General features: G+C 53.0%; 49 protein-coding genes (1 of these 49 running past the window's edge). 30 read left to right on the forward strand and 19 right to left on the reverse strand.

Annotation, left to right across the window (positions count from 1 at the left end):
• Positions 1-171 precede the first annotated feature (171 nt).
• Positions 172-2601: an ATP-dependent helicase HrpB gene (gene hrpB / locus NMC31_RS06155; protein WP_253897318.1), complete on the reverse strand. Its 2430-nt coding sequence runs from the start codon at positions 2599-2601 to the stop codon at positions 172-174.
• Positions 2602-2674: 73 nt separating this feature from the next.
• Between hrpB and thpR the strand changes: the two genes are divergently transcribed.
• The 16 genes from thpR (at position 2675) to panC (ending at position 17520) form a co-directional block, all read left to right on the forward strand.
• Positions 2675-3205, forward strand: a complete 531-nt coding sequence (gene thpR, locus NMC31_RS06160) for an RNA 2',3'-cyclic phosphodiesterase (RefSeq protein ID WP_253897319.1) — start codon at positions 2675-2677, stop codon at positions 3203-3205.
• Positions 3206-3218: 13 nt separating this feature from the next.
• The gene (sfsA, locus tag NMC31_RS06165) at positions 3219-3932 is read left to right on the forward strand and encodes a DNA/RNA nuclease SfsA (protein ID WP_149463156.1); all 714 of its coding nucleotides are present in this window, start codon (positions 3219-3221) and stop codon (positions 3930-3932) included.
• 165 nt (positions 3933-4097) lie between these two features.
• Positions 4098-4553: an RNA polymerase-binding protein DksA gene (dksA, locus tag NMC31_RS06170; RefSeq protein ID WP_002463986.1), complete on the forward strand. Its 456-nt coding sequence runs from the start codon at positions 4098-4100 to the stop codon at positions 4551-4553.
• A 75-nt stretch (positions 4554-4628) separates the two neighbouring features.
• A complete protein-coding gene (gluQRS, locus tag NMC31_RS06175) occupies positions 4629-5519 on the forward strand; it encodes a tRNA glutamyl-Q(34) synthetase GluQRS (RefSeq protein WP_149463155.1) in 891 nt (296 codons plus the stop codon).
• Positions 5520-5581: 62 nt separating this feature from the next.
• The gene (pcnB, locus tag NMC31_RS06180) at positions 5582-6982 is read left to right on the forward strand and encodes a polynucleotide adenylyltransferase PcnB (RefSeq protein ID WP_223145801.1); all 1401 of its coding nucleotides are present in this window, start codon (positions 5582-5584) and stop codon (positions 6980-6982) included.
• Entirely contained in the window at positions 6979-7458 is a 480-nt protein-coding gene (gene folK, locus NMC31_RS06185) for a 2-amino-4-hydroxy-6-hydroxymethyldihydropteridine diphosphokinase (RefSeq protein WP_253897320.1), read from the forward strand. Before pcnB ends, folK begins: the two co-directional genes overlap by 4 nt.
• A gap of 499 nt (positions 7459-7957) precedes the next feature.
• A complete protein-coding gene (locus NMC31_RS06190; RefSeq protein WP_253897321.1) occupies positions 7958-8530 on the forward strand; it encodes a fimbrial protein in 573 nt (190 codons plus the stop codon).
• Positions 8531-8727: 197 nt separating this feature from the next.
• Positions 8728-9294, forward strand: a complete 567-nt coding sequence (locus NMC31_RS06195) for a fimbrial protein (RefSeq protein ID WP_253897322.1) — start codon at positions 8728-8730, stop codon at positions 9292-9294.
• Positions 9295-9359: 65 nt separating this feature from the next.
• Entirely contained in the window at positions 9360-10094 is a 735-nt protein-coding gene (locus NMC31_RS06200; protein ID WP_001355207.1) for a fimbrial chaperone, read from the forward strand.
• 32 nt (positions 10095-10126) lie between these two features.
• Positions 10127-12733, forward strand: a complete 2607-nt coding sequence (locus NMC31_RS06205; protein WP_000775698.1) for an outer membrane usher protein — start codon at positions 10127-10129, stop codon at positions 12731-12733.
• A gap of 16 nt (positions 12734-12749) precedes the next feature.
• The gene (locus NMC31_RS06210) at positions 12750-13322 is read left to right on the forward strand and encodes a fimbrial protein (protein WP_253897323.1); all 573 of its coding nucleotides are present in this window, start codon (positions 12750-12752) and stop codon (positions 13320-13322) included.
• An 11-nt stretch (positions 13323-13333) separates the two neighbouring features.
• A complete protein-coding gene (locus tag NMC31_RS06215; protein WP_001109254.1) occupies positions 13334-13930 on the forward strand; it encodes a fimbrial protein in 597 nt (198 codons plus the stop codon).
• On the forward strand, positions 13931-14503 hold the full coding sequence (locus tag NMC31_RS06220; RefSeq protein ID WP_253897324.1) for a fimbrial-like protein: 573 nt from the start codon (positions 13931-13933) through the stop codon (positions 14501-14503). It begins immediately after the preceding gene.
• A 26-nt stretch (positions 14504-14529) separates the two neighbouring features.
• Complete coding sequence (locus tag NMC31_RS06225; protein ID WP_001081045.1) at positions 14530-15744, forward strand: fimbrial protein; 1215 nt, start codon at positions 14530-14532, stop codon at positions 15742-15744.
• A gap of 118 nt (positions 15745-15862) precedes the next feature.
• Positions 15863-16657: a 3-methyl-2-oxobutanoate hydroxymethyltransferase gene (panB, locus tag NMC31_RS06230; RefSeq protein ID WP_000805482.1), complete on the forward strand. Its 795-nt coding sequence runs from the start codon at positions 15863-15865 to the stop codon at positions 16655-16657.
• A gap of 11 nt (positions 16658-16668) precedes the next feature.
• Positions 16669-17520 carry a pantoate--beta-alanine ligase gene (panC, locus tag NMC31_RS06235; protein WP_253897325.1) on the forward strand — a complete coding sequence of 284 codons (852 nt, stop codon included), beginning with the start codon at positions 16669-16671 and terminating at the stop codon, positions 17518-17520.
• Positions 17521-17546: 26 nt separating this feature from the next.
• On the opposite strand, the gene NMC31_RS06240 is transcribed toward panC, so the two are convergent.
• Complete coding sequence (locus NMC31_RS06240) at positions 17547-18497, reverse strand: Rpn family recombination-promoting nuclease/putative transposase (protein ID WP_253897326.1); 951 nt, start codon at positions 18495-18497, stop codon at positions 17547-17549.
• Between the two features lie 274 nt (positions 18498-18771).
• Between NMC31_RS06240 and panD the strand changes: the two genes are divergently transcribed.
• Complete coding sequence (gene panD, locus NMC31_RS06245; RefSeq protein ID WP_015965876.1) at positions 18772-19152, forward strand: aspartate 1-decarboxylase; 381 nt, start codon at positions 18772-18774, stop codon at positions 19150-19152.
• Positions 19153-19157: 5 nt separating this feature from the next.
• On the opposite strand, the gene NMC31_RS06250 is transcribed toward panD, so the two are convergent.
• The 4 genes from NMC31_RS06250 to NMC31_RS06265 form a co-directional block, all read right to left on the reverse strand.
• Positions 19158-20405, reverse strand: a complete 1248-nt coding sequence (locus NMC31_RS06250; protein WP_253897327.1) for a polysaccharide deacetylase family protein — start codon at positions 20403-20405, stop codon at positions 19158-19160.
• Between the two features lie 61 nt (positions 20406-20466).
• A complete protein-coding gene (locus tag NMC31_RS06255) occupies positions 20467-20907 on the reverse strand; it encodes a PTS sugar transporter subunit IIA (RefSeq protein ID WP_253897328.1) in 441 nt (146 codons plus the stop codon).
• A gap of 100 nt (positions 20908-21007) precedes the next feature.
• Positions 21008-21778 (reverse strand): ABC transporter permease, encoded by a 771-nt coding sequence (locus tag NMC31_RS06260; RefSeq protein ID WP_149463142.1) that lies wholly within the window; start codon positions 21776-21778, stop codon positions 21008-21010.
• Positions 21775-22701 carry an ABC transporter ATP-binding protein gene (locus tag NMC31_RS06265; RefSeq protein WP_253897329.1) on the reverse strand — a complete coding sequence of 309 codons (927 nt, stop codon included), beginning with the start codon at positions 22699-22701 and terminating at the stop codon, positions 21775-21777. Before NMC31_RS06265 ends, NMC31_RS06260 begins: the two co-directional genes overlap by 4 nt.
• A 105-nt stretch (positions 22702-22806) precedes the next feature.
• On the opposite strand from NMC31_RS06265, the gene can reads away from it, so the two are divergent.
• On the forward strand, positions 22807-23469 hold the full coding sequence (can, locus tag NMC31_RS06270) for a carbonate dehydratase (protein ID WP_149463140.1): 663 nt from the start codon (positions 22807-22809) through the stop codon (positions 23467-23469).
• Positions 23470-23560: 91 nt separating this feature from the next.
• Here can and hpt read toward each other — a convergent pair whose 3' ends face one another.
• On the reverse strand, positions 23561-24097 hold the full coding sequence (gene hpt, locus NMC31_RS06275; protein WP_015965881.1) for a hypoxanthine phosphoribosyltransferase: 537 nt from the start codon (positions 24095-24097) through the stop codon (positions 23561-23563).
• Between the two features lie 205 nt (positions 24098-24302).
• On the opposite strand from hpt, the gene NMC31_RS06280 reads away from it, so the two are divergent.
• Entirely contained in the window at positions 24303-26693 is a 2391-nt protein-coding gene (locus tag NMC31_RS06280) for a glucose/quinate/shikimate family membrane-bound PQQ-dependent dehydrogenase (RefSeq protein WP_253897330.1), read from the forward strand.
• 103 nt (positions 26694-26796) lie between these two features.
• Here NMC31_RS06280 and cueO read toward each other — a convergent pair whose 3' ends face one another.
• Entirely contained in the window at positions 26797-28356 is a 1560-nt protein-coding gene (cueO, locus tag NMC31_RS06285) for a multicopper oxidase CueO (protein WP_253897443.1), read from the reverse strand.
• Positions 28357-28502: 146 nt separating this feature from the next.
• Between cueO and NMC31_RS06290 the strand changes: the two genes are divergently transcribed.
• The 3 genes from NMC31_RS06290 (at position 28503) to speD (ending at position 30630) form a co-directional block, all read left to right on the forward strand.
• Positions 28503-28850 (forward strand): YacC family pilotin-like protein, encoded by a 348-nt coding sequence (locus tag NMC31_RS06290; RefSeq protein ID WP_015965884.1) that lies wholly within the window; start codon positions 28503-28505, stop codon positions 28848-28850.
• Positions 28851-28954: 104 nt separating this feature from the next.
• Positions 28955-29815, forward strand: coding sequence for a polyamine aminopropyltransferase (gene speE, locus NMC31_RS06295; RefSeq protein ID WP_149463138.1), 861 nt, complete (start codon positions 28955-28957; stop codon positions 29813-29815).
• Positions 29816-29835: 20 nt separating this feature from the next.
• The gene (gene speD, locus NMC31_RS06300; protein ID WP_149463137.1) at positions 29836-30630 is read left to right on the forward strand and encodes an adenosylmethionine decarboxylase; all 795 of its coding nucleotides are present in this window, start codon (positions 29836-29838) and stop codon (positions 30628-30630) included.
• A gap of 149 nt (positions 30631-30779) precedes the next feature.
• Here the strand turns inward: speD and NMC31_RS06305 are convergent, their stop codons facing one another.
• The 5 genes from NMC31_RS06305 to acnB form a co-directional block, all read right to left on the reverse strand.
• The gene (locus NMC31_RS06305; protein ID WP_253897331.1) at positions 30780-32036 is read right to left on the reverse strand and encodes an MFS transporter; all 1257 of its coding nucleotides are present in this window, start codon (positions 32034-32036) and stop codon (positions 30780-30782) included.
• An 84-nt stretch (positions 32037-32120) separates the two neighbouring features.
• Entirely contained in the window at positions 32121-35198 is a 3078-nt protein-coding gene (locus NMC31_RS06310; RefSeq protein WP_253897332.1) for a beta-galactosidase, read from the reverse strand.
• Between the two features lie 144 nt (positions 35199-35342).
• The gene (locus tag NMC31_RS06315) at positions 35343-36416 is read right to left on the reverse strand and encodes a LacI family DNA-binding transcriptional regulator (protein ID WP_149463135.1); all 1074 of its coding nucleotides are present in this window, start codon (positions 36414-36416) and stop codon (positions 35343-35345) included.
• Between the two features lie 124 nt (positions 36417-36540).
• On the reverse strand, positions 36541-36903 hold the full coding sequence (gene yacL / locus NMC31_RS06320) for a protein YacL (protein WP_015965890.1): 363 nt from the start codon (positions 36901-36903) through the stop codon (positions 36541-36543).
• Positions 36904-37192: 289 nt separating this feature from the next.
• On the reverse strand, positions 37193-39790 hold the full coding sequence (gene acnB / locus NMC31_RS06325; protein WP_253897333.1) for a bifunctional aconitate hydratase 2/2-methylisocitrate dehydratase: 2598 nt from the start codon (positions 39788-39790) through the stop codon (positions 37193-37195).
• Between the two features lie 386 nt (positions 39791-40176).
• On the opposite strand from acnB, the gene NMC31_RS06330 reads away from it, so the two are divergent.
• Together NMC31_RS06330 and NMC31_RS06335 are read left to right on the forward strand one after the other, a co-directional pair.
• A complete protein-coding gene (locus tag NMC31_RS06330; RefSeq protein ID WP_253897334.1) occupies positions 40177-41820 on the forward strand; it encodes a DUF3300 domain-containing protein in 1644 nt (547 codons plus the stop codon).
• A gap of 11 nt (positions 41821-41831) precedes the next feature.
• Entirely contained in the window at positions 41832-42623 is a 792-nt protein-coding gene (locus tag NMC31_RS06335) for a DUF2950 family protein (protein WP_253897335.1), read from the forward strand.
• A 124-nt stretch (positions 42624-42747) separates the two neighbouring features.
• On the opposite strand, the gene lpdA is transcribed toward NMC31_RS06335, so the two are convergent.
• From lpdA to pdhR, 4 genes are all read right to left on the reverse strand, one after another.
• Complete coding sequence (lpdA, locus tag NMC31_RS06340; RefSeq protein ID WP_149463131.1) at positions 42748-44172, reverse strand: dihydrolipoyl dehydrogenase; 1425 nt, start codon at positions 44170-44172, stop codon at positions 42748-42750.
• Positions 44173-44374: 202 nt separating this feature from the next.
• The gene (gene aceF, locus NMC31_RS06345; protein ID WP_253897336.1) at positions 44375-46246 is read right to left on the reverse strand and encodes a pyruvate dehydrogenase complex dihydrolipoyllysine-residue acetyltransferase; all 1872 of its coding nucleotides are present in this window, start codon (positions 46244-46246) and stop codon (positions 44375-44377) included.
• A gap of 14 nt (positions 46247-46260) precedes the next feature.
• The gene (aceE, locus tag NMC31_RS06350; RefSeq protein WP_149463129.1) at positions 46261-48924 is read right to left on the reverse strand and encodes a pyruvate dehydrogenase (acetyl-transferring), homodimeric type; all 2664 of its coding nucleotides are present in this window, start codon (positions 48922-48924) and stop codon (positions 46261-46263) included.
• Between the two features lie 155 nt (positions 48925-49079).
• Positions 49080-49844, reverse strand: coding sequence for a pyruvate dehydrogenase complex transcriptional repressor PdhR (gene pdhR / locus NMC31_RS06355; protein WP_015965898.1), 765 nt, complete (start codon positions 49842-49844; stop codon positions 49080-49082).
• A gap of 526 nt (positions 49845-50370) precedes the next feature.
• On the opposite strand from pdhR, the gene aroP reads away from it, so the two are divergent.
• The 3 genes from aroP to NMC31_RS06370 all read left to right on the forward strand — a co-directional run bounded on the left by aroP (position 50371) and on the right by NMC31_RS06370 (position 54267).
• Positions 50371-51747 carry an aromatic amino acid transporter AroP gene (aroP, locus tag NMC31_RS06360; RefSeq protein WP_253897337.1) on the forward strand — a complete coding sequence of 459 codons (1377 nt, stop codon included), beginning with the start codon at positions 50371-50373 and terminating at the stop codon, positions 51745-51747.
• A gap of 163 nt (positions 51748-51910) precedes the next feature.
• Positions 51911-53317, forward strand: coding sequence for a glycoside-pentoside-hexuronide (GPH):cation symporter (locus NMC31_RS06365; protein ID WP_253897338.1), 1407 nt, complete (start codon positions 51911-51913; stop codon positions 53315-53317).
• Complete coding sequence (locus NMC31_RS06370; protein WP_253897339.1) at positions 53317-54267, forward strand: glycoside hydrolase family 43 protein; 951 nt, start codon at positions 53317-53319, stop codon at positions 54265-54267. The genes NMC31_RS06365 and NMC31_RS06370 overlap by 1 nt, the downstream gene beginning before the upstream one ends.
• A 125-nt stretch (positions 54268-54392) precedes the next feature.
• Here the strand turns inward: NMC31_RS06370 and ampE are convergent, their stop codons facing one another.
• Positions 54393-55247, reverse strand: coding sequence for a beta-lactamase regulator AmpE (gene ampE, locus NMC31_RS06375; RefSeq protein ID WP_149463125.1), 855 nt, complete (start codon positions 55245-55247; stop codon positions 54393-54395).
• Positions 55244-55807 carry a 1,6-anhydro-N-acetylmuramyl-L-alanine amidase AmpD gene (gene ampD, locus NMC31_RS06380; protein ID WP_253897340.1) on the reverse strand — a complete coding sequence of 188 codons (564 nt, stop codon included), beginning with the start codon at positions 55805-55807 and terminating at the stop codon, positions 55244-55246. Before ampD ends, ampE begins: the two co-directional genes overlap by 4 nt.
• A gap of 87 nt (positions 55808-55894) precedes the next feature.
• Between ampD and nadC the strand changes: the two genes are divergently transcribed.
• From nadC to gspE, 3 genes are all read left to right on the forward strand, one after another.
• Positions 55895-56788, forward strand: a complete 894-nt coding sequence (gene nadC / locus NMC31_RS06385) for a carboxylating nicotinate-nucleotide diphosphorylase (protein ID WP_253897341.1) — start codon at positions 55895-55897, stop codon at positions 56786-56788.
• 201 nt (positions 56789-56989) lie between these two features.
• Positions 56990-57427, forward strand: a complete 438-nt coding sequence (gene ppdD / locus NMC31_RS06390; protein ID WP_253897342.1) for a prepilin peptidase-dependent pilin — start codon at positions 56990-56992, stop codon at positions 57425-57427.
• A gap of 13 nt (positions 57428-57440) precedes the next feature.
• Positions 57441-57671, forward strand: the beginning of a protein-coding gene (gspE, locus tag NMC31_RS06395) for a type II secretion system protein GspE (RefSeq protein WP_253897343.1). It continues 1155 nt past the right edge of the window; the window shows 231 of its 1386 coding nt (coding positions 1-231); it begins with the start codon at positions 57441-57443; the stop codon falls past the right edge of the window.

Here is a 57671-nt window from a genome sequence, read left to right on the forward strand (position 1 = left end):
GCCCTCACCCCGGCCCTCTCCCACAGGGAGAGGGGGGAAAACCCGTGCTGAACTTAGCCACAAGCGCTGTCTGTCCCCTCTCCCTTGAGGGAGAGGGTTAGGGTGAGGGGGGAACGTGCGCGCTGTTACCCTCACCCCGGCCCTCTCCCACAGGGAGAGGGGGATATAACCTCACGAATACTTTTTCGTCCGCCGCGTCGGCGCGGTGTTCGCCGGGTCGTCCGGCCAGACGTGTTTCGGATAACGCCCTTTCATCTCTTTTTGCACCTCCCGGTACGCCCCCTGCCAGAATGCGCTTAAATCGCGCGTAATCTGCAAAGGACGCTGCGCCGGGGAGAGCAACTCCAGCACCAGCGGCACGCGCCCCTGGGCGATAGTCGGCGTGCTCGCCTCACCAAACATCTCCTGCATTCGCACCGCCAGCGCGGGCGGATTTTCATCATCGTAGCGAATAGCTATCCGGCTTCCGGTGGGCACAGTGTAATGAGTTGGTAGCTCACTATCCAGACGTTGTCGTAATGTCCAGGGAAGCCAGGCGTGTAATGCCTCTCTGACATTGACGTTTTTCAACGCCCGCAACGATTTTACGCCACTCATATGCGGCAGCAGCCAGGCTTCAAGTTCCGCCAGCAACGACGCCTCATCAACCGCCGGCCAGGCTTCATCTGGCAGCCAGCGCGTAGCACATTGCAGACGCAAGCGTAGCTGCTGCGCGTCTTCTGTCCAGTTCAGAACATTTAAACCCTTATCGCGAATGCCGTTGAGCATCGCCTGATGCAGCTCGTCTTCCGAGGGCTTTGCCAGCGGCTGTACTTTTACCGTCAGTTGCCCAATGCGGCTCCGGCGCAGGGCTTTCAGGGTTCCCTGTGCCTCATCCCATTCGATGGTATCGGACTGTTCAAGCAGTTGAGGGCAGCGCGTAGCCAGTGCGTCAACATCCAGCACATACGCCTGTAAAATACGTGCATCGGGCGACGCATTGCCCTGTAACAGCAGCGGCACTATCAGCCATTCATGGCGGCTTAACGCGTCATCGCTATCGAGCATTGCGCCCATACCGTTCGCCAGTTGATAGCGCCCATCCAGCCCACGTCGCCGCGCGATACGATCAGGAAAACCTTGTGCCAGTAATGCGGGAATGGCGTCGCTATCCGGTTTGCCGCCACGCCTATTCAAACGCCTGAGCAACTGCTGACTACGCTGTTGCCAGTTCGACTGGTTGCGCGAAAACGCCTGACCCAGATCGCTACCCGCACCGCGCGGCGGTTCTTCAAGAATCGCCGCCAGCCGGGCCGCCGTGGCAGCCTCGTCATCACTTTTCGCGGTAATCAGCATCGCCGCCAGACGCGGGTCGTTACCCAGCGCCGCCATTTTCTGCCCTTGCGCGGTCAGACGCTCACCGTCCAGCGCCTGTAACTGCGTGAGTAAGCGACGTGCGGCAGCCAGATTGGCCGCGGGCGGCGCATCCAGCCAGTTTAACTGCTGAGGATCATAGCAGCCCCATTGCAGCAGCTCTAACTGAAGCGAAGAGAGATCGCTTTGCAGAATTTCCGCATCGCTTTGCGCCGCTGCGCGTTCCGCCTGCTCTTTACCCAGCAGATGTAAACAGATACCCGGTTCCAGTCGCCCGGCGCGGCCTGCACGCTGGGTCATCGACGCCTGACTGACGCGTTGCGTTATCAATCGGGTTAAGCCCGTACGCACATCAAACCGTGCCACGCGCTCCTGCGCACAATCAACCACCAGGCGAATGCCTTCGATAGTCAGACTGGTTTCGGCAATATTGGTAGCCAGTACGACTTTACGCTTGCCGACCGGTGCAGGAAGAATGGCCTGACGCTGTTCGCTGAGCGGCAATGCGCCATAGAGGGGACAAAGCAGCACATCAGAGGATACACGCGAACTCAGATGCTCCTGTACACGCTGAATTTCACCTACGCCGGGTAAAAACAGCAGCAGTGATCCTTGCTCTGCGCGGAGCAGTTCCGCAGTAGCGATAGCCACCGCTTCATCAAAACGTTGGTGGGTGGGGAGTGCCTGATAGCGGCGATCCACCGGGAATGCGCGCCCTTCGGAGGTGACCACCGGCGCATCCGGTAACAGGGCGTGCAGCTTATCGTTGTCCAGCGTGGCGGACATAATCAGCAGTTTCAGGTCATCGCGTAGCCCTTGCTGAACGTCCAGCAGCAAAGCCAGCGCAAGGTCAGCCTGCAAACTGCGCTCATGGAACTCATCGAGGATCACCAGCCCGACGTCCGTCAGTTCGGGATCGTGCTGGATCATGCGCGTCAGGATGCCCTCAGTCACCACTTCAAGGCGTGTATTTGGTCCGACGCAGGTTTCTGCACGCATCCGATAACCGACCGTTTCACCGGGCTTTTCATTCAGTAATTCAGCCAGCCGCTGCGCGACATTACGCGCCGCCAGCCTGCGCGGCTCGAGCAAAATAATCCGCCCGCCGATATTGCCCTCACGCAAAATTTGTAGCGGCAGCCATGTCGATTTCCCCGCCCCCGTCGGCGCGTTAAGCAGTACCGCAGGCGCGTTTGCCAGTGCGGAAAGAAGATCGGGAAGAACAGCGGCGACTGGCAACAGCGACACGTTTGGCTCCAAAGGGTTAACATTGAATGGCGGACATTGTAGCATCGCCACAATTCATTACCGAGTACCCACTATGTCTGAGTCGAAAAGAGTCTTTTTCGCCATTGAGATCCCGTCCAAAATCCAGCGCCAGATTGTACGCTGGCGAGCGGACAACTTCCCGGATGACGCAGGAAGGCCGGTTGCAGCAGCGAATATGCACATCACTCTGGCGTTTCTGGGTGAGATTAGCGCCGAGAAGCAGGCCGCGCTGGCGACCATGGCGGGCCGTATCCGTCAGCCAGGCTTTACGCTGCATCTCGACGACGCCGGACAATGGCTGCGCTCGCGAGTAGTGTGGCTGGGCACGCGTCAGCCGCCGCGTGGATTGTTACAGCTGGCTAATCTGTTAAGAGCTCAGGCGGCGCGCAGCGGCTGTTATCAGAGCCCGCAGCCGTTTCATCCGCATCTTACTTTGCTGCGCAATACGGCGCATGCGGTGCCGATTCCGGCGCCAGGGTTTCACTGGGAAATTCCGGTGAACGAATTTATGCTCTACGAATCGCATTTTTTGAACGGGCGAACGCGCTACACGCCGCTTCAACGCTGGACACTTTCAGAATAATCAAGGATGCCTCATGCACTTTACGCCCGCTCTCCAGCACGCCACGCTGATTCAACGTTATAAACGCTTTCTGGCAGACGTGGTGACCCCCGAGGGAGAAACGCTCACCCTCCACTGCCCAAATACCGGTGCGATGACCGGTTGCGCCACGCCTGGCGATACGGTTTGGTATTCCACATCAGAAAATACTAAACGCAAATATCCGCACACATGGGAAATTACGCAAACCCAAAGCGGCGCATTTATTTGTGTCAACACGCAACGCGCGAACCAACTTGCCAAAGAAGCGATATTGTCTGAAACAATCCCGGAACTGCTCGGCTATAATTTGCTGAAAAGTGAAGTGAAATATGGTGCCGAGGGCAGCAGAATTGACCTTATGTTACAGGCGGATGATCGTCCCCGGTGCTATATTGAAGTGAAATCGGTCACGCTGGCGGAAAAGGAGTACGGCTACTTCCCGGATGCAGTTACCCTGCGCGGGCAGAAGCATTTACGCGAGCTGATGGGCGTGGTCGCAGCGGGCGATCGGGCGGTGTTATTGTTCACTGTTTTACACTCAGCCATTGAATATTTCGCACCTGCACACCATATTGATGCTCAATACGCACAACTGTTAGCGGAAGCACATAAACGGGGGGTGGAGATTCTGGCTTATAAAGCGGAACTTTCTGCCAATAACATCACTCTGAGATCACCGTTGCCCGTCACGTTACCACGGGTGTGATCTGGATATTTAGTGTTCGGGCTGCGTCGCAAATACGCTTTTCCTCACAGCATTGTCAAGTGTTACGTTTAGATAATTGCCATACGGAATCGCATCTGCTATTTATAGCGGCCTGATTTTTCCCCCGAACACGGGGATCGATAGTGCGTGTTAAGGAGAAGCAACATGCAAGAAGGGCAAAACCGTAAAACATCGTCCCTGAGTATTCTCGCCATCGCTGGGGTGGAGCCGTACCAGGAGAAGCCGGGCGAAGAGTATATGAACGAAGCCCAGCTGGCACACTTCCGTCGTATTCTGGAAGCATGGCGTAATCAACTTCGGGATGAAGTCGATCGCACCGTTACACACATGCAGGATGAAGCAGCGAACTTCCCGGATCCGGTGGACCGTGCAGCCCAGGAAGAAGAGTTCAGCCTCGAACTGCGTAACCGCGATCGCGAGCGTAAGCTGATTAAAAAGATCGAGAAAACGCTGAAGAAAGTGGAAGACGAAGATTTCGGCTTCTGCGAATCGTGCGGTGTCGAAATTGGCATCCGTCGTCTGGAAGCGCGCCCGACTGCCGATCTGTGCATTGACTGCAAGACGCTGGCGGAAATTCGCGAAAAACAGATGGCTGGCTAATCAAGCGCTAATGACCATGACTATTCTCAAGGCGGGAGCGATTCCCGCCTTGCCGTTTTTATAATCAGTAAAAGCATGTCATCACAACCTTACATCGGGCGATTTGCCCCCTCCCCTTCCGGTGAACTGCATTTTGGTTCGCTGATTGCCGCGCTCGGCAGCTATCTCCAGGCACGCGCCCGGCGTGGTCGCTGGCTGGTCCGCATTGAAGATATCGATCCCCCTCGTGAAGTTCCCGGTGCCGCAACCACGATTTTGCGCCAGCTGGAACATTATGGGCTAGAGTGGGACGGCGATGTGCTTTGGCAATCTCAACGTCATGACGCTTATCGCGAGGCGCTGGCCTGGTTGCATCAGCAAGGGCTCTGCTATTACTGCACCTGCACCCGCGCACGCATTCAGAGTATTGGCGGTATGTATGACGGGCACTGTCGCGATTTAGCCCTCAGTGCGGAAAACGCCGCGCTGCGTATTCGACAAAATGAACCGGTGCTGGCCTTCCACGATAACCTGCGCGGTAATATTCACGCCGACCCGCGACTGGCGACGGAAGATTTTATTATTCATCGCCGTGATGGACTGTTCGCTTATAACCTTGCCGTTGTGGTCGACGACCGCTTTCAGGGCGTAACGGAGATTGTCCGTGGCGCAGATTTAATCGAACCGACGGTGCGCCAGATTTCGCTCTATCGTCATTTTGCCTGGCCCGAGCCCGAATATATTCATCTGCCGCTGGCACTCAACGCTGAAGGCGCTAAACTTTCCAAGCAAAATCATGCGCCTGCCTTACCACAAGGCGATCCTCGCCCCATTTTAACCCAGGCGCTACGCTTTTTAGGGCAGGACGTTGTGGCGCAGTGGCGGGATCTTACGCTTGCCGAATTACTGAAAAATGCTGTAGATAACTGGACGCTTGACACCGTGCCGGAAAGGGCGATTGTAAATCCGCCATTCTCAAATGCATGATGCTGAGCTATGATTAGCCGCTATTTTTTTAGTCCATAAGACTGACACTACCGAGGTGTACCATTTTTACCCGAGTCGCTAATTTTTGCCGCAAGGTGCTAAGCCGTGAGGAAAGCGAGGCTGCTAATGCCGTCGCCCGTCCTCAAATGACGGTCATTCCGCGCGAGCAGCACGCTATTTCCCGCAAAGATATCAGCGAAAACGCCCTGAAGGTTCTCTATCGTCTGAACAAGGCGGGTTACGAAGCCTATCTGGTCGGTGGCGGTGTTCGCGACCTGCTGCTGGGCAAAAAACCAAAAGATTTCGATGTCACCACCAGCGCGACACCGGAGCAAGTGCGTAAACTGTTCCGCAACTGCCGCCTGGTCGGTCGTCGCTTCCGTCTGGCCCACGTCATGTTTGGCCCGGAAATCATCGAAGTCGCCACCTTCCGCGGGCATCACGAAGAGACACAATCTGACCGAACCACCTCTCAGCGTGGGCAAAACGGCATGCTGTTGCGGGATAATATTTTCGGTTCCATCGAAGAAGATGCCCAGCGCCGCGATTTCACCATTAACAGCCTTTATTACAGCGTCGCCGATTTCACCGTGCGTGATTACGTCGGCGGTATGCAGGACCTGGAAGAAGGCGTGATACGCCTCATCGGCGATCCGGAAACGCGTTATCGCGAAGATCCGGTGCGCATGCTGCGCGCCGTGCGTTTCGCCGCCAAACTGAGTATGCGCATTAGCGAAGAGACCGCCGAGCCCATCCCGCGTCTGGCGACATTAATCAACGATGTGCCACCTGCGCGTCTGTTTGAAGAGTCTCTGAAATTGCTGCAGGCAGGTTACGGTTACGATACCTACAAACTGCTGCGTGAATACAATCTGTTCCAGCCGCTTTTCCCCACCATCACCCGCTACTTCACTGAAGAAGGCGACAGCGCGATGGAACGGATAATCAACCAGGTCTTCAAAAATACCGATAACCGCATTCGTAACGATATGCGTGTTAATCCGGCGTTCCTGTTTGCGGCCATGTTCTGGTATCCACTGCTTGAGATGGCGCAGAAAATCACCCAGGAAAGTGGCCTGACGTATCACGATGCTTTCGCGCTGGCAATGAACGATGTGCTGGACGAAGCCTGCCGTTCACTGGCCATTCCAAAACGCATTACCTCGCTGGTCCGTGATATCTGGATGCTGCAATTGCGTATGTCTCGTCGTCAGGGTAAACGTGCGTGGAAACTGATGGAGCACCCGAAATTCCGTGCTGCCTATGATTTGCTGGCGCTGCGCGCTGAAGCAGAACGTAATACGGAGCTGCAACGCCTGACTCAATGGTGGGGCGAATTCCAGGTGGCTGCACCGCCTGCGCAGAAAGATATGCTCACCAACCTGGATGACGAGCCGGATACCCGCCGTCGCCATCGTCGCCCGCGCAAACGCGCGCCGCGTCGCGAGAGCAACAACGCATGACCCTTGCGTATATCGCTATCGGCAGCAATCTGGCCTCCCCACTGGAGCAGGTCAATGCTGCCCTGAAAGCGTTAGACGACATTCCTGAAAGCCATATTATTACCGTTTCTTCGTTTTATCGTACCCCGCCGCTGGGCCCGCAGGATCAACCTGATTACCTGAACGCCGCCGTGGCCCTGGAAACATCTCTCGCGCCGGAAGCGTTGCTCAATCACACGCAACGTATTGAGTTGCAGCAAGGGCGTGTCCGTAAGGCTGAGCGTTGGGGACCACGCACGCTGGATTTAGACATCATGCTGTTTGGCAATCAGGTCATCAACACGGAGCGCCTGACCGTTCCACACTATGACATGAAGAATCGTGGCTTCATGCTTTGGCCGCTGTTTGAGATTGCGCCAACATGGGTGTTTCCAGACGGAGAAACGCTACATTCCCGCCTTACCCAACTCAACGCTTCTTGCCCCGCATTGTGGTAATCCCGCTACCGTTTGCACAGTGTAAATAAAAGCATATTAAGAAATATTATATTCATATTTGCGACATTACATTTACATTTTAATATATTTAACTCACCTTATGGCGTTAAATATTCTTAAATCTGATTTAATTATAATTAATTAATCTCTCATAAAAATACGTCGCAATCATAATATAAACTCAAAAAATCAACACAACATCATTAATAGCCAGGATAAATACATAAAAACCAGGGCTGGCACGGGCAAAAAAACGCGTTCCACCCCAGTGAACTCACCAGATAGCAGAAAAAAAACACGCCCTCCCCTGTCGATGAGAAACATGAAATCTAAATCATATAAAAATTAAAATGTAGAAATACATCAAATATTATAGATATGCGAAATTTAAACAAAAAAATATTCCCAATATGAATTTTACAAAGAAAAGCACTTTCGGTATAAATCCCACGAAAAATTTCATTGGTGCTTTTTATTTTATTTTCATAAGGATATTTTCATGTCGAAGAACAAAATTCTTCTGGGTATTGCACTGTCTTTCGCTTCACTGCCAGCTCTGGCGCTGGATGGCGGTCAACTTGATTTTTCCGGGCTGGTAAGCGACAACACCTGTCTTTTACACGTTAATGGCGGCGTTCAGGATGGCCAGATTTCACTGCAAACCGCTTCTACCGCTGAAGTAGAGACTGCCAGCGTAGTGAATGCAACTACTCCCGGTGCAAAGCCAGAAGCCTTCTCTATTACCATTGACTGCAGCGCAGTACCGTCTAACGCCAATGCAAGCTTGAGCATGGGTTCTGTCTTCTTCAGTAATAGCCAGGGAACCCTGAATAACGATCTCAGCATTAACCAGGCGGCAACAGGTGTGGCGATTGCTGTTCATTACCAACCAACATCATCAACCTATGAACAGGTTAAAATCAACGACAGCACCGATAAAAAAGTCAAACCTTTCACCTCAGGTAAAGCAATTTACGATTTCAAAGCGTCTTACGTTCAACAAGATAGTTCCGTCCCCGTGACGGCAGGTTTTGTCAAAACCAATGCTGCATACACGGTAACGTATCCATAATATGTCATGATAAGTTGCACGGCACAGAATCGTGCCGTGCAACTGATGTAATTGCGCCAAATATATTCACCAGTTTAATTCTTTAATGAATTAATAAAATATCATTCATGGTGACTATTTTTCTTTAGCATCGCCGTAATTTATGATTACTCAGGATGACGAGTTTCATCTCTCTTAATTTAAATAAGGATATTTCTATGTTAAAGAAAAGTGCTATTGCTGCGGCATTAGTCATGTTCACCAGTTCAGCCTTCGCGCTGGATGGCGGTCAATTAGATTTCTCAGGTTTGGTCAGTGACAACACCTGCGCCCTGCACGTCAACGGTGGCGCGCAGGACGGTCAAATTACTCTGCAAACCGCTACAACCGCTGAAGTTAATGGCGCAGGTGTCGTAAAGATTGCCGACGTTGGCGCAAAACCGGAAGCCTTCTCTATTGCGATAGATTGCTCGGGCGATCCAAAAAATAACGCCAGTCTGAGCATGGGTTCTGTGTTCTTCAGTAACAGCCAGGGCACTCTGAACAACGATCTCTCCATCAGCCAGGCGGCAACCGGGGTCGCAATTGCCATTCACTACCTTACCAATGCCACCACCTACCAACAGGTGAAAGTTAACGACAGCACCGATGTTAAAAACCTTGTTTTTACCAACGGCAAAGCGGTTTACAACTTTAAAGCGTCGTATGTTAAACAGGCAGCAACAGTTGACGCAACGTCAGGTTATGTCAAAACCAACGCCGCTTATACAGTGACTTATCAGTAAATCTCTGCATCACCCGACAGCCCACTGCTGTCGGGTAACTCAATAAGGATAGTGTTATGACCAGGATGTGTCAGTTTGTTGTTTCCGCTGTTTTCATCGCATCGACAGCCGTTTTCAGCCTCACCGCGCAAGCAGATATCGTGCTTTCCGGTACGCGCATTATTTACAATGCAGACCAGAAAGACGTTACTTTGCGCATGGAAAACAAAGGCGCCCGCCCATTATTAGTCCAGACCTGGATTGATACCGGCAGCGAGAATGCCGACCCCAGCACATTGAAAGTGCCTTTTACCGTGACGCCGCCGGTTTCCCGCGTTGATGGTAAAAAAGGCCAAACGGTTAAAATTGCGTGGAACGCCAGCCAGACCCTTCCAGCCGATCGCGAAAGCATTTATTGGTTCAATGCGCTGGAAGTCCCCCCCAAGATGAGCGATGCCGATGCCAAAGGAAAAAACATTCTGCAACTGGCTTTCCGCACCCGTATCAAGCTGTTCTATCGCCCAACCGGTCTGGCGGGTAACCCGGCTGATGCACCAAAACAGTTAACCTGGCGTCTCCAGTCTTCAGCTGGAAAAGTGGTGCTGCAGGCGACAAACCCTACGCCTTATCACGTCTCATTCAGCAGCATTACCCTTGGCTCAGGCGGTAATAAATATACCGTGGAGACCAGTATGGTCGCACCCATGAGCAGTGCGGAAATGGTGGTAAAAGGCGCTCCCCGTTCTGTGTCTGGTGCAACAGTTGATTACTCCGCCATTAATGATTTTGGCGGTGGCATTGACGGCCAAGTCAAACTTTGATGCCCACAAATTATATCGGCTGAGATCGTACAATGAAGCTCCCCTACGATGGCAAAAAAATTCAACGATCGCCGCTCGCTTGCCTGATTGCGTGCAGCCTGCTGCCCTGTACTCAAAATGTGTGGGGGGCAGACGAGACCGTTGAGTTTGATAACACGTTCCTGATGGGCGCAGGCGCCAGGGATATTGATGTCAATCGTTACAGCAAAGGTAACGCAACATTACCTGGACGCTATGACGTCAGCGTGTTTATTAATAACCAGGCCAGCGCCAATCTGAAAATCGAGTTTATTGAATTAGACCCTAAACACGCTGCTCAACCCTGCATCTCCGCGAACACGTTATTACAGCTGCATATTCGCCAGCCAGAAAAGCTAACGGATAACGCAATTTTGCAAAAACGCGAAAATGCTGCGCAGGATTGCCTCAACCTAGAGGTTGCTATTCCGCAATCAAGCGTCGCTTACAACAGCAATGATCAGCGGCTTGATATCAGCATGCCGCAAATCTGGCTGCAAAGAACCTATGCCAACTATGTCGACGCCTCACTCTGGGATGAAGGCATCAATGCCGCAATGCTCTCTTACACCCTTAACGGCTGGCGCAGTGAATCCCCCAATCAAACCACAGAAACCAGCTACGCCGGACTAATGGGCGGTATCAATTTATGGGGATGGCATTTTCGCTCACATGGTAACTATTCGTGGGACAAAGAAGACGGCGGCAGTTTTGAATTTCAGGATAAATACCTGCAACGCGATATCGCCGCGCTTCGCTCTCAACTGGTGATGGGTGAAACCAATACCACAGGAGAAACCTTCGACTCGGTGCCTATTCGCGGGATGCGACTCTATAGCGAAAGCCGCATGTTGCCACCCACGCTGGCATCGTATGCGCCCGTTATCCGTGGCGTGGCAAACTCTAACGCGAAAGTCACGATCACCCAAAACGGCTATAAAATTTATGAAACGACCGTACCACCAGGGCCATTCGCGATTGACGATCTCACCCCGGCAGGGTTCGGTGCCGACCTCGAAGTGACCATCACCGAATCGGACGGCTCAAAGCGTACGTTTAGTCAGGCCTATTCATCGGTGATCCAGATGATGCGTCCCGGCGTAGGCAAATGGGATATCAGCGGCGGTGAGGTCAATAAAGAGGAACTTCAGGATAAACCGAACCTGCTGCAAGGGACCTACTATTACGGATTGAGCAACACCTTCACCGGCTACACTGGTCTGCAAATGACCGATAACGGCTACTGGGCCGGTTTACTGGGGGTGGGGATGAATACATCGCTGGGCGCATTCTCCTTCGATGTTACTCAGTCTCATGCCGAAATCCCTGACGATAAAACCTATAGTGGGCAGAGCTACCGTATTTCATGGAACAAATATTTCGCCCCGACCGAAACGTCACTCAACATTGCCGCCTATCGCTACTCCACTGAAAACTATCTGGGGCTAAACGACGCGTTAACGCTGATTAATTCAGCCAATCATCCTGATGAAGAGGACTACTCGGGTATTGTCAGTTATGCGCGCATGAAAAATCAGTTCAGCGTTAGCATTAACCAAACGTTAAAAAGTGATGAACGTGACTATGGATCTTTCTATGTGAATGGCACATGGACAGATTACTGGGTAACCAACGAATCACAGAGCAGTTTTTCCTTTGGCTACAGTAATTCCTTTAACTGGGCGAGCTACAGCGTCAGCCTGCAACGCACATACGATGAAGACAATAAGAAGGATGATTCAGTTTACCTGAGCGTGACCATTCCGCTTGATAAACTGCTGGGTCGTGATAGCCGCCAGGGTGGCTTCAAAACGCTGAACACCAGCGTTAACAGCGATATGAAAGGGAGTTCGCAATATAACGCCATTGCCTCGGGCTACAGCCAGGATAATCGCTGGAGTTACAGCGTGAATACTGCCTATAACGCGCAGAAAAACAGTGACAGCCTGAAAAGTATCAGCGGTTATACCAGCTATGAATCGCCGTGGGGAACATTTTCAGGCTCAGCCTCCACCAGTAGCGATCACTCACGTCAGTATGGGCTCAGCACCGATGGCGGTTTTGTACTCCACCGCCACGGGCTGACCTTCAGTAACGACAGTTTTACCGACTCTGACACGTTGGCGCTGATCAACGCCCCCGGTGCAAAGGGCGCGCGCATTAACTTTGGTAACAGCACCATCGATCGCTTTGGCTACGGCGTGAGCAGTTCACTGTCACCGTATCGGGAAAATACTGTCGTGCTCGATGTTAACGATCTGGATAACGACGTGGAGCTCAAAAACACCAGTAGCATCGCCATTCCGCGCCAGGGTTCCGTCATTTTCAGCCATTTTGACACCGACACCGGGCGTTCTGCCATTCTCAATTTACTGCGCAGCAACAATCAGCCCGTGCCGTTTGCTTCTGATATTACCGACGAAAAAGGGACCTCTATCGGGACCGTCGGACAGGGTAGTCAGGCATTTGTACGTGGTATTGCCGACAGCGGTGAATTGACGGTCACCTGGTATGAGAAAAATAGTCGCCAGCAGTGCCGTATTCATTATCAGATACCGTCATCACCCACCATGACCGGTAAAACTATCGTACTCAACGGCGTGCCATGCACCCAGCAATAATGTTCCAGGAGAGGAAATGAGAACTTTTTTACTACCGCCCCTGCTGCTGCTGACGTCGCTTTGTCTCCGCCCTGCACTGGCAACCGATCTTTCGGTCAACTTTACCGCAACAATCAAAGAGACGACCTGTGCCATGACGCTCAATGCATTGAATGGGGCCAATATCAGCGGTGATGCCGCAGCGAATAACTATTATCTGGATCTGCCTGACATGGGCGTTTCGGACATTGTGAATAAATCGTCAATGTCGGAGGCTAATTTTAAAATCCTTCCCAGCAATTGTAATAACTATATTTCCAGCATGTCGATGACGCTTAATGGCGCAGTCAGCGGCTATACAGATTCGTTAATCGCTAATGACCAGACCGTTTCGGGGCATACCAACTATGTTGGTCTTGGTATTAAACGTATGAACGCAAATGAAAATCTCCGTTTTAAACTCAACGGTAGCCAGCGAGTCACCTGGACGAGTGATGAAATAAGTAATGGATTGGATCTCACTGCCATGCTTCGTCAGACCACCACAGCGAATCCGATCACCACTGGACAATTCCAGGCCAAAGTGACTTTCGTCTTTACCTACGAATAGCAGGTTTGTTTATGAATTATCAAAATATAACCTTTGTATTGCTGCTGTGCTTTGGATATATCGCCATCGGCCACGCCGCCAGTAGCTCTATGGACGTTACGGTACGCGCTAAGGTCATTGCCAGTACCTGCACGGCGGAATTGCGCAATGCGCAGGATCAGCAAGCCACCACCATCGCAATTGGCGATGTCTATCTCAACGAGCTTTCCGCTAAATCGAAATACCAGAACTTCAGCCTGGTGTTTTCAAACTGCGAAGGGTTAGCAAAGGATCAGGCCAAAGTTGTGCTTTCTGCACAGACGGGCTGCGATGGCGCTTCCAGTTCCGGTGGCGGATATCGTAATGAACTGACGACGGCGGACGATGATGCGGCAACCGGTGTCGCAGTTGAAGTGTGGACGACGAATCAGCCAGAAGGTCAGGGCAGCATTCAGCTTAATTGTAAAACCAAACCGACCAGCATTGTCGATTTAACCGCGGCAACAGGCTCGAATATTGTCCACTGGCCGCTTAGTGCCCGAATTGTCATTGCATCGGATAATACCATCGCGGATGTTCGTGCAGGTCAATTCTCCACCAACGCTATATTTTTTGTAACCTATGAGTAGATGATGATGAAAACATTTATCTACATATTCGCACTGTGGTTTTCATACAATGCCATTGCCGCCAGCACCAATATTAATATGACCGCCAATATTGTCAGCACCAGCTGTAAAGTCACGTTCGACAATAGTGGGAGTATTGATTTAGGAACGGTGGATTACAACTACCTGAACAATAATACTTCCGTCGATCGCGTTTATACCGGTGGTCACTCGTTCTACATTTCTGTCAGCGACTGTGCGCAGGTTGCAGGAAAGAACCCTGCTCGTCTTACAGTGAGTTTTACGCCCGTCGCTGGTACGCTCGGTGCAACAAACCAACAGGTTTTCGCTAATCAGACGACTAATGGCGCTAAAAATGTCGGCATCGTGATCTTATCCACTCAGGATGCGCAAAATATTTTCAATGTACTGGATACCCACGGTCAATCGCAGAGCATTTATCCTGTGAGTGCCGATCAGTTAGCTAATGCTACTTATCATTTTCATGCGAGGATGCAGAAGGTCGACCTGACGCAAGCCGCGACAGCCGGCTTAGTACGAGCCAGTGTGTTTGTGGGTGTTTATTATGAGTAATGTTTTTCGTTTTCAAGGATGATGAAATGAACCGTTTACAGCTAACAACGTGGGGCAACATTTTATTGCTATTATTGCCCCTATATTCAGGCTGCCTCCAGGCCGCATACACACTTGTTGTCGGAGGTAAAGATACCACTGGTGATCGAGTTCAAAACAATGGTCCGGCTAGTGATGGTTATTCCACTACCATCTATACTACGGGTAGCAGCCAGGTCGTGATTGGGCGTGCCACAGCACTGCAATACAGCAATGTTAAAATCAAGCTAGATCTGGATACCGCTGCCATTCCTAATACAGGGGTTATTTACTGCTCCCCTGACGGTACGGGCGGACCGATTTCACTGGAGAACCATTTTATTAAAAGTCCGTACATCTACGATGGTCACCAACTTTTTAAAACCAATATTCAAGGGCTGTATTTTACCGCACGCATGTATGGTCTTTGGTCGTATGGTGTAGAGTCATCAGACAACTTTTATATCGGTGATACAAATCCACAACCACTGGATCTTCGCACATCAACGTGCCCGGGCAGTTCTGGATGGTATCTGACCCTTGGTGGCTTAGTCTCTCAAATGGACATCGACTTATATAACGACGCTACCTTTGACCCCGATGCCAGCGGCAGCATTGCCCTGCTGAGTGACGCACCCTATCACTACTCTCTGAAAAATCAGTCCCCTGGCGGAAATCTCAAATCCCGTACAATTTTTCAGACGTTTAATATGGGAAATGTCACGTTAACCTCTCCTACCTGTTTGTCGGCGGTCCTCACTGGCAGCAGTGTCAGTCAGGGTGACACGGTAGGTTTGGGCGAATACAGTCCAAAAGAAGTTATTGACGGTGCGAATGGTGTGCCTTTTTCGATCACACTAAAAGGATGTTACCGGGTAACAGACATCGAAGTAAAATTGACGACAGGAGCTCCTGCGCTATCAGCGTCGCTATTGGGCAACTCGCTTACAGCAAATGCGGCAAGCGGTGTAGGTGTAGAGATCAAAGGTAAGCCCAACTCACATTATCCAGAAGTGACGCTGATGCCCAACGACGCCTCCTCAATCTATAAAGCGTATGGCGATAACCCGGATAACTCAAACGGTATTATTGGCAGTAACTCTTCGGGTTCTCCTGCCGACCAAACGCTGAATTTCACCGCGACTCTTAAGCAGGATGACAATCAGCAGATCCGGGCCGGAGATTTTAAAGCGACTGGCATCTTCTCAATCACCTACCCCTGAGCCCCGCTACCGGCAGGTCCCCCTGCCGGTTTTGACCACAAAGGGCTAACACTCATCACTGACATCCCCTACAATGCGCCAATCCTATCGATAACACTTATGACTAACAGGGGTTATGATGAAACCGACCACCATCTCCTTACTGAATAAATACAAACAAGAAAAAAAACGCTTCGCCACCATTACCGCTTACGACTACAGCTTCGCCAAACTGTTTGCTGATGAAGGGCTGAACGTGATGCTGGTTGGCGATTCTCTGGGTATGACTGTTCAGGGGCACGACTCCACACTCCCGGTAACCGTTGAAGATATCGCTTATCACACCGCCGCCGTGCGTCGTGGCGCACCAAATTGCCTGCTGCTGGCTGACCTGCCGTTTATGGCTTACGCCACCCCGGAACAGGCCTTTGAAAATGCCGCCACAGTAATGCGTGCCGGAGCCAATATGGTCAAAATTGAAGGCGGCGCATGGTTGGTTGAGACGGTACAAATGCTGACTGAACGCGCAGTTCCGGTGTGTGGTCATTTAGGTTTAACCCCACAGTCAGTTAATATATTTGGCGGCTACAAAGTACAAGGGCGTGGCGATGAAGCGAGCGATCAACTGCTCAGCGATGCGTTAGCCTTAGAAGCCGCTGGTGCACAGTTGCTGGTGCTGGAATGCGTACCGGTTGAACTGGCGAAACGCATTACCGAAGCGCTGGCGATTCCGGTCATCGGTATCGGGGCGGGCAACGTCACCGACGGGCAGATTCTGGTGATGCACGATGCGTTTGGCATTACCGGCGGCCATATCCCTAAATTTGCCAAAAATTTCCTCGCCGAAACGGGCGACATCCGCGCAGCGGTGCGTCAGTATATGGCTGAAGTCGAGTCCGGCGTTTATCCGGGCGAAGAACACAGTTTCCATTAAGGAGTCACGTTGTGTTAATTATCGAAACCCTGCCGCTGCTGCGTCAGCATATCCGCCGTCTGCGTATGGAAGGCAAGCGCGTGGCGCTGGTGCCTACTATGGGCAATTTACATGATGGTCATATGAAGCTGGTTGATGAAGCGAAAGCGCGGGCCGATGTGGTCGTGGTCAGTATTTTCGTTAACCCGATGCAGTTTGACCGCCCGGAAGATCTGGCTCGTTATCCACGCACTTTGCAGGAAGACTGCGAGAAACTAAACAAACGTAAAGTGGATCTGGTTTTCGCGCCGTCAGCACAGGAAATCTATCCTCAGGGCACCGAAAACCATACCTTTGTCGACGTACCGGGTCTCTCCACCATGCTCGAAGGCGCCAGCCGCCCAGGGCACTTCCGCGGTGTCTCCACCATCGTCAGCAAGCTCTTTAACCTGATCCAGCCTGACATTGCCTGCTTCGGCGAGAAAGATTTCCAACAGCTGGCGCTTATTCGCAAGATGGTTGCCGATTTGGGCTTCGATATTGAAATCGTGGGCGTACCGATTATCCGCGCCAAAGATGGCCTGGCGCTCAGTTCACGTAACGGCTACCTGACGTCAGATCAGCGTAAGATCGCGCCAGGGCTGTATAAAGTGCTCAGTAACATGGCAGAAAAACTGCAAAACGGTGAGCGCGATCAGCAGGAAATCATCGCCATCGCCGAGCAGGAACTGAATGAAAAAGGCTTCCGCGCCGACGACATTCAGATCCGCGATGCGGATACCCTGCTCGACCTGACCGACAACAGCAAACGTGCGGTGATCCTGATGGCTGCGTGGCTCGGACAGGCACGCCTGATCGACAACAAAATTGTCGAATTAGGCTGAATGACCGAAACTGGCGCTAACGACGGTTAGCGCCAGTCGGGGATTTTGTCGATTTCTTCGCGGGTTAAGTCGGTCATCTCCGCAACGAATTCTGGCGACATACCGCTTTTCAGCATGCGGGCCGCAACCCGATGTGTGGCATTGCTTTCACCTTGTCGCATGCCTTGTTGCATACCCTGTTGCATACCTTGTTGCATGCCCTGCTCTAATCCCTTCAATATTCCCTGCTCTTCAAGCCACTCGGCGACAGTTCCCATTGTTTTCTCCTTTGACAAACGCTTTCCCAGTTCCCGGTAGAATATTTTCGGTTGTTCGGTATGACCACGCAGTAGCATATAGTTTACCAGCGTGATTAATTGACTTTCGGTAGTGTACTCCGCACTTAAAAGGGTGACCAGACCCTCCAGCATTTTCATTAAGTCGCGCTGGCGAATATACTTTTGCAGTAGCTCAAGTATGGCCACGCGGCGATGCTGCATAATTTCATCGTCCGGTAACACGGTAACGTCCACCAGCGTGAAAGGTTCGCTGTAAAGGCGTCGCGCCAGTTCCGGCGAGGCAAACATATCCATCCAGCACATGGAGTAGGGGTAAGGCGATGTTTTTCCCTGGTAGAAAAGAATAGGTACCACCAGCGGTAACTGATGATACCCCGCTTCGAGATGGCGGTGCATCGCGGCAATGGCGTAGCGCATCATGCGAAAGGCAATTTTCTTGCTCGGCGTGCTCTGGTGCTCTATCAGAATATGCAGATAACCGGGATGTCCCTGCATCGATACGGAGTAAAGCACGTCAGAGTACTGCTCCTGTAAACTCTCTTCGACAAAATTCCCGGATTCCAGCGTGAGCGTACTCAGGTCGCAAATTGCTTTGATGTCCTCCGGCAGGTGAATATCCAGAAAATCACGTGCCGTATCGGTGTGCGTCAAAAAGTTTTTGAAAACCGCATCATGCGGCGTATTGGCGACTGTTTCCATTATCCCGGCCTTTACCATTCATCCTGTGTGCGCAGTATCGCTGGAACCACGGCGCGGCGTCAGCCACGTATTTATATCGCCTCGAGCAGGCTCGGGATAAAAATCAACGGTATACATTCATTACCGTCGGTTTCTCGCAGCTGTACGCAAACTGTGCGAAGAAACGACACCAGATGAGTAGACACCCAACCAAAATCGGGCAATACTGCCAGGAATTTCCTGAAGCTGGTATTCACATCAGCTTTGTTATCGTTATGGTAGAAAGGTAGAAGTTATGATTCGCACTATGCTGCAAGGTAAGCTCCATCGCGTCAAAGTGACCCAGGCTGACCTGCACTACGAAGGCTCTTGCGCCATTGACCAGGATTTCCTCGACGCAGCCGGTATTCTTGAAAACGAAGCCATTGATATCTGGAACGTGACCAATGGTAAGCGCTTTTCCACTTACGCGATCGCGGCAGAGCGCGGTTCCCGCATCATCTCTGTGAACGGTGCGGCGGCGCACTGTGCCGAAGTGGGCGATATTGTGATCATCGCAAGCTTCGTCACCATGCCGGATGAAGAAGCCCGCACCTGGCGTCCAAAAGTCGCTTATTTCGAAGGCGACAACGAGATGAAACGCACTGCGAAAGCGATCCCGGTTCAGGTTGCCTGATTGCCCTACCCCTGCGGCTGGTTGCTGACCAGCCGCGACATCGTCTCCAGTGAATCCGTTCTTAAGATGTAGAGTCGTTTCAACAGGAACGGATTATCCCCCGGCTTCACCTTCCCTTTCACCGTCGTCACCGCCAGATGGAACCCCGCGTCGTTTGCCGCTTTCACCGCTATCGCGTTATAGCCGCCAAAGGGATAAGAAAGATAGAGCACGTGTGGGTTAAACTGCGCCAGCGCCCGGCGTGAGCGTTTAAAGTCGAACAGAATATTGTGATAACTGCGGCTCAACAGTATCGGATGGCGAGAGTAGTCAACACGATGCAGGAAATGGGTATGTGACTGGAAATCAAACACATCCTGAATACGGCGCAGTTCAGAAATACTCATAAACTGTAGCGATTTCGGGTCCCACTTCTGCGGATGCGCTTTGATGCGCGACGAGATAATAAACGCCGTCGCTTTAAAGCCGTATTGCTTCAGCACCGGATACGCATAGCGGCTGACCGATTTCAGGCCATCATCAAAGGTGAGCACCACTGCCCGCGCCGGAAGATTCATTTTGTTTCGCACGTAACCCTCCAGCTGGTACATGCTCAGGGTGGTATAGCCCCTGTCGCGCAACCAGGTCATCTGATTATTGAAGGCACGTACCGACGTGGTGGTTGAGGTGTGGCGAAAGCGCGTATTCTCTTCATCACGCAGAATGTGATGATAGGTAAGCACAGGAATACCCTTGTCAATTTGTGCATCAAGCGAGCTCACATAGGCCAGCCGATTGCCAATGCGGATTTGATACCAGGTCTGGTTTAAGCGCCCTTTCAGCGCGCTCAGAATCGGGTAACGCAGATTCTCAGCCAGCATACCAAACGGCGCGCTGCCAGCATCCGGCGCGTTATACACTGGCGTATCTTTCCAGGTAATCAGATTTTGGTTGCTTGAGGGCCGATGTAAATCACCCAGTCCATCCTCGACGCGCTGCCGCCCCTGCACCAGTTCAAGATGATCTTTATCGATAAATCCGGTGCCAAACCCGAAGCGAAACTCATAGTAATCTGCCGCCGTGGGCACCACATCAAGGATTTGCCCGGCGCGAATATTGCCAACCGTAATAACACGATCGCCCACCTGCGCCCAGACAGCCGCATCTTCAGTGGTTTGCATATAGCGAGGAGGAAGCCCTTGTGGGGCTGTGAGAGCAGCAACCGCGTTGCCAGAAAACAGCAACGCGAGCACGAATACTAAGCGCATCAACATGGATAAGAACCGCAGAAAATAACTGCCGCTATTGTAACAAAAGCGACATCAATAACTACGGTTAATACTTATACGTATCATGCAGCAGGACAAAGGGGGGATTCTTTTGCTGCTGGTGCCACAGACTGCTGACGCCTGCCGGGCCACGATCGACAATTGCATTCCGAAACCTCTCACTGCTCAGCGTTTCCCGCAAAGGATAGTACTGAGCGAGTAAGGGAAAATCGATGCCGGAAATCACTTCACAGCGCTCGTGTTTATGGCTCATCAACGCCGCAACGCGGTAAGGCGCGGCCCCGGTTTTATCCGTCAAAAAAATGACACCATCGCCGGAATCTGTTTGATGCAACGCATCGCACATCATCCGGCTGAGCATATTAGAGCTCATTCCGCGCCAGTAATTTACCGCCCGGCACTGAACCAGCGGGCCAAATTTTTTCTCCAGACGTTCAAGCAGTTCCTCTGCTTTATCATCATGGCAGGCTATTACCCAACCTAACATCGCTTACCTCCCTGGTAAAAGCGTACTGTATCGGTAATAGCGAGATAAGTCGGTGATAGCGATCGACTTTTTCCCCCGGAAGGGCCGGGGGAATAGCGCATCAGCTACGCAGGCCGCGCCCACGCTGTATTAAGTACCAGCACAGCATGTAGAAGGCGATGATAAAGATCACCAGCACGCCAAAGGTCGTCACCAGAGGCACATCGTGGATGCCGAGGAAGCCGTAGCGGAAACCGCTAATCATGTAGACGATCGGGTTCAGATGCGACAATCCCTGCCAGAACGGCGGCAGCAGTGTCAGAGAGTAGAATACCCCACCAAGATAGGTCAGCGGCGTCAGCACGAAGGTCGGGATCAGGCTGATATCATCAAAGGTTTTCGCAAAGACCGCATTCAACAGGCCTGCCAATGAGAACAGTACCGCCGTCAGGATCAACGTTAACGCGACAAACACCCATGAATGTACCTGGAACGGCACAAAGAACAGGGAAATCGCTGTCACCAGAATACCGACACACAGCCCGCGCGCCACGCCGCCGCCGACATAACCGGCGATAATCACATGTGTCGGTACGGGTGCAACCAGCAACTCTTCAATATTGCGCTGGAACTTCGCGCTAAAGAAGGAGGAGGCGACGTTGGCATAAGCGTTAGTGATAACTGACATCATAATCAGCCCCGGCACAATAAACTGCATATAGCTAAAACCATGCATTTCACCGATACGCGAGCCAATCAGGTTACCGAAAATAATAAAGTAGAGGGTCATGGTGATGACCGGTGGCACCAGCGTTTGCACCCAGATGCGCATGAAACGGTGGATCTCTTTGGTCCAGATACTTTTCAGCGCCACCCAATAAAGCTGCATCATGCCTGCTCTCCTTGTTTTTCATGGACCAGCGAGACAAACAGCTCTTCCAGTCGGTTCGCTTTGTTACGCATACTTAATACCTGAATGCCCTGCGCGCTAAGCTGAGCAAAGACGCTGTTAATCCCCTGCTCGCGCAGGACTTCTACTTCTAACGTTGCGGTGTCGACCAGTCGATACTGATAGCCTTCCAGCGTCGGCAACGGGCTCTTTGGTGCTAAATCCAGAATGAAGGTTTCCGACTTCAGTTTAGAAAGCAGGTTTTTCATCGAGGTGTTTTCAACCAGCGAACCATGCTGAATGATGCCGATGTTACGGCACAGCATTTCCGCCTCTTCGAGGTAGTGTGTGGTGAGAATGATCGTGGTGCCTTTGTCGTTTAAATCCTTCAAAAAGCCCCACATTGAGCGGCGAAGTTCAATATCCACGCCCGCCGTCGGTTCATCCAGAATTAGCAGTTTGGGCTCATGCATCAGCGCGCGGGCAATCATCAATCTGCGCTTCATCCCGCCGGATAACATACGTGCACGTTCGTTGCGCTTTTCCCACAGATCGAGTTGTTTTAAATACTTTTCGCTGCGTTCGATGGCATCTTTATGTTCAACGCCATAGTAGCCCGCCTGATGCACCACAATCTGCTGCACGGTTTCAAACGGGTTGAAGTTAAACTCCTGCGGCACCAGACCAAGCTGGCGTTTGGCATTGACCACATCTTTTTGCAGATCGTAGCCAAATACACTGACGGAGCCAGACGATTTGTTTACCAGTGAGCTGATAATACCGATGGTCGTCGATTTACCCGCGCCGTTCGGCCCGAGCAGGGCGTAAAAGTCGCCGGCTTCCACTTGCAGGTCGATTCCGCGCAGTGCCTGGATGCCCCCAGGGTAGGTTTTTTTAAGCTGTTTTAATTCCAGTGCAATGGTCATTAGATGTCTCTTTTGAATTCTTGCGTTCAATGTATGGTTTTAAAAAAAGTTGAGTTGACCTATATTAGCGCAACGCACTTACTTGGTTACAGGTCGTTAACCTCCATGAAAGACATAGATACACTCATCAGCAACAATGAACTATGGTCAAAAATGCTGGTGGAAGAGGACCCCGGATTTTTCGAGAAACTGGCGCAAGCGCAGAAACCGCGCTTTCTATGGATTGGATGTTCCGACAGCCGCGTTCCCGCAGAACGTTTAACCGGACTTGAGCCGGGCGAATTATTTGTTCACCGAAATGTTGCCAACCTGGTCATCCACACCGATCTGAACTGCTTGTCTGTTGTTCAGTATGCAGTGGATGTGCTCGAAGTGGAACATATCATCATCTGCGGCCACTACGGCTGCGGCGGTGTTCAGGCAGCGGTTGAAAACCCGGAACTGGGGCTTATCAACAACTGGTTACTGCACATTCGCGATATCTGGTTCAAACACAGCTCTCTGCTCGGTGAAATGCCGCAGGAGCGCCGTCTGGACACGCTTTGCGAACTGAACGTGATGGAGCAGGTGTATAACCTGGGTCACTCTACCATTATGCAGTCAGCCTGGAAACGTGGGCAGAAAGTGACGGTTCACGGCTGGGCCTACGGAATTCACGATGGCCTGCTGCGCGATCTTGACGTGACGGCAACCAACCGCGAAACCCTGGAGCAGCGCTATCGCCATGGGATTTCCAACCTCAAGCTGAAACACGCCAACCATAAGTAATATCTGTTAAAAAGCCGGGCGGCGGCATCGCCTCACCCGGCTCGAACAGGCAGGTCGGATAAGCGAAGCGCCGTCCGACACCACACGCTGATTACTCGTCCAGCAGGACCACTTTCCCGACATACGGCAGATGGCGATAACGCTGTGCGTAATCGATGCCATAACCCACCACAAATTCGTCTTCAATGGCAAAGCCCACGTACTCAACCGGCACGTTCACTTCGCGGCGGGACGGTTTATCCAGCAGCGTACAGATAGCCAGTGATTTCGGCCCACGCAGGCTGAGAATTTCGCGGACTTTCGACAGCGTGTTCCCGGAGTCGATGATGTCTTCCACGATTAAAACATCTTTACCGCGAATGTCTTCATCCAGGTCTTTAAGGATCTTCACGTCACGGGTGGTGGACATACCGCTACCGTAGCTGGACGCCGTCATAAAATCGACTTCGTGCGACACGTGGACTTCACGGCACAGGTCAGCCATGAACATAAATGAGCCGCGCAGCAAACCCACTAACACCATTTCACTGCCACTGTCTTTATAGTGCTCAGTAATCTGACGGCCCAATTCAGCGATACGCGCTTTGATCTCCGCTTCCGGGATCATCACTTCCACAGTATGTTTCATAAAACTAACCATATGATTTTATAAGTAAATCTGTCGACATCCTGACCCTTCGCCCGGACGCCGTTCGGCAAGCGCGTCAGTATACCAGTAAATTGATTTCTCCGCTGAATTGGATAAGAAAGCAAATTTTGTGATACCCGTCACACTTGTTAAATCCTATAATCAATTGAAAGCAATAATTAACAAACTGACGCGAGTATTTTCTATGGCAGAAACAAATTCACAACAACCACGGCTACTCGTGGTGCTCACGGCCGTTTTTGCGGCTATCTGTGGGCTCTATCTTCTCATCGGAGGGGGCTGGTTAGTCGCCATTGGTGGCTCCTGGTACTACCCTATCGCTGGCCTGGTGATGCTGGCCGTGGCGGTGATGCTGTGGCGCAGCCAACGCGCGGCGCTTTGGCTGTATGCCGCGTTCCTGCTGGCGACCATGATTTGGGGCGTCTGGGAAGTTGGCTTTGACTTCTGGGCGTTGACTCCACGCAGCGATATTCTGGTCTTCTTCGGTATCTGGCTGATTCTACCGTTTGTCTGGCGTCGCCTGATTATCCCCTCCGGCGGCGCAGTCGCCGCGCTGGTTGTCGCGCTGTTGATTAGCGGCGGCATCCTGACCTGGGCAGGCTTCAACGACCCGCAGGAAGTGAACGGTACGTTAAGCGCCGAGGCAACGCCTGCCGAACCGATTTCCACCGTGGCGGATCAAGACTGGCCTGCCTACGGACGTAATCAGGAAGGCCAACGTTTCTCCCCGCTCAAGCAGATCAACGCCGAGAACGTCCACAAGTTAAAAGAAGCCTGGGTTTTCCGTACGGGTGACCTGAAGCGCGAAGACGATCCGGGCGAGCTGACCAACGAAGTGACGCCGATCAAAGTCGGCAACATGCTCTATCTCTGTACCGCCCACCAGCGTCTTTTCGCGCTTGATGCGGCAACCGGGAAAGAAAAATGGCATTTCGACCCGCAGCTCAACTCCAACCCGAGCTTCCAGCACGTCACCTGCCGCGGCGTTTCATACCATGAAGCGCGTGCCGAGACGGCCAGCCCGGATGTGGTGGCCGACTGCCCGCGTCGTATTATTCTGCCAGTGAATGATGGTCGTCTTTTTGCGGTAAACGCAGAAACCGGCAAGCTGTGCGAAACCTTTGTCAACAAAGGTATCCTCAACCTGCAAACCAATATGCCGGATACCACGCCGGGCCTGTATGAACCGACCTCCCCGCCGATTATCACCGATAAAACTATCGTGATTGCCGGTTCGGTAACGGATAACTTCTCGACCCGCGAAACCTCCGGCGTTATTCGTGGCTTCGACGTGAACACCGGTAAGCTGCTGTGGGCGTTTGATCCCGGCGCGAAAGATCCGAACGCCATTCCGTCGGATGAACACACCTTTACCTTTAACTCACCCAACTCCTGGGCACCTGCGGCCTATGACGCGAAGCTGGACCTGGTCTATCTGCCGATGGGCGTGACCACTCCGGATATCTGGGGCGGCAACCGTACGCCGGAGCAGGAACGCTATGCCAGTTCCATCGTGGCCCTGAATGCGACCACCGGTAAACTGGTATGGAGCTACCAGACCGTTCACCACGATCTGTGGGATATGGATATGCCGTCCCAGCCGACGCTGGCGGATATCACGGTGAAAGGCGAGAAAGTGCCGGTGATTTACGCGCCAGCGAAAACCGGCAACATCTTTGTACTCGATCGCCGTAACGGCGAACTGGTTGTTCCGGCTCCCGAAAAACCGGTTCCGCAGGGCGCGGCAAAAGGCGATTACGTCACTAAGACGCAGCCATTCTCTGACCTGAGCTTCCGTCCGAAAAAAGATTTGACCGGCGCGGATATGTGGGGCGCCACCATGTTCGACCAACTGGTGTGCCGCGTCATGTTCCATCAGATGCGCTATGAAGGTATCTTCACCCCGCCGTCCGAGCAAGGCACGCTGGTATTCCCGGGTAACCTGGGGATGTTCGAGTGGGGCGGTATCTCCGTCGACCCGAACCGTCAGGTGGCCATTGCCAACCCGATGGCGTTGCCGTTTGTCTCTAAACTGATCCCGCGTGGCCCTGGCAACCCAATGGAGCCGCCGAAAGACGCGAAAGGCAGCGGGACCGAATCCGGTATTCAGCCACAGTATGGCGTGCCGTTCGGCGTTACGCTCAATCCGTTCCTGTCGCCGTTTGGTTTGCCGTGCAAACAGCCCGCCTGGGGTTACATCTCCGCGCTGGATCTGAAAACCAATGAAGTGGTATGGAAAAAACGTATCGGTACTCCGCAGGACAGTATGCCGTTCCCAATGCCGGTTCCGGTACCGTTTAACATGGGTATGCCGATGTTGGGCGGGCCTATCTCCACAGCAGGTAACGTTCTGTTCATCGCGGCAACCGCCGATAACTATCTGCGCGCGTACAACATGAGCAACGGTGAAAAACTGTGGCAGGGCCGTTTACCGGCTGGCGGTCAGGCGACGCCGATGACCTATGAAGCGAATGGCAAGCAGTATGTTGTCATCTCGGCGGGCGGTCATGGTTCATTTGGTACGAAGATGGGCGACTATATTGTCGCGTATGCGTTACCGGATGATGTGAAGTAATTTGCCGCCCCTCACCCCGGCCCTCTCCCATAGGGAGAGGGAGAAAACCAGGGCACAATCGGTTCCCTCTCCCTGTGGGAGAGGGTTAGGGTGAGGGCTTTTCTTATACAGTAAACCCTAACATCATCCCCGTATCTTCATGCTCCAGCAGATGACAGTGCGCCATATAGGCGTGCTCCTTCGGCGCATCGTGGTCGAACTTCACTAACACCTCACTGACATCGCCTTCCACACGAACCGTGTCTTTCCATCCTGCGCGATGGGCCGCAGGCGGCTTGCCATTTTCAGATAAAATCCGGAACTGAGTACCGTGGATATGGAACGGGTGCAACATCATGTCGCCCTTGCCAGAGATTGACCAGCGCTCATACTGCCCTTTGCTGGCGGCAAACATCGGCGTGTTCATGTCGAATGCTTTGCCGTTAATACGGTTAGCGTTGTGGAAGTCAAAACCCCCACCACCATGATTCATATGGCCCATATTGCCATGACCCATATTGCCGTGGCCCATCATCTCGCCGTGCTGCATGTTGCCCATCGCGCCGGCGCCATACATTTTCATCAGCGCCTGCATGCCTATCATATCGAGCATCGGATCCATAGAAAGCTGGAGCCGGCGTTCGGTCAAACCGTCTAATGATGGCATAGCAGGCAGTGATGACAGCACATCCGGCAATTCACCCGATGCGTTGACAGTGACCGGTTGGACACGCAGCACCGGATGCGCTTTGTCGAAGGGCGCAACGGTCATGCCCATCTGATTGACCGGGAGCGTGACAATATCAAACGGCTTACCGTCGCGGGTTTCGACCAGCACTTCGAAACGTTCGCCCATCAGCATCGGCAATTCCGTCACTTTGACAGGTTCTGCCAGCAAGCCTCCGTCGCTTGCCACCACATACAACGGGCGATTGTCGCTGGCGGCGATGGTCAATGAACGCGCGTTACAACCGTTAAGTAAGCGCAAACGCAGCCAGCCGCGCGGTGCAGCGTGCTGCGGATAGATGGCACCATTGGTCAGCAGCGTATCGCCAAACCAACCGACGGCGGCCGTCATCACGTCGAGCTGGTAATCAATTTCACCGTCGGCGCTGAATTTTTTATCCTGAATAATGACCGGCACATCATCAATGCCCCACTGCTTTGGCAACATCAGGCGGCGAATATCGTTATCTTCAATGAGGACCAGCCCCGCCAGCCCCATCGCCACCTGATGCCCCGTTTTGCCATGTTGATGTGGATGGAACCAGCAGGTTGCCGCTCGCTGATCGGGCGTAAAGGTGACCGTACGTTTTCCCCCGGGTTTAATGATGCCCTGAGGGCCGCCGTCTACCTCGCCGGGTACTTCAAGGCCGTGCCAGTGAACGGTGGTCTCTTCCGCCAGTTGGTTATGAATATTGACGGTGATGGGTTTCCCCTTCATCAACTGGAGTGCCGGGCCCAGTAAGTTACCGTTATAACCCCAGGTCGTGGCAGTTTTAGCGCCAAATTGCGTTTTCCCGGCCTGTACGGTAAGTGTCACCTGGCTGCGCGCATCGGCGGCAAGCAAAGCGGGAATGGGAAGTGCGGGGCGTTCAGCGGCGAAAACCGCGCGACTCCAGAGCGGTAAGGCGCTCGCCACGCTGACGGCGGCGCTCAATTTCAGAAATTCACGACGGTGCATCATTACATCCTTTTGCTGGCTGCGGGTGAATAATTGAGCTTAAACCCTACCCTTGCGGCAAGGTCAAGTAAGAAGCGTCGAAAAAGGCTCTGCGTCCCGTCTGGAAGTGTGCTAACGTTGAATCTCGACGAGGTAAGGTAGAAGAAATGAAGACGTTTTTCCGTACAATGCTGCTTGGATGTCTGTTAGCCACGTCCAGCCACAGCTATGCATTAAGCGAGTCTGAAGCAGAAGACATGGCCGATCTCACTGCGGTATTTGTGTTCCTGAAAAACGACTGTGGTTACCAAAATCTACCGAATGGCCAGATCCGTCGTGCCCTCGTTTTCTTTGCCCAGCAAAATCAGTGGGATCTCAGCAACTACGATACCTTCGACATGAAATCGCTTGGCGAAGACAGCTATCGCGATCTCAGCGGTATTGGCATCCCAACCGCGAAAAAATGCAAATCGCTGGCTCGCGACTCCCTGAGCCTGCTCGCCTACGTGAAGTAACGTCCCCTTCCCTCCTTGCTGAAAAAACGACCGTGCGCCCACGGTCATTGTTAGCTATGATGTTGCGCCTGTTTCAAAGGTGTTAACAATGGAGGGTTCAAGCGATGACCGATAACACACTATGGCATGAAACACTGCATGACCAGTTTGGTCAGTATTTTGCCGTGGATAACGTGCTTTATCATGAGAAAACCGATCATCAGGATTTGATCATTTTCGAGAATGCCGCGTTTGGCCGCGTGATGGCGCTGGATGGCGTGGTGCAAACCACTGAGCGCGATGAATTTATTTATCACGAAATGATGACCCACGTTCCCCTGCTGGCCCACGGCCAGGCGAAACATGTGCTCATTATTGGCGGCGGCGATGGCGCGATGCTGCGTGAAGTCAGCCGTCATAAAAACGTTGAAACCATCACCATGGTGGAAATTGACGCCGGCGTGGTTTCGTTCTGTCGCCAGTATCTCCCCAATCATAGTGCTGGCGCCTACGACGATCCGCGCTTTACACTGGTGATTGATGATGGCGTGAATTTCGTCAACCAAACGTCGCAGACTTTCGATGTCATCATCTCCGACTGTACCGACCCCATTGGCCCCGGCGAAAGCCTGTTCACCTCGGCGTTCTACGAAGGTTGCAAACGCTGCCTGAACCCTGGCGGTGTCTTCGTCGCACAAAACGGCGTTTGCTTCCTCCAGCAGGACGAAGCGCTTGATAGCCATCGCAAACTGAGCCACTACTTTGATGATGTCAGTTTCTATCAGGCGGCAATTCCCACCTATTATGGTGGCATTATGACCTTCGCCTGGGCGACCGATAACCCGGCATTGCGTCATCTCTCAACAGAGATTATCCAGGCGCGCTTCCACACCGCGAAGCTTGCGTGTCGCTACTACAACCCGGCTATTCACACCGCGGCGTTCGCGCTGCCGCAATATCTACACGACGCACTGTCTGCACAGTGACGCTAAGGGGGTGAGAAAAATTGAAAAAACTGAAGCTGCACGGCTTTAACAACCTGACCAAAAGCCTGAGTTTTTGCATTTACGATATTTGTTACGCAAAAACCGCAGAAGAGCGTGATGGCTACATCGCCTATATTGATGAACTCTACAACGCCAATCGTCTGACCGAAATCCTGTCAGAAACCTGTTCCATCATCGGCGCGAATATTCTCAACATCGCCCGTCAGGATTACGAACCGCAGGGCGCGAGCGTCACCATTCTGGTGAGTGAAGAACCCGTCGACCCAAAACTGATTGATAAAACCGAACATCCCGGCCCGCTGCCGGATGCGGTGGTGGCGCATCTCGATAAAAGCCACATTTGCGTACACACCTATCCGGAAAGCCATCCCGAAAGCGGTCTGTGTACTTTCCGCGCAGATATCGAAGTCTCGACCTGTGGCGTGATTTCGCCGCTCAATGCGCTGAACTACCTTATCCACCAGCTTGAATCCGATATCGTCACCATTGACTATCGCGTGCGTGGTTTTACCCGTGATATCAACGGCATGAAGCATTTTATCGATCATGAAATTAACTCGATTCAGAACTTTATGTCAGATGACATGAAGTCGCTGTATGACATGGTGGATGTGAATGTGTATCAGGAGAACATCTTTCACACCAAGATGATGCTCAAAGAGTTCGACCTGAAACACTACATGTTCCACACCAAACCGGAAGATTTAACGGAGAGCGAGCGCAAAGAGATTACCGCAGCGTTATGGAAAGAAATGCGCGAGATTTATTACGCCCGCAATATCCCGACAGTGTAACGGTGGATCGGGGCAACATGCCCCGATTCTGCTATAACGATTAAAACGGTTTCAGGCGTTAACTTTTAAGTCGTGATAGTAATACTCTTTATCGCGCGATGTAGTTTGATCGCTGTCTCATTGAGAATGTCATTTCCGCCTCCTGCGTATCAACTAATACTTTTGGTCTGCGAAGATCGCAACATGCTTTGTGGCCCGGTACCGCTTAACGTTACAACTGAGATGAGCGTAAAGACCAGCGCAATCAGCCCTAAAACTAAATAAGCCCCCTGGAAACCTATTTTTTCGTACATATTTCCTGCCAGTACCGACATAAACATCATCGCTAACTGTTTGAAAAAGCAGAAGCAAACCAGGTAAATAGTGGCAGAGAAACGCACTTCAAACTGGCTGGTTATATATTTAAAGCACCCAACAATCAGGAAAGGAATTTCAAACATATGCAGTGTTTTAAGAATAACAACTTCTACCGCAGTGGTCGCGAAAGAGGAACCAATAATACGAACTGACATGATCATTCCCGCCACCAGCAAAGCATTCTTTCCCCCAATTCGGTTTACGATTAGCGGAGCGAAGAACATAATACAGGCGTTGAGCAACTCTCCCATTGTTGTGACATAGCCGAAGACGCGTGTGCCCTCCTCCCCGGTTGCGAAAAATGAAGTGAAGAAATTAGCGAACTGCTGATCGAACACATCATAGGTGCAAGATACACCGACCACATACAGCGATAGAAACCACAGCTTTGGCTGTTTAAATAACTCGAATGCCAGTTTTAGACTAAAGGCTGAGGCGTTTGCGCCTACGGCCTCGGCGACCGTTGCTGAAGCCGAAGCATCCGTACGAGAGAAATAGAGTAATACCGCGAGTACAATTGCACACCCTGACCCTAGCCAGAAAACAAACTCATTATTGATTGTAAACATGACACCAACAATCGACGCACAAAGCGCCCACCCCACACAGCCAAACATCCTTGCCCGACCAAACTCGAAATGGCTGCGTCTGCTCACTTTTTCAATATAGGCTTCGATCGCAGGTGCTCCCGCATCATAAATAAAACCAAGATAGATGCCGCCCACGATAGAACCAAGCAGAATGTTAAACTGTAATAACGGTCCAAAAACATAAATAAAGAAGGGAGCAAACATGATTAGCATCCCGGTTATAACCCACAACAGATGCTTTCGTAAGCCAAGTTTATCCGACATCAGACCAAATATCGGTTGAAATAAAAGCGAGAAGAATGAGATACAGGCAAAGATGACTCCCGTGTCTCCTTTACTGATGTGATTGATATCATGTAACCAGATTGGGAAAAAGGGGAAGTACGCACCCATAATAAAAAAGTAGAAAAAGAAGAAAAAGCCAAACATCCAGAAATTTGTATTCTTCAGGTAATACATATAGATTTCCTTGCGTGACGGTGGGCAGGTTCACACCTGCCTCACATTTATTTCATTCTTAAACCTGAATGAATCTGTATATTATTATTCCCAACTAATCTGATAATAATAATGACGCGCGCTTAGCTGAAATTCTGGCGATACGGAAGGACTCCAGGAGTCATCACCCCCAACCCCCATATGGTAGCCATCAAGATTAAGCCAGGTTCCGGGTTCCGCCTGCAACAAATGGCGATGAGTTGTTTCCATCAATTGCTGCTGACTATAGCGACCAATATTAAACTGGAAGTCGCCACACCACTGATGTGTGCCATAACACAAACGGCGGGTTCCACAGCGCAGGCCGTTTTCACCAGGGAATACATACGGTGTATGCATTGCATCAAGTGGAAGTTCCCAGCTATCGAAACAGGCACTGCTTAAGCGATCCGGATAGTTTTCATGCGGCCCCAGTCCAAGCCATTTCACGGTTTCGGCAACCTGCGAAAGCTGGCATGTCAGGCCAATGCGTGCGGGATACGGTGTCCCACTGGCAATGTCGACTAAGATATCCATCTGCATTTTACCGTGGCCATCAATCCGGTACGTTTTGCGGCTGGTAAACAGTGTGGCCCCCTGATATTGCCAGGCGTGAGCCGTGGTTATCTGGACGGCATCTGAAAGAGTGTCTGCCTGACAGGTTAACAGCACCGGCTGTGCACAGTAATGGCCGGCCTTTTTCCAGCGCTCCACCCATGCATTGGGATCAATCCGGGTCGCTTCACTGACCCCGATATCATTATCGAGCGGCGCGCGCGTAAACTGATCGGTAAGCGGAGAGAGAAGCTGTGCTTCATCTCCCTGCCATAACTGCGTCAGCCAGCCCTGCTGGCGGCAGAATTGCCACCGCTTACCCGCTACGGCCACCACAAATTCACTCTGACTGGCCGTAAGCACAGGCACTTCATCGGCGAGCGGAGGACGGTTTGCCGACAGTGTCTCTTCCAGCGCCCACTGCTGCCACGCACTGATATGCCCCGGCTCAGACCATGCCGTGGCCCGCGGTTGTTCCACACGCACCGTCAGCCATAACTGCCCGGGTGCCTGGGGTATCGCTACTTCTGGCAGCGTAATGACCTGACGCCCCTGCGGTGCGATATCCAGCACGGCCTCTCCCTGAGCAAGTTCATTGCCCTCGCGCATCAACGTCCAGTGGAGAATTTCATTATCGCTGTGGCGAAACAGATATTCACTCGACACTTCGATGCTGCGCTTATCACCGGGCACCAGGTGGAACTGGAAGAACTGTTGCGCCTGTTTTGCTTCATAAAGGGCCGGGTGAGGCGTGCGATCGGCAAAAACCAACCCATTCATACAGAACTGACGATCGTTCGGCGTATCGCCAAAATCGCCGCCATAGGCGGACCACGGCTTGCCGTCTTCGTCATATTTAATTAATGACTGATCCACCCAATCCCAAACAAATCCTCCCTGCAGGCGCGGATACTGGCGAAAGGCCTGCCAGTATTTAGCAAAGCCGCCAAAGCTATTGCCCATCGCGTGCGCATACTCACAGAGGATAAGTGGACGCTGCTCACCGGGCAAAGAAAGCCATTTTTTGATAGACCACTTTGGCGCAACCTCGAAGGCCTGGTCCTGATCGACACGGCTGTACATCGGGCAAATAATATCCGTCGCCGCCGTATCCGCGCCGCCCCCTTCATACTGAACCGGTCGGGTGGGATCTTCCGACTTCAGCCAACGGTAGAGTGCATCATGATTCACCCCATGTCCGGACTCATTACCCAATGACCAGATGATAATGCAGGGATGGTTACGATCGCGCTGAACCATACGTGTTACACGTTGGCTCATCGCGGGCAACCAGTCCGGGTCATCCGTTAATCGATTCATCGGCACCATACCGTGGGTTTCGATGTTAGCTTCATCCACCACATACAAACCATACTGGTCACACAAGGTGTACCACAATGGATGATTGGGATAGTGTGAACAGCGCACAGCGTTAAAGTTATTTTGCTTCATCAACAAAATATCCTGGATCATCGTTTCCCGATCCATCACCTGCCCGTTCAGTGGATGATGTTCATGGCGGTTGGTACCGCGAATCAGCAGCGGCTTGCCATTAAGCTGCAACAACCCCTTTTCAATACGAATGTCGCGAAAACCTACATCGCAGGCTTCCGCTTCGATGAGTTCGCCATCGACAGTGCGTAGCTGAATCACGGCCCGATACAGTTCAGGCGTTTCCGCGCTCCATAAAGCAGGATGTTCGACCGGCAAACACAGCGTGGCACGTTCAGCATAGCTGCCGCGCTCATCAACGGGGGCGCTGCCAGGCCGTGCGCTGACCCGCCCGATAAGCGATTGCCCTTTCCATAAATGCAGTTCAATCTGCACATCATGCTGGACGTTACCGCCAATGCGAACCTCCGCATCGAGGCGAGCGTGATTATATTCGCTATTAAGATGGGTATTGAGGCGGAAATCCGCAATTTGTACCGACGGTTTGTGTAATAACGAGACGTCGCGGAAAATGCCACTCATTCGCCACATATCCTGATCTTCAAGATAGGTGCCGTCGCTCCAGCGCAGCACGAGAACTGCCAGCCGATTTTCACCCGCATGCAAATAGGCTGTTAGGTCAAAATCAGACGGTAACCGGCTGTCCTGGCCATAACCGACCCAGCGCCCATTGCACCACAAATGAAAAGCAGAATTCACACCGTCAAAAATAACACGCGTCTGCCCCTCGGATAACCATTTATCATCCACACTAAATGTGAGCGAGTAACATCCCGTGGCATTTTCAGCAGGAACATAAGGCGGGTTGACCGGGATCGGATAAGTGACATTAGTGTAGATAGGCGCGTCATAGCCCAGCATTTGCCAGTTTGACGGCACCGGAACAGTATCGGCATCGGGCAATTCTGCGTGCAACCAGCTTTCCGGTACCGACTCAGGTGAAGGGAACCAGCGGAATTGCCAGTCGCCATTAAGGCTTACCAGACGATCCGAGTTTTCGTTTTTTTGCGCATCCTCGACACAACGCCAACTGCTGAAAGGCGGGTGCGCAGCCATTCTATTACGCTGTGTCACACCTGGGGCCTCCCAGTCCCGCCGTGCCAGCACGGCCGCCAGTGAATCCTGTTCTGAAGTCATCGGGTTATCCTTTACGTTTAATGTTATTCGCTCACAATTTTTTGTACATATATCGCGAATTTATCCATTACGTAAGGAGGCACGTAGAAATTAGTGAGCTGGCTCAAATAAAATTTGGGCCAGCGGAGGAGGAAATGCGATGAGCTATAAACGCGAAACCTGCCTTGCCAACCGCATTAACGACTCAGCCAGCATTTCCCCCGAAATGGCCTCAGTGTTGGGCCTGCGTACGGTTTTGCGCTGGATGAGGGAAACCGGCAACAGCTGGTTGCCTGACACGCTTTGATCGGTGGACATATTTAAAAGCCGATCGACACTTCCACGCCCGAGCACAGGAAAATCCTGGCGAATAGTTGTTAAGGGCGGAATGTAGCAAGAACTGTCCTCAGTATCATCATAACCAATGACCGAGATATCCGAGCCCACGCGCAGACCATGTTCCGTGATGGCTCGCATGACGCCCAGCGCCATTTGATCGTTGGCAACTAACATTGCCGTAGGAATCACGCCATTGAACAGCATCTGCTGCGTCTGTTGAAAACCCGATAATGCGCTCCAGTCACCCTCAAGTACGGTAACAGGTTGTAAATGATGACGTTCAAGATGCGCATGCCAGCTTGCCAGCCGCAGACGCGCGGAAACAGAGGTCGAGGTGGGGCCAGAGAATAAGGCAATACGTTGATGACCATGCTCCACTAGATGCTCCACACCCAGACGCGCACCCTCATCATGTGAAAATACAACACTGTTAACTGGCGTGTGTTCTGAGACGTCCAGAAAAAGCACCGGCACATTTCCGGCCGCACGGGCGACTTTCAGCGCATCGTCGTTCTCAAGTGGAACATTGATGATAATGCCGGTTACGCGCCGGGCCAGCAGGTTATGCACGGCCTTTTCACAGGCCTCCGCACCGCCAGACTCCACCATCGCGATCACCACACTCGCGCCAGACTGATCGGCGCGTGATTTTATCGCCGCAACAATCTGCGACGGCGCATGCAGCGCCAGATTAATCGTTGCGACCCCAATCAGCGGGGACTGTTTACCCGCAAGTTGCTGTGCGGCATGGTTAGGAATGTAGTTCAGCTCCTTCATGGCGGCTTCAACTTTCGCCCGCGTTTTTGCGGAAACATGTTCGGCCTGATTCACCACTCTGGAGACCGTTTGATAGGAAACGCCAGCATGAGTTGCCACGTCGTAGAGCGTTACCGCTTTCACATTCAATACCCTGAAGTCATTTGTCCTGATGCTATGATGCCACACCGTTAAGGGTTTTCCTCTGCGAGAAAGCAACGACTTCATCGGCAAGAATGGTCATTTCTGCGATGAAGTCGCCCGATGCTTACCTCTGTTTCAGAAAATCGCGATACGCCGCGACCACCTGTAAAAAATCTTCGACGCCGCACAGGGATAAACTCTCTTCATCGTAGTAGTTCATCCCCTCTTCCATTTCATCGCCGGTGAACTCAAGCTGGTTTGCGCGGATCATCACCTCTTCGCCATCCAGCCACAGCGTGTATTCGTGGCCCGCTCGCTGCCAGGAGCGCTCGCTGCCCTTTACCGCGCGTGCCGCCTCTTCGACTTCATCCAACAGCGCCAGATTCTCTTTTACTTCTTCGTTAAACCAGTGACCGACCACTTCGTGGCCCATCGACATACGCACCTTTACCCCTCCGGTAACATCGCGCAGAAATTCGTAATCCATAATCGTCTTCCTCAACAAAGGCAATGCGTCAGCGCTGCATTGTACCCATGCTGTAATTATCGCAGTCGACAGGAAGAATAAAAGCGGAGCGGGTTGAAGGAATAGAAATAAAGTGCCTCTCTGTGAGGAAAAGAGAGGCGATGGGTCAACTTCTGAGCATATCGGTGCCGGATGGCGCTACGCTTATCCGGCCTACAAAAAAGTCCCCGCAGGCCAGATAAGGCGCAGCCGCCATCCGGCAAAAAAAAGCCACTTCCAAAGAAGTGGCTTTTCACCGCAGGCTAAAACCTTAAACCGCAGTCTGGAAAATCACGCCATCCGCTTTCTCGGTGTACTGAGAAAGCTGGTCGAAGTTCAGATAACGGTAAGTATCGACAGCGGTTTTATCCACCTGTGCAACGTAGGTTTGATACTCGTCCGGCGTTGGCAGTTTGCCAATCAGCGCCGCAACGGCGGCCAGTTCCGCAGAAGCCAGGAAGACGTTCGCGCCGGTACCCAGACGGTTCGGGAAGTTACGGGTCGAGGTGGAGACCACCGTCGCGCCGTCTGCCACACGCGCCTGGTTACCCATACACAGTGAACAACCCGGGATCTCAATACGCGCACCGCTCTTACCGAAGACGCTGTAGTAGCCCTCTTCCGTCAGTTGCGCGGCATCCATACGGGTTGGCGGCGCCACCCACAGGCGCGTCGGCAACTGGCCTTTGTGCGCATCCAGCAGTTTACCCGCGGCACGGAAGTGACCGATGTTAGTCATGCAGGAACCGATGAACACTTCGTCGATCTTCTCGCCCTGAACGTCAGAGAGCAGACGCGCATCATCCGGATCGTTCGGCGCGCACAGAATCGGCTCTTTGATATCGGCCAGATCGATGTCGATCACCGCTGCATACTCTGCATCTGCATCACCTTCCAGCAGCTCAGGGTTCGCCAGCCATTTTTCCATGCCCTGCACACGACGTTCCAGCGTACGACGGTCGCCATAGCCTTCGGCAATCATCCACTTCAGCAGAACGATGTTGGAGCTCAGATACTCTACAATCGGCTCTTTGTTCAGCTTAATGGTACAACCGGCAGCAGAACGTTCTGCGGACGCATCGGTCAGTTCGAACGCCTGCTCGACTTTCAGATCCGGCAGACCTTCGATTTCGAGGATGCGGCCAGAGAAGATGTTTTTCTTCCCTTTCTTCTCAACGGTCAGCAGACCTTGTTTGATAGCGTACAGCGGAATCGCGTGTACCAGGTCGCGCAGGGTAATGCCCGGTTGCATCTTGCCTTTGAAGCGCACCAGAACGGATTCCGGCATATCCAGCGGCATCACGCCGGTTGCGGCAGCAAACGCCACCAGACCGGAGCCCGCCGGGAAGGAGATACCAATCGGGAAACGGGTGTGGGAGTCACCACCGGTACCCACAGTATCCGGCAGCAGCATACGGTTCAGCCAGGAGTGGATTACGCCATCGCCCGGACGCAGCGACACGCCGCCACGGTTCATGATGAAATCTGGCAGAGTGTGGTGCGTGGTGACGTCAACCGGCTTCGGATACGCCGCGGTGTGACAGAAGGACTGCATCACCAGGTCAGAAGAGAAGCCCAGGCACGCCAGATCTTTCAGTTCATCACGGGTCATTGGGCCGGTGGTGTCCTGAGAACCGACAGAGGTCATCTTCGGTTCGCAGTACGCGCCCGGACGAATACCTTTCACGCCACAGGCGCGACCAACCATTTTCTGTGCCAGCGAGTAGCCACGGTCGCTTTCCGCCACGTCTTTTGCCTGACGGAACACATCACTGTGCGGCAGACCAAGTGATTCACGCGCTTTGGTGGTCAGGCCGCGACCGATAATCAACGGGATACGACCACCGGCACGCACTTCATCAATCAGCACGTCAGTTTTCAGTTCAAAGCTTGCCAGCAGGTCGCCGGTTTCGTGGTTACGTACTTCGCCTTTGAACGGGTAAACGTCAATCACGTCGCCCATGTTCAGGTCGTTAACGTCCACTTCAATTGGCAGTGCACCCGCATCTTCCATGGTGTTGAAGAAGATAGGCGCAATTTTGCCGCCCAGGCACAGGCCGCCGCCACGCTTGTTCGGCACATGCGGGATATCATCGCCCATGAACCACAGCACGGAGTTGGTCGCCGATTTACGCGAAGAGCCGGTACCGACAACATCACCCACGTAAGCCAGCGGGTAACCTTTCTGTTGCAGCGCTTCGATCTGTTTAATCGGGCCAACGACGCCCGGTTGATCGGGTTCGATCCCTTCACGGGCGTTTTTCAGCATCGCCAGCGCGTGCAGCGGGATATCCGGGCGCGACCACGCATCCGGTGCCGGAGAGAGGTCATCGGTGTTGGTTTCGCCGGTCACTTTGAAGACGGTAACGGTAATTTTTTCAGCCAGCGGCGGACGGCTCAGGAACCATTCAGCGTCAGCCCAGGACTGGATTACCTGCTTCGCGTAAGCGTTGCCCGCTTTCGCTTTTTCTTCTACATCGTAGAAGTTGTCGAACATCAGCAGGGTGTGGGAGAGCGCTTTGGCAGCAATCGGTGCCAGTTTCGCATCGTCCAGCGCGTCGATCAGCGGATGAATGTTGTAGCCGCCCTGCATGGTGCCCAGCAGTTCAATGGCTTTTTCAGGAGTGATCAGCGGGGAAGTCGCTTCGCCTTTGGCGACAGCAGCAAGGAATCCGGCTTTGACGTAAGCAGCTTCATCAACGCCCGGCGGTACACGATTAATCAACAGGTCTAACAGGAATTCTTCTTCGCCAGCAGGCGGGTTCTTCAGCAGCTCAACCAGTGCGGCCATCTGGGTTGCATCTAAGGGTTTGGCAACAATCCCTTCGGCGGCACGCTCAGCTACGTGCTCACGGTATTCTTTTAGCACGACGGTATCTCCTCGCTCTCATTGTCATATGCGGTCGGCTCTTCTTCACGCTCCTGTGAGACAGCAGTTTGTAGGGGGTACGCCGGATACCGCAATGGGCAGAATAGCAGGATTTTAGAGAGGTGTTAATCTGTTTACAAAAAAGCAACATAAAATATTGGCTGAATCGTTAAGGATGGTCTATAAACAGTACCCTTCCCTTAAACAGGGAATTTTTAGCTGCAATGTTTGCTCACATAATTCCCTGCCTTGATTATTCATCTGTGCAATTTATCCCAAGATTAGTCAAAAATTAAACTATCGTCTCTTTATACTCACGCTTCATCGTACCTGCCGAATGCAGGCGTTTCGACCTGACGATTTCCTCGGAAATCGGGAGTATGAATATGAACCTGCCCTTTAAGCCTCATGTGCTCGCGCTGATATGCAGCGCGGGATTGCTTGCCGCTGCCGGTACGCTGTACGTCAAAAGCCGTACGCCAGAAGAACCTGCACCTGCGCCCGCCGTCGCCGTTGCAACACCTGCTCCTGCTCCCGCAGTAACGCCTGAGGTGAAAACCACCTATACTCCGGCGCAAATTAACCAGTGGGTCGCGCCGATTGCGCTCTACCCTGATGCACTGTTGTCACAGGTTTTGATGGCCTCCACCTACCCGGCGAACGTGGTTCAGGCGGTGCAGTGGTCGAAGGATCATCCCTCCTTGCAAGGTGATGCCGCCATTCAGGGCGTGTCTGACCAACCGTGGGATGCCAGCGTGAAATCGCTGGTCGCCTTTCCGTCGCTGATGAATATGATGGGCCAGGACCCGGTGTGGGTTGAAAATCTGGGTAATGCTTTCCTGGCGCAGCCGCAGGATGTCATGAACGCAGTGCAGCAACTGCGTGCGCTGGCACAGCAAACCGGCTCACTGAAATCGACGCCGCAACAAACCGTCACCAGCGTGCCGAAAACGGCGGTTGCCCCGGCAGCCGCTACCTCATCGTCGACCACGCAAACGACCACCGTAAAAGCCGCCCCGGCGCCATCGACGGTGATTAAAATCGAACCCGCCGACCCGCAGGTAGTGTACGTACCGAGCTACAACCCCTCAACGGTGTACGGCACCTGGCCGACACCCTCCTATCCGCCGGTTTATATTCCGCCGTCACCCGGCGAGGAGTTTACCAGCAGCCTGGTGAAAGGCTTTGGCTACAGTTTAGGCGTCGCCACCACCTACGCACTGTTCAGCAATATCGATTGGGACGATGATGACGATCATCATCACCATGACGATGATTACTACGGCGGCGGGGGCTACAGCCACAACGGCGATAACAACATCAATATTAATGTCGATAACTTTAACCATATCACCGGACAGAACCTGCGCGGCGAAAACGCACGCTGGCAGCACAACCCGGCATACCGCAATCACGTGCCGTATCCCAATAACACCATTGCAAATCAGTTCCACCAGACCAACGTAGCGGGTGGCCTGAGCGCAACCCAGACGCCAGTCACCCGCGACAGCCAACGCCAGGCGGCAATGGACAAACTGTCGCAGGGCGGCATTAAAACGCCGTCACAGCCAATTGCCGCCGCGCCAAAAGATGCGCAGCGTCAGGCCGCCTCAAAACAGCTACAGCAAATAGCCCAACGTGATAATTACCGTGGTTACGACACACCTCGCACATCCGCCCAGCGTGAAGCATCAAAATCGCAGATGCAGCAGCGGCTGAATAACAGCACGCCGGAGCGGCGCAAAGAGAAGGTTCAGCAGCGCTCGCCGGAACAGCGCCAGCAGCGTCAGGAAGCGGTGCAGCAACATCGCAGCACCATCACGCCGGAACAGCGCCAACAGCGGCAGGAAAATGTTCGCCAGCGAGTCAATTCATCAAACGCAAATGTCTTTAGCGGCAACGAAAGCCGTGGGCCCTCCTGGCAGCAGCAGGCGCAACGCGGGCAGAAGAGCCGCAACGTTTTGCGTAACAATAACCGCGAAGCCGTCCGCGAACGGGCCTCTGAGCACCGCGAGTTTCACCGTCGATGAGAGCGCACACCATGAAAAAGATCCTTCTCAGCACGCTGCTGTTCTCGCTTCCCCTGGTGAGTTTTGCCCAGCAGCAGTTTGCTAACCCACTCGACGCCGCAACGGCTTTTGCCGACGCGGTGACCACCCGCAATGAACCGCAGCTTAACGCCCTGCTGGGCGATGACTGGCGGCGATTTCTTCCCCCAGAAGGCGCTGACCCGGAAGCGGTCGCCCGCTTTGAACGAGACTGGAAAATCAGCCACCGTATCGATCAACAAGGCGATACTGCCCATATCAATGTCGGTTCAGATAGCTGGCAACTCCCTTTGCCTATCGTCAAAACCGAGGCGGGCTGGCATTTTGATATGCAGGCGGCGCAGGATGAGATCATTACCCGCACCATCGGGCGCAACGAACTTTCGGCTATTGGGGCGATGCACGCCTACGTTGATGCGCAGGAAGATTACCACCTGAGAAAACAGCGTTACGCCAGCAAGCTTATCAGCAGCGAAGGCCAACAGGATGGGCTTTACTGGCCTATACAGCCCGGCGAAGCGCCAAGCCCGTTGGGGCCAGCGTTCAGCCCGGTGACGCCGGGTGAAGGTTATCACGGCTACCGTTTTCGCATTATCGCCAGTAACCAATCCGACGGCTTTGCCCTGATAGCCTGGCCTGTGGAGTATGGTGAAACAGGCGTGATGAGCTTTATGGTCAGCCAGGATGATCGGGTCTATCAGGCAGACTTCGGAGAGGAAACGGCGGAGAAAGTCGCGGCAATAACCCGCTTCGATGCGGTAGCGCCGTGGCAACCGGAGGAGTAACAGGCGTAAAAAAAGCGGCTGGTTAGCCGCTTTTTATTTGCCGGATGGCGGCTGATGCCTTATCCGGCCTACCTGACTGTAGGCCTGATAAGCGAAGCGCCATCAGGCATCGTCGCGCAGAAACTTACTTCTTCTTCGCTTTCGGGTTTGGCAGGTCGGTGATGCTACCTTCATACACTTCTGCGGCCAGGCCAACAGATTCGTGCAGCGTCGGGTGAGCATGGATGGTCAGCGCGATGTCTTCCGCGTCACAACCCATTTCGATTGCCAGACCGATTTCGCCCAGCAGCTCGCCGCCGTTGGTACCGACAATCGCACCACCGATAACACGGTGAGATTCTTTGTCGAAAATCAGTTTGGTCATACCGTCTGCGCAGTCAGAAGCGATCGCACGGCCAGAAGCAGCCCACGGGAAGGTGGCGGTTTCGTAGCTGATGCCTTTCTCTTTCGCTTCTTTCTCAGTCAGGCCAACCCATGCCACTTCTGGTTCAGTGTAGGCAATGGATGGGATAACTTTCGGGTCGAAGTAGTGTTTCTTGCCGGCGATAACTTCAGCGGCAACGTGACCTTCGTGAACACCTTTGTGTGCCAGCATCGGCTGACCGACGATATCGCCGATAGCAAAGATGTGCGGCACGTTAGTGCGCAGCTGTTTGTCAACGCGGATGAAGCCACGGTCGTCCACTTCCACGCCTGCTTTGCCTGCGTCGAGGTTTTTACCGTTCGGTACACGGCCGATAGCCACCAGCACGGCATCGTAACGCTGTGCTTCAGAAGGCGCTTTTTTGCCTTCCATGGAAACGTAAATACCGTCTTCTTTCGCTTCAACGGCAGTCACTTTGGTTTCCAGCATCAGATTGAATTTCTTGCTGATGCGTTTGGTGAAGACTTTCACCACGTCTTTGTCGGCAGCCGGGATAACCTGGTCGAACATTTCAACCACGTCAATCTGTGAACCCAGCGCATGGTATACGGTACCCATTTCCAGACCGATGATACCGCCGCCCATAACCAGCAGACGTTTCGGTACTTCTTTCAGTTCCAGCGCATCGGTGGAATCCCACACGCGCGGATCTTCATGAGGAATAAACGGCAGTTCGATCGGACGGGAACCCGCCGCGATGATCGCATTGTCGAAGTTAATCACGGTTTTGCCGTTTTCGCCTTCAACTTCCAGGGTGTTAGCCCCGGTAAATTTACCCAGACCGTTAACCACTTTCACTTTACGGCCTTTGGCCATACCGGCCAGACCGCCGGTCAGTTGGGTGATAACTTTTTCTTTCCAGGTACGAATCTTGTCGATATCGGTTTTCGGCTCGCCGAAGACGATACCGTGGTCAGCCAGTGCTTTGGCTTCTTCGATAACTTTTGCTACGTGCAGCAGTGCTTTAGAAGGGATACAGCCGACGTTCAGACAAACACCACCAAGGGTGCTGTAACGTTCTACGATGACGGTCTCCAGACCTAAATCCGCGCAACGGAAAGCAGCAGAGTAGCCTGCCGGGCCCGCCCCAAGTACCACGACCTGAGTTTTAATTTCAGTACTCATCATGACCTCTTAATTATTTCCGGCGGTCCTGGGTACTCTTGTCGCCCATATCCACCGGGACGTTCTATCCGCGTTTATATTACAAAATTGTTAACAATTTTGAAACAACAAACGGCAAACGATTTTGTCCTTTGTTGCTAATAACCCCAAAACTACGAAGAGATTATCAGAAAAAAGCCGGCCGTCAGGCCGGCTTTTTCGATTACATCACCAGGCGACGAATGTCAGACAGTGTGTTGTTGATGATGGTGATAAAGCGTGCACCATCAGCACCGTCGATCACGCGGTGGTCGAAGGAGAGAGAGATAGGCATCATCAGACGCGGTACAAACTCTTTCCCGTTCCATACCGGCTCCATCGCCGATTTGGAGACACCGAGGATAGCCACTTCCGGCGCGTTAACAATCGGTGCGAAGTGGGTCGTACCCAGGCCGCCGATGCTGGAGATAGTGAAGCAACCGCCCTGCATTTCGCCAGCCGTCAGCTTACCATCACGCGCTTTTTTGGAGATGGTGGTCAGTTCGCGAGACAGCTCGGTGATGCTCTTCTTGTTCACGTCTTTAAAGACCGGAACCACCAGGCCGTTCGGGGTATCTACCGCCACACCAATGTTGATGTATTTCTTAAGCGTCAGTTTCTGGCCATCTTCGGACAGAGAGCTGTTGAAGCGAGGCATCTGTTCCAGAGCCGCGGCAACCGCTTTCATGATGAACACAACCGGGGTGAATTTCACATCCAGTTTGCGCTTCTCAGCTTCGGCATTCTGCTGCTTACGGAACGCTTCCAGATCGGTGATATCGGTTTTGTCGAAGTGCGTAACGTGCGGAATCATCACCCAGTTACGGCTCAGGTTAGCACCCGAGATTTTCTGGATGCGGCCCAGTTCCACTTCTTCGATTTCACCAAACTTGCTGAAGTCCACTTTCGGCCATGGCAGCATGCCCGGGATACCGCCGCCAGTGGCAGCAGCCGGTGCAGACTCAGCGCGTTTCACCGCGTCTTTCACGTAAGCCTGAACGTCTTCGCGCAGGATACGGCCTTTACGACCCGTCCCTTTCACTTTCGCCAGGTTCACGCCGAATTCGCGCGCCAGGCGACGAATCACCGGCGTTGCGTGGACGTAAGCGTCATTTTCTGCGAAGTCAGACTTGCCTTCGGCTTTCGCGGCCGGAGCCGGAGCTGCCGCAGGTGCCGGAGCGGCAGCAGCCTGAGCCGGTGCAGCAGCCGCAGCGCCTTCCACTTCGAAGACCATAATCAGGGAGCCGGTTTTCACTTTATCGCCGGTGCTGATTTTGATCTCTTTTACCGTACCCGCGAACGGAGCCGGCACTTCCATAGAGGCTTTGTCGCCTTCTACGGTGATCAGAGACTGTTCGGCTTCGATTTTATCGCCAACCTTCACCATCACTTCGGTAACTTCAACTTCGTCGCCGCCGATATCTGGAACGTTAACGTCTTTCGCGCCGGATGCTGCCGGAGCAGCCGCCGCCGGAGCAGCTTCCGCTTTTGCCGGAGCCGCAGCAGGTGCAGCACCCGCCACTTCGAAGACCATGATCAGAGAACCGGTAGACACTTTGTCGCCGGTGTTGATTTTGATCTCTTTAACCACGCCCGCAAACGGAGCCGGAACTTCCATAGAGGCTTTGTCGCCTTCTACGGTGATCAGAGACTGTTCAGCCGCGATGGTGTCGCCCACTTTCACCATGATCTCAGTGACTTCAACTTCGTCGCCGCCGATGTCCGGTACGTGAACGTCTTTCGCCGCTGCCGCAGCAGGTGCTGCTGCCGGAGCCGCTTCTTTCTTCTCTTCTGCCTTGGCAGGTGCAGCATCAGCTGCACCGTCGGCGGAATCGAAAATCATGATCAGTTTGCCGGTCTCGGTTTTGTCGCCGACAGAGACTTTAATCTCTTTTACGACGCCAGCCTGCGGAGACGGAACTTCCATAGAGGCTTTGTCGCCTTCTACGGTGATCAGCGACTGTTCAGCTTCAACTTTGTCGCCAACTTTGACCAGGATCTCGGTGATTTCAACTTCATCAGACCCGATATCCGGTACATTGATTTCGATAGCCATTATTCTTTTACCTCTTACGCCAGACGCGGGTTAACTTTTTCTGCATCGATGTTGAATTTGGTAATTGCGTCAGCAACCACTTTCTTATCGATTTCGCCACGTTTAGCCAGTTCGCCCAGCGCCGCTACAACCACGTAGGAAGCATCAACTTCGAAGTGGTGACGCAGGTTTTCACGGCTGTCGGAACGACCGAAGCCATCAGTACCCAGTACGCGGTAGTCATCAGCCGGTACATAAGTACGGACCTGCTCGGCGAACAGTTTCATATAGTCGGTGGAAGCCACTGCCGGAGCGTCGTTCATCACCTGAGCGATGTACGGAACGCGCGGGGTTTCCATCGGGTGCAGCATGTTCCAGCGCTCACAATCCTGACCATCACGCGCCAGTTCAGTGAAGGACGTTACGCTATAAACGTCAGAACCTACGCCGTAATCTTTCGCCAGGATCTGTGCTGCTTCACGGACGTGACGCAGGATAGAGCCGGAGCCCAGCAGCTGAACTTTACCTTTGCTACCTTCAATGGTTTCGAGTTTGTAGATACCTTTACGGATACCTTCCTCAGCACCTTCCGGCATGGCCGGCATATGGTAGTTTTCGTTCAGGGTGGTGATGTAGTAGTAAACGTTCTCTTGTTTCTCACCGTACATACGCTCCAGACCATCATGCATGATGACCGCAACTTCGTACGCGTAAGACGGATCGTAAGAGATACAGTTCGGGATAGTCAGAGACTGAATATGGCTGTGACCATCTTCGTGCTGCAGACCTTCGCCGTTCAGCGTCGTACGACCAGAAGTACCACCAATCAGGAACCCGCGTGCCTGCTGGTCGCCTGCCTGCCAGCACAGGTCGCCGATACGCTGGAACCCGAACATGGAGTAGTAGATGTAGAACGGGATCATCGGCAGGTTGTTGGTGCTGTAAGAGGTCGCAGCAGCCAGCCAGGATGCGCCGGCACCCAGTTCGTTGATGCCTTCCTGCAGAATCTGACCTTTCTCGTCTTCTTTGTAGTAAGCAACCTGCTCACGGTCCTGCGGGGTGTACTGCTGACCGTTCGGGCTGTAGATACCAATCTGACGGAACAGACCTTCCATACCGAAAGTACGCGCTTCATCGGCGATGATTGGAACCAGACGATCTTTGATCGACTTGTTCTTCAGCATCACGTTCAGGGCACGAACGAAAGCGATAGTCGTAGAGATCTCTTTATTCTGCTCTTCCAGCAGCGGTGCGAAATCTTCCAGAGTCGGCATTTCCAGCTTCTCAGTGAAGTGGGTCTGGCGGCTCGGCAGATAACCGTGCAGTTTCTGACGCTGAGCGTGCAGATAAGTATGCTCCGGAGAACCTTCCGGGAAGGTCAGGTAAGAGAGGTTTTCCACCTGCTCGTCGGTTACAGGAACATTGAAGCGGTCGCGGATATAGCGCACGCCGTCCATGTTCATTTTCTTAACCTGGTGAGCGATGTTTTTACCTTCAGCGGTATCACCCATGCCGTAACCTTTAATGGTATGGGCCAGGATAACAGTCGCTTTGCCTTTGGTTTCCTGCGCTTTTTTCAGTGCAGCGTAAACTTTCTTCGGATCGTGACCACCACGGTTCAGTGCCCAGATCTGCTCATCAGTCCAGTCTGCAACCAGGGCCGCGGTTTCCGGATATTTACCGAAGAAGTGCTCACGGACGTAAGCGCCATCTTTGGATTTGAAGGTCTGGTAATCGCCGTCGACGGTTTCTTCCATCAGTTGGATCAGTTTACCGCTGGTATCTTTACGCAGCAGCTCATCCCAACGACTCCCCCAGATAACCTTGATAACGTTCCAGCCAGCACCACCGAAGATGCCTTCCAGTTCGTTAATGATCTTGCCGTTACCGGTGACCGGGCCATCAAGACGCTGCAGGTTACAGTTGATAACGAAGACCAGGTTATCCAGTTTTTCACGGGTGGCGATGGTGATCGCACCTTTGGATTCTGGTTCGTCCATCTCGCCGTCGCCGAGGAACGCGTAAACGGTCTGTTTAGAGGTATCTTTCAGGCCACGGTGTTCCAGATATTTCAGGAATTTAGCCTGGTAGATAGCACCGATTGGGCCCAGACCCATTGATACGGTCGGGAACTGCCAGAATTCCGGCATCAGTTTCGGGTGCGGGTAAGAAGAAAGACCTTTACCGTGAACTTCCTGACGGAAGTTGTTCATCTGTTCTTCGGTCAGACGGCCTTCAAGGAATGCACGTGCGTAAACGCCCGGAGAGATGTGGCCCTGGAAGTAAACCAGATCGCCGCCATCCTGCTCGTTGCGAGCACGGAAGAAGTGGTTGAAACACACTTCGTAGAAGGTTGCGGAAGACTGGAAGGATGCCATATGGCCGCCCAGTTCCAGATCTTTCTTGGATGCACGCAGAACGGTCATGATCGCGTTCCAGCGGATAGCAGAGCGAATACGACGTTCCAGATCCAGATCGCCCGGGTATTCCGGTTCGTCTTCAACGGCAATAGTGTTTACATAACCGCTAGCACCTGCACCAGCCGCTACCTGAACGCCGCCTTTACGGGCTTCAGACAGCACCTGGTCGATCAGATACTGAGCGCGCTCAACACCTTCTTCACGGATAACCGATTCGATCGCCTGTAACCAGTCGCGAGTTTCGATCGGATCCACGTCATTTGGGAAACGTTCTGACATGGGGTTTTCCTTATCTATCTAGTACGTTGATTTATCTGGAACCTGTCCCATTGTGCTTTCACGGGAAAACACAATAAGACAGGTTCTGTGTTTAGTTGCCGTGCGCCTTAAGGCGCTTTTCTCATCTTTCTGGTAAAACCGCTGCCAGAAAAAACTCAATCCTTGCGCTGTTGCAGGCGACGTAACGAGCGTTCACGACGGCTCTGTTCACGGCTCCTGTCCAGCAAAATTTCTTCAATAAAGGCCAGGTGACGGTGCGACGCTTCACGCGCCTGCTCCGGTTCACCGGCGACAATCGCCTCGAAAATCCGGGTGCGATGGTTGCTCACCTGCGGGAGCATCTCCCGACGGGCATACAGCAACTCGAAGTTCTGCCGAACGTTTTGTGCCAACATCGGCTCCATACACCTTAGCAAATGGAGCAACACCACATTGTGGGCGGCTTCGGTCACGGCGATTTGATACTGGACGACGGCGCTCGACTCTGCGTCAAGGTCGCCCGATTGTTGAGCCCGTTCGATGGCCTGATGCAGCTCGCGAATACGTTCGCGGTCTTCATCAGTGCTGCGCAGTGCCGCGTAATACGCCGCGATACCTTCAAGCGCGTGACGGGTTTCAAGCAGATCAAACTGGGATTCAGGGTGGTCGGACAGAAGTTCTACCAGCGGATCGCTGAAGCTCTGCCACAAGCTGCTTTGGACAAAAGTCCCGCCGCCCTGGCGACGAAGCAGTAACCCTTTCGCTTCGAGACGTTGAATCGCCTCACGCAGCGAGGGACGGGATACGTCGAACTGTTTTGCCAGTTCGCGTTCAGGTGGAAGTTTTTCGCCGGGGCGTAATGTCCCCTCAAGAATCAAAAACTCCAACTGCTGCTCAATCACATCAGAAAGTTTTGGTTGGCGGATTTTGCTGTAGGCCATAGTTCCCTGTACCTGCCATTAGCCCGGAGTCAATTGGTCTTACCAATTTCAAGTTCGTAGCGCTAAAGTAACAAAGTATTCACCTTCTGTCCATACAGGTTTTGATTGAAATCAGTAAACCACGCACTTTTTAACAACATTACAGAAATGATGTTTCAGAATTGTAACCTTGCACAAAAAATGTCTTTACCACGTTAGAAGTACAATTAACGAAAAATATACGAAAATTACGCAAACTGAAGCGTTTCACTTTGCCAGTTAATGAATAGTTATGCATTTATTGCTGGCAAAATGTACATGCTTACCCACTTCTGGGGCTGACCGCTACACTTACAACTGGTTTCTTTTTATTCGATCCGTCATCAACCATTCATAAAGCAGGTGCATTTCTGCGCGCTTACCACTATTCTTCCCAGGACGAAAGAGTTCCTCTCATTTTTATTCGCCCTCTTTCGTAAACATATAAATACAGGGAACGGAATCCCCTGATTACAAACGTACAAATAACAACCACACACGAGGTTTCATGATGGAAGGTCAACAGCACAGCGACCAGCTGAAGCGCGGCCTCAAAAACCGCCACATCCAGCTGATTGCGCTGGGTGGAGCTATCGGTACCGGCCTGTTTCTCGGCAGTGCCTCCGTTATCCAGTCAGCCGGTCCGGGCATTATTCTGGGTTATGCCATTGCAGGCTTTATTGCCTTCCTGATCATGCGCCAGCTCGGTGAAATGGTCGTGGAAGAGCCGGTAGCCGGGTCATTCAGCCACTTCGCCTATAAATACTGGGGCAGCTTCGCCGGCTTCGCATCAGGCTGGAACTATTGGGTGCTGTACGTGCTGGTTGCCATGGCGGAACTCACCGCAGTCGGCAAATACATCCAGTTCTGGTACCCGGAAATTCCGACCTGGGCTTCCGCAGCGGCCTTCTTTATTCTGATTAACGCCATTAACCTCACCAACGTAAAAGTGTTTGGGGAAATGGAGTTCTGGTTCGCCATCATTAAAGTGGTCGCAGTTGTGGGCATGATCCTGTTTGGCGGCTGGTTGCTGTTCAGTGGTAATGCCGGCCCGCAGGCGACAGTTCGCAACCTGTGGGAACAGGGCGGCTTCCTGCCACACGGCATGCAAGGACTGGTGATGATGATGGCTATCATCATGTTCTCTTTCGGCGGGCTAGAGCTTGTGGGGATCACCGCCGCAGAAGCCGACAACCCGGAGCAGAGCATTCCGAAAGCCACCAACCAGGTGATTTACCGTATTCTGATTTTCTATGTGGGTTCGCTGGCCGTTCTGCTTTCTCTGCTGCCGTGGACGCGCGTCACCGCTGATGTCAGCCCGTTTGTTCTGATCTTCCACGAACTGGGCGATACGCTGGTGGCTAACGCGCTGAACGTGGTGGTACTGACCGCAGCGCTCTCCGTTTATAACAGTTGCGTCTACTGTAACAGCCGCATGTTGTTCGGCCTGGCCCAGCAGGGAAATGCGCCCAAAGCGCTGCTCTCCGTCGATAAACGTGGCGTACCGGTCAACACGATTCTGGTTTCCGCTGTGGTGACCGCGCTGTGCGTGCTGATCAACTACCTGGCCCCAGAATCCGCGTTCGGCCTGCTGATGGCGCTGGTGGTTTCTGCGCTGGTGATTAACTGGGCGATGATTAGCCTTGCGCACATGAAATTCCGCAAAGCGAAACAGCAACAGGGCGTTACGCCGCGCTTCCCTGCACTGCTCTACCCGCTCGGTAACTGGGTCTGCCTGCTGTTTATGGCGGCGGTGCTGGTTATTATGCTGATGACGCCGGGGATGGCGATCTCCGTGTATCTGATCCCGGTGTGGATCTGCATTCTGGGTGTTGGCTACATGCTTAAACAGAAGGGTGCGAAAACGGCTGTGAAGGCGAATTAATCTCTCCTCTGGCCCCTTCCCTCTGGAAGGGGCCGACTCTGTTACCCGCTTCACACTTTCCTCTGCTCAGCTAATTAGTCCATATCCTCACCGTTATACTGCAACGCATTTCGCGGGCCGCCAGCCAATAATTCTCTCCATACCGTCAGAGGGAGTTTCGGCAATGAATAACAATAAGTTATCAGTCAGAGAGAAAATTGGTTATGGCATGGGAGACGCCGGATGCAACATCATCTTCGGCGCTATCATGCTGTTCGTTAACTACTTTTATACCGATATTTTTGGCCTCGCCCCGGCGTTGGTCGGCGTGCTGCTGCTTTCGGTACGCGTGATTGACGCTGTCACCGATCCCATCATGGGCGCGCTGGCCGACCGTACCCGCAGTAAATATGGGCGATTTCGTCCATGGTTACTGTGGATAGCGTTCCCTTACGCGCTCTTCAGCGTGCTAATGTTTACTACCCCGGACTGGGCCTACAGCAGCAAAGTTATCTATGCGTTTGTTACCTACTTCCTGCTGTCGATTACCTACACCGCCATCAACATTCCCTATTGCTCCCTGGGTAGCGTCATCACCAATGACCCCAAAGAGCGCGTCGCCTGTCAATCTTATCGCTTCGTGCTGGTAGGTATCGCCACCTTGCTGCTCTCATTGAGCCTGTTACCCATGGTCGACTGGTTTGGCGGTGGCGATAAAGCCAAAGGCTACCAAATGGCGATGACCGTGCTGGCGTTTATCGGTATGTGTATGTTCCTGTTCTGCTTCGCAAGCGTACGTGAGCGCGTGAAGCCCGCAGTGCAGACCAATGATGAACTGAAGCAAGACTTGAAAGATGTGTGGAAAAACGACCAGTGGGTGCGCATCCTGCTGCTGACGCTGTGCAACGTCTGCCCGGGCTTTATCCGTATGGCGGCGACCATGTATTACGTCACCTGGGTGATGGGCCAGAGCACGCATTTCGCCACATTGTTTATCAGCCTCGGCGTGGTCGGCATGATGTTCGGCAGTATGCTGGCAAAAGTCCTGACCGACCGCTGGTGTAAGCTCAAGGTCTTCTTCTGGACGAACATCGCGCTGGCGATTTTCTCTATCGCCTTCTATTTCTTCGACCCGCGCGCCACGGTCATGATTGTCGTGCTCTACTTCTTGCTCAACATCCTGCATCAAATCCCCTCCCCGCTGCACTGGTCGCTGATGGCGGACGTCGATGACTACGGCGAGTGGAAAACCGGCAAACGTATCACCGGGATTAGCTTCTCCGGCAACCTCTTCTTCCTCAAGGTCGGGCTGGCGATTGCAGGCGCAATGGTGGGCTTCCTGCTCTCCTGGTATGGCTACGATGCCGGCGCGAAGCAGCAAAGCGAAACCACCCTCAACGGTATCATGCTGCTGTTTACTGTCATTCCAGGCGTCGGGTATCTGATTACCGCCGGGATCGTGCGGATGCTGAAGGTGGACCGTGAACTGATGAAGCAGATCCAGTCCGATTTAGAAAAGCGTCGTACGAACTATCGTGAACTGAACGAATATCATGAGTTGAAAACATCCGGAGACGTAAGGAAAGCATAATGAAAAACTGGCCCAATCCCTTTATTGAACAGCGCGCCGATCCCTTCATTTTGCATCATCAGGGAGAGTACTACTTTATCGCCTCAGTGCCGGAATATGACCGGCTGGAGATCCGCCGCGCCAGCACGCTTGAAGGGCTGCCCAGCGCGGATGCGGTTGTGGTCTGGCGTAAACCCGCAAGCGGACCGATGTGCGAACTTATCTGGGCGCCAGAACTGCATCACATAAAAGGTCAATGGGTGATTTACTTCGCCGCCGCATCAACGCAGGCGCTGGACTCTCTCGGTATGTTCCAGCACCGGATGTATGCACTGACCTGCGACGATGCGGATCCACTCAGCGGAGAATGGACTGAACGTGGCCAGGTGAAAACGCCGTTCGATACTTTCTGTCTGGATGCCACGACGTTTTATCATCAGGGAAAACAGTGGTATCTGTGGGCGCAAAAATCGCCAGATATTGCCGGGAACTCCAATATCTATCTGGCGGAACTGGAAAATCCGTGGACGCTAAAAGGCGAGCCGGTGATGCTCAGCAAACCAGAGTTTGACTGGGAGTGCCGGGGCTTTCTGGTCAATGAAGGGCCTGCGGTACTGGTGCATGGCGATAAACTCTTTATCAGCTACTCCGCCAGCGCCACCGATGAAAATTACTGCATGGGCCTGCTGTGGATTGATCTGAATGCCGACATGACAAAGCCGGAAAACTGGCATAAATCACCGCAACCGGTGTTCACCACCAGCTATAAAAACCGCCAGTACGGGCCGGGGCACAACAGCTTTACCCAAACGCCGGAAGGGGAAGATGTGCTGGTGTATCACGCGAGGAATTACACGGAGATTGAAGGCGACCCGTTATACGACCCGAATCGCCATACGCGGTTGAAACTGGTGCGCTGGCAGGAAGATGGCATGCCGGATTTCGGCGTGCCGCCAGTGGATACGATTTGAGCTGGTGCCCGGTGACGCTAGCGCTTACCGGGCCTACAAGACACGCCAATCAGGCCATACCCGAGCCCCGTAGGCCGGATAAGCGTCAGCGCATCCGGCAATACCCGCACCATCCGGCAAAACGCTTACACCAGCGTCCCATAAATGGTCAGCAGCGCCATAATCACCACCACCACAAACGAGGTTTTCTTCGCCATCGATACCGCCGCTTTTGGCGTCTCAACGCGGTCAACGTGTGGCTCGCGCGCCAGCGAATACTGCGCCAGCTGCGTCAGGACCTGGTACTGGGAAGTATGGCGATCGCCCAGCGAAGCAAACCACGCGGGTAGCGCTTTCTCACCATGGCCAAGCAGCGCATAAACCACACCCACCAGCCGCACCGGAAGCCAGTCCACAATATGCAAAATGGCATCAATGCCAGACTGTAAACGGTGATGCGGCGTCTGATAACGCGCCAGCCAGGACTGCCACGCGCGCAGGAAAGAATACCCCATCAGCATCACCGGCCCCCACGGGCCGCCGACCACAAACCAGAACAGCGGCGCGAGATAAAAACGGTAGTTAATCCACAGCAGCGCATTTTGCAGCTCGCGCAGAAACTCGCGCTCATCGCATCCCGATGGCACGCCGTGAATCATCGTCAGCTCGCAGGCCATCGCATCACGCGCGTGGCTATCATTAAGCGATGCCGCCTTCAGGTAAGCGTGATAGTGCAGCCGCACGCGCCCTGCCCCAATACACAGCAAGCCGAGTAAAATCCAGAACACCAGCAGCGGCACGTTAAACAGCAACCCGTCGAGCGCGCGCTGAATCAAAAATACCACTCCCATAGACACTGCCGTCATCAGCAGTGTGGCAGCAAAGGAAAAGCGTTTGATACGTCGGAAGAGTACTTCCAGACGGTGGTCGAGTTGCCAGTGCTCGCCCAGCTTAAACAAACGCTCGGCAATCAGCACCAGCAACGTGGTAAACAGCGTCATGTCATCTCCTTATCTGACGAAGGGGTGACCAGTGCGCGAAAGCGAGACCAGTCAAACGCCGGGCCCGGATCGGTTTTGCGCACGGGCGCGATATCACAGTGTCCTGTCATATTATCGGCGATAGCCGGATAAATCGTTATCAACAATCGGGTTAGTGCCGCCAGTTGCTGATACTGTGCATCGGTGTAGGCCAGCGTATCGGTGCCTTCCAGCTCAACGCCAATCGAAAAATCATTGCAGCGCTCGCGGCCCTGATATTCAGAGACGCCCGCGTGCCAGGCACGCTTATCGAAAGGAACATACTGCACAATTTCCCCATCGCGGCGAATCAGACAATGGGCAGAAACGCGCAGATGAGAAATCTCAGCGAAAAAAGGATGGGCGTTCGGGTCGAGCGTGCCGGTAAACAGCGCATCTATCCATGGGCCGCCAAATTCGCCTGGGGGTAAACTGATATTATGAACAACCAGCAATGACGGGGTTTCATCGTCCGGGCGGCAGTCAAAGTGTGGCGACGGTACATGACGCGCGCCCACCAGCCATCCCTCATCTAACAACATGCTGGATCTCCTTATGTGTGGTGCTGATTCTCGGTTCAGAGTAGCATGTTTAAACCTTTCGAATCGTTACCAATTTGGAGTTTTATCATGCCGCCTCGCCGCTACAACCCAGACCACCGACGTGACGCGCTTCTGGAACGTATCAATCTCGACATTCCCAACGCCGTGGCACAGGCACTCCGTGAAGATCTGGGCGGAGAAGTGAATGCTGATAACGACATTACCGCACAACTTTTACCCGCTGAAACCCGTTCCCATGCGGTGGTTATCACCCGCGAAGACGGCGTGTTCTGTGGTAAACGCTGGGTTGAAGAGGTCTTTATTCAACTTGCGGGCGACGATGTTAAGCTGACCTGGCACGTGGAAGATGGCGACCTGCTGAAAGCCGACCAGACGCTGTTTGAAATCGATGGGCCTTCCCGCGTTCTGCTGACCGGCGAACGTACCGCGCTGAATTTTGTGCAAACCCTCTCAGGCGTGGCAAGTGAGGTTCGTCGCTATGTTGACCTGCTGGAAGGCACCAAAACGCAGTTGCTTGATACCCGCAAAACGCTTCCCGGCCTGCGTACCGCCCTGAAATATGCCGTGCTGTGCGGCGGCGGTGCGAATCACCGTCTCGGCCTTTCCGATGCGTTCCTGATTAAAGAAAACCACATCATCGCCTCCGGCTCCGTGCGCCAGGCGGTGGAAAAAGCCTTCTGGCTGCATCCGGATGTGCCGGTGGAAGTGGAAGTGGAAAATCTGGAAGAGCTGGAAGACGCGCTAAAAGCCGGGGCCGACATCATCATGCTTGATAACTTTGACACTGACCTGATGCGCAAAGCCGTCGCCATCACCAAAGGCCAGGCACGGCTGGAAGTCTCCGGTAATGTGACCTTTGACACTATTCGCGAATTTGCCGAAACCGGCGTGGATTACATCTCCGTCGGCGCGCTGACCAAACACGTGCGCGCGTTAGATCTCTCCATGCGTTTCCGCTAATTCCCGCAATCCGGCCTGCACTTTCTGCAGGCCGAATCAGCCCATACCATCCGGCAATTTTCCGTACCCGCTTCCATTTTCAATGTTGTCTTCTGTAACGCAGAAAAACTCTCTGGAACGCGCTTTCCTGAATCTCTTTTTGCCTCTCGCGCCCGCTTTACGCCCCTGACACACTCCCGCCATCTCAACCAGGAGTGCATTATGGAAAAACAAAAAGGATTTACCCTTATCGAGTTGATGGTCGTAATCGGCATCATCGCCATCTTAAGCGCCATTGGAATCCCGGCGTATCAAAACTACTTGCGCAAAGCCGCGCTCACCGACATGTTGCAAACCTTCGTCCCCTATCGAACGGCCATTGAATTGTGCGCCCTCGACCACGGCGGGCTGAACAGCTGCGATGGCGGCAGCAACGGCATTCCCTCGCCCACCACCACGCGTTATGTCTCTGGCATGAATATCGCCAAAGGTGTGGTCGTGCTCACCGGCCAGGAGAGTTTGAACGGCCTGTCGGTCACCATGACGCCGGGCTGGGATAACGCCAACGGCGTGACCGGCTGGACGCGCGTTTGCGATATCCAGAGCGACAGCGCCCTGCAACAAGCCTGTGAAGATGTCTTCCGCTTCGATGCGCAGTAACCCGGAGGCCGTGATGAATCAGGAACAGCTACTTGCACTGTGCAAAAAACATCACGCCCTGTTGCTTGGCAACGATCAGAGCGTGTTAAGCATCGCCGTTGTCGGCGCGCCGTCGGATGAACTGATGGATGCGCTGCGTTTTGCAACACAAAAACGCGTTGATATCGAGTGCTGGAGCCAGGAGAGGATGGATAAACATCTACAGCTCACGGCAACCGCCTGCCAACCCGCCGCCAATGACGAC

The organism is Pseudocitrobacter vendiensis (assembly GCF_943590815.1).
GTDB classification, from domain to species: Bacteria; Pseudomonadota; Gammaproteobacteria; order Enterobacterales; family Enterobacteriaceae; genus Pseudocitrobacter; species Pseudocitrobacter vendiensis.

Bases quoted from the DNA above. Each gene is read 5' to 3' on its own strand.
- nadC (WP_253897341.1), top strand. From the start codon at position 55,895: ATGCCGCCTCGCCGCTACAACCCAGACCACCGACGTGACGCGCTTCTG.
- ampD (WP_253897340.1), bottom strand. From the start codon at position 55,807: ATGTTGTTAGATGAGGGATGGCTGGTGGGCGCGCGTCATGTACCGTCG.
- NMC31_RS06240 (WP_253897326.1), bottom strand. From the start codon at position 18,497: ATGGAAACAGTCGCCAATACGCCGCATGATGCGGTTTTCAAAAACTTT.
- NMC31_RS06205 (WP_000775698.1), top strand. From the start codon at position 10,127: ATGAAGCTCCCCTACGATGGCAAAAAAATTCAACGATCGCCGCTCGCT.
- ampE (WP_149463125.1), bottom strand. From the start codon at position 55,247: ATGACGCTGTTTACCACGTTGCTGGTGCTGATTGCCGAGCGTTTGTTT.
- NMC31_RS06220 (WP_253897324.1), top strand. From the start codon at position 13,931: ATGATGATGAAAACATTTATCTACATATTCGCACTGTGGTTTTCATAC.
- NMC31_RS06330 (WP_253897334.1), top strand. From the start codon at position 40,177: ATGAACCTGCCCTTTAAGCCTCATGTGCTCGCGCTGATATGCAGCGCG.
- NMC31_RS06190 (WP_253897321.1), top strand. From the start codon at position 7,958: ATGTCGAAGAACAAAATTCTTCTGGGTATTGCACTGTCTTTCGCTTCA.
- NMC31_RS06225 (WP_001081045.1), top strand. From the start codon at position 14,530: ATGAACCGTTTACAGCTAACAACGTGGGGCAACATTTTATTGCTATTA.
- aceF (WP_253897336.1), bottom strand. From the start codon at position 46,246: ATGGCTATCGAAATCAATGTACCGGATATCGGGTCTGATGAAGTTGAA.
- NMC31_RS06290 (WP_015965884.1), top strand. From the start codon at position 28,503: ATGAAGACGTTTTTCCGTACAATGCTGCTTGGATGTCTGTTAGCCACG.
- cueO (WP_253897443.1), bottom strand. From the start codon at position 28,356: ATGCACCGTCGTGAATTTCTGAAATTGAGCGCCGCCGTCAGCGTGGCG.
- NMC31_RS06250 (WP_253897327.1), bottom strand. From the start codon at position 20,405: ATGTTGATGCGCTTAGTATTCGTGCTCGCGTTGCTGTTTTCTGGCAAC.
- NMC31_RS06265 (WP_253897329.1), bottom strand. From the start codon at position 22,701: ATGACCATTGCACTGGAATTAAAACAGCTTAAAAAAACCTACCCTGGG.
- aroP (WP_253897337.1), top strand. From the start codon at position 50,371: ATGATGGAAGGTCAACAGCACAGCGACCAGCTGAAGCGCGGCCTCAAA.
- ppdD (WP_253897342.1), top strand. From the start codon at position 56,990: ATGGAAAAACAAAAAGGATTTACCCTTATCGAGTTGATGGTCGTAATC.
- hpt (WP_015965881.1), bottom strand. From the start codon at position 24,097: ATGAAACATACTGTGGAAGTGATGATCCCGGAAGCGGAGATCAAAGCG.
- dksA (WP_002463986.1), top strand. From the start codon at position 4,098: ATGCAAGAAGGGCAAAACCGTAAAACATCGTCCCTGAGTATTCTCGCC.
- NMC31_RS06305 (WP_253897331.1), bottom strand. From the start codon at position 32,036: ATGTATTACCTGAAGAATACAAATTTCTGGATGTTTGGCTTTTTCTTC.
- NMC31_RS06310 (WP_253897332.1), bottom strand. From the start codon at position 35,198: ATGACTTCAGAACAGGATTCACTGGCGGCCGTGCTGGCACGGCGGGAC.
- folK (WP_253897320.1), top strand. From the start codon at position 6,979: ATGACCCTTGCGTATATCGCTATCGGCAGCAATCTGGCCTCCCCACTG.
- NMC31_RS06215 (WP_001109254.1), top strand. From the start codon at position 13,334: ATGAATTATCAAAATATAACCTTTGTATTGCTGCTGTGCTTTGGATAT.
- NMC31_RS06335 (WP_253897335.1), top strand. From the start codon at position 41,832: ATGAAAAAGATCCTTCTCAGCACGCTGCTGTTCTCGCTTCCCCTGGTG.
- pdhR (WP_015965898.1), bottom strand. From the start codon at position 49,844: ATGGCCTACAGCAAAATCCGCCAACCAAAACTTTCTGATGTGATTGAG.
- panB (WP_000805482.1), top strand. From the start codon at position 15,863: ATGAAACCGACCACCATCTCCTTACTGAATAAATACAAACAAGAAAAA.
- yacL (WP_015965890.1), bottom strand. From the start codon at position 36,903: ATGGATTACGAATTTCTGCGCGATGTTACCGGAGGGGTAAAGGTGCGT.
- gluQRS (WP_149463155.1), top strand. From the start codon at position 4,629: ATGTCATCACAACCTTACATCGGGCGATTTGCCCCCTCCCCTTCCGGT.
- panD (WP_015965876.1), top strand. From the start codon at position 18,772: ATGATTCGCACTATGCTGCAAGGTAAGCTCCATCGCGTCAAAGTGACC.
- NMC31_RS06260 (WP_149463142.1), bottom strand. From the start codon at position 21,778: ATGATGCAGCTTTATTGGGTGGCGCTGAAAAGTATCTGGACCAAAGAG.
- NMC31_RS06200 (WP_001355207.1), top strand. From the start codon at position 9,360: ATGTGTCAGTTTGTTGTTTCCGCTGTTTTCATCGCATCGACAGCCGTT.
- speE (WP_149463138.1), top strand. From the start codon at position 28,955: ATGACCGATAACACACTATGGCATGAAACACTGCATGACCAGTTTGGT.
- lpdA (WP_149463131.1), bottom strand. From the start codon at position 44,172: ATGAGTACTGAAATTAAAACTCAGGTCGTGGTACTTGGGGCGGGCCCG.
- NMC31_RS06255 (WP_253897328.1), bottom strand. From the start codon at position 20,907: ATGTTAGGTTGGGTAATAGCCTGCCATGATGATAAAGCAGAGGAACTG.
- aceE (WP_149463129.1), bottom strand. From the start codon at position 48,924: ATGTCAGAACGTTTCCCAAATGACGTGGATCCGATCGAAACTCGCGAC.
- can (WP_149463140.1), top strand. From the start codon at position 22,807: ATGAAAGACATAGATACACTCATCAGCAACAATGAACTATGGTCAAAA.
- NMC31_RS06195 (WP_253897322.1), top strand. From the start codon at position 8,728: ATGTTAAAGAAAAGTGCTATTGCTGCGGCATTAGTCATGTTCACCAGT.
- sfsA (WP_149463156.1), top strand. From the start codon at position 3,219: ATGCACTTTACGCCCGCTCTCCAGCACGCCACGCTGATTCAACGTTAT.
- NMC31_RS06210 (WP_253897323.1), top strand. From the start codon at position 12,750: ATGAGAACTTTTTTACTACCGCCCCTGCTGCTGCTGACGTCGCTTTGT.
- NMC31_RS06370 (WP_253897339.1), top strand. From the start codon at position 53,317: ATGAAAAACTGGCCCAATCCCTTTATTGAACAGCGCGCCGATCCCTTC.
- NMC31_RS06280 (WP_253897330.1), top strand. From the start codon at position 24,303: ATGGCAGAAACAAATTCACAACAACCACGGCTACTCGTGGTGCTCACG.
- thpR (WP_253897319.1), top strand. From the start codon at position 2,675: ATGTCTGAGTCGAAAAGAGTCTTTTTCGCCATTGAGATCCCGTCCAAA.
- NMC31_RS06365 (WP_253897338.1), top strand. From the start codon at position 51,911: ATGAATAACAATAAGTTATCAGTCAGAGAGAAAATTGGTTATGGCATG.